Raw genomic sequence first — 55184 nt, 5'->3', positions numbered from 1 at the left:
CGACGCCGGCGCCGCCACCGAGGAGGGCGGACTTGAGCAGTTGCCTTCTGCTGGTCATCGATGCCTCCTACGGGACCGAGATCTCGGCCGGGCGCAGGCCGGTGGAGAGGCTGGCGATCCTGCTGTAGGCGGCAGGGGTGAGGTCGAGCAGCCGGTTGCTGGCGCAGGTGGCGCCGCAGCAGCTGCGCTCGCCGCAGAACAGGTCGGTCTGCGGTCCGCAGTCGGCGATGGAGGTGCTGACGCTGGCGCCGCTGCACAGGTTCGTCGTCTTGTGGACGAACCCGCAGGTCCTGCGGCTCAGCGAGACACCGCAGCTGTCGGGTCGAGTGATCGACAGGCAGGCGTCGGAGGTGTTGGGCCAGGCGTGCTGGAGGCTACCGGAGTTGCAGGTGCCGCAGGCTCCGTGTCCGGTGCTGCTGCACGGGCCCCATGCCGTGCCGCAGCAGAACCAGGAGACCTCTCCTTGGACGGCCGCGAGTAGGTCGGCGGGCGGGTCGGTGGGCTGGCTACGCGCCATGCGCGTCCTCCTAGGGTGGGCTCGGACGATCCCCCGTTCCGGTGGTGCACATATGAGGAAATTTCCTGACTTGGTTAATGGATAGCATGTAATTAATTTTCGTCAATGGGTTGACTGGAAGTCGGTTTTGGGAGTGGGCGTGGACCCCGGCTGGCGACCCGTCCGGGAACGCTGAGGCGTATGCCGGAACCCGGCTAGCCCAGGAGCTCGCGCAGGCGGGCGGCGTACGCCCGGGGGTGGGTCAGGTTGCCGTTGTGGCCGCCGGGGAGCTCCGCGACCTCGACGCCCAGCAGCGCCGCCAGCTCGTGTGCGCACCGGTGGTCGAAGACGTCTCGCGGGGTGGTGCGCCCGGTCGCCGGGATGACGCGGACCGGGGTGTTCTTCAGTGCCGCGACGTCCAGCGTGTCCTGGACGACGGCGGTGAAGTCGTTGCGGATGAAGAAGTCGAAGTCCGCCCGGCGCTGGTCCGTCATCGGGTGCGGGGTGAGGTCCGGCTCGGTCTCCTGGGCGCCGGGGTTGATGCCGAGCGTCTCCGCGATCTTCTTGAAGGCTCCGGCCAGCCCCTGCTCGTCGTAGAGCTCCTGCAGCTCGGCCAGTTCCCGCTCGTGGTGAATGCGCTCGGCCTCGGGGAGGAGGCGGGGGGCGACCGGCTCGTGGGCGACGAGCGTGCTGATCTGGCCGGGGTGGTCGACGGCCAGGTGCAGGCCGAGCACGGCGCCGAAGCTGCAGCCGAGCATGAGGGCCGGCTCGTCGGTGACCTCGGCCAGCAGGCGGTGGACGTCGTCGGCGTGCTCGCGGGTCGTGGCGCCGCGGGCGGGGGCGTCGAGGGTGCTCCGGTGCAGGCCCCGGCGGTCGTAGGTGACCACGGTGTAGTGGCCGACGAGCTGGTCGACGAGGTCGGCGCTGCGACCGGCGTCGCCCTCGCCGCTCTGGGAGATGAGGAGCACCGGGCCCGTGCCGCGGACCTCGTAGTGGAGGTGGGCGCCGGGGACGCGCAGCGTGCCGTTCATGAGGATCCCTTCGGTCGATCTCTTCTGGCGTCGAGCCTAAAGCATCGAGTTAGATGTATCAAGTTTGATGCATCAGAAAAGATGTATCCTATGGAGGTGAACGGAGTGGAGCTGTTCCTTCTCGGCCGCACCCTGATGAAGATCGGCGAGAGCACCATGCCGACGGAGGGCATCGGGCCGCAGACCACCAGCGTCCGCACGGTGCTCGTGGTGGTGGGCGACCTGCGGGCGCATCCCGAGACCTCGGTCGGCGAGATCGCGGCGCGTACCGGCCTGCCGCAGAGCGCCGTGTCGGGCGCCGTGGCGAGGCTGCGCGAGGCGGGCGCCGTCGTGACCGGACCGGACCCTGCCGACCGGCGCAGGACGCTGATCCGCGTGGCGCCCGAGGTCTCCGACCGGGTGGCCGCGGCCCGGGCGGCCCCCGTCGACGGCCCGCTCGCCGCCGCCCTGGACGATCCGGAGCGGCTCGGCGAGGTGAAGGCCGCTCTGGAGGTCCTCGCCCGCCACCTCCTGCACGGCCGCTAGGAGCCCGTACCTCCTGCACGGCCGCTGGGAGCCCACCTCCTGCACGGCCGCTGGGAGCCCGTACCTCCCGCAGGGCCGCTGGGCAGCAGCCGCTGGGCAGGAGCCGCCGGTGGGAGTGGCCCACCGGCGGCGGCGTGGGTCAGAACCGGCCGCGCAGGGTCCGGTAGGTGGCCACCAGCTTGGCCGTGGAGGCGTCCAGGCCGGGTACGTCGGCGCCTTCGGTGAGGGCGGGCTCGACCCGCTTGGCCAGCACCTTGCCGAGCTCGACACCCCACTGGTCGAACGAGTCGATGTTCCAGATCGCCCCCTGGACGAACACCTTGTGCTCGTACAGCGCGATCAACTGGCCGAGCACGGACGGCGACAGCTCCGAGGCCAGGATCGTGGTGGTCGGGTGGTTGCCGCGGAAGGTGCGGTGGGGCACCTGCTCCTCCGGCACGCCTTCGGCCCGCACCTCGTCGCTCGTCTTGCCGAACGCCAGCGCCTGGCCCTGGGCGAAGAGGTTGGCCATCAACAGGTCGTGCTGGGCGGCGAGTTCGGGTTCGAGCTCGGCCACCGGCTGGGCGAAGCCGATGAGGTCGGCGGGAATGACCTTTGTGCCCTGGTGGAGCAGCTGGTAGTAGGCGTGCTGGCCGTTGGTGCCGGGCGTGCCCCACACCACCGGGCCGGTCTGCCACTCCACCGGCTCGCCCTGGCGGTCGACCGACTTGCCGTTCGACTCCATGTCGAGCTGCTGGAGGTAGGCGGTGAACTTGCTCAGGTAGTGGCTGTAGGGGAGCACGGCGTGCGACTGGGCGTCGAAGAACGAGCCGTACCAGAGGCCCAGCAGCCCGAGCAGCATCGGGGCGTTCTCCTCCGGCGGGGCCGTGCGGAAGTGCTCGTCGACCAGGTGGAAGCCCTCCAGCATCTCGCGGAACCGCTCGGGGCCGATGGCGATCATGAGTGAGAGCCCGATGGCGGAGTCGTAGGAGTACCGGCCGCCCACCCAGTCCCAGAACTCGAACATGTTGGCCGTGTCGATGCCGAACTCGGCGACCTTCTCGGTGTTGGTCGACAGCGCCACGAAGTGCCTGGCCACCGCGTTCTCGACGTCTCCGAGCCCGCGAAGCAGCCAGCTGCGGGCGGAGGTGGCGTTGGTGATCGTCTCGATGGTGGTGAAGGTCTTGGACGCGACGATGAACAGCGTGGTGGCCGGGTCGAGGTCGCGCACCGCCTCGTGCAGGTCGGCCCCGTCGACGTTGGACACGAACCGGAAGGTCAGTTCGCGCGAGGTGTACGGGCGCAGCGCCTCGTACGCCATGGCGGGGCCGAGGTCGGAGCCGCCGATGCCGATGTTGACCACGGCCCTGATGGGCTGCCCGGTCGCGCCGGTCCAGCGGCCGGACCGTACGTCGTCGGCGAAGGTGGACATCTTGTCCAGCACGGCGTGCACCTTCGGCACGACGTTCTCGCCGTCGACCTCGATCACGGCGTCCCGCGGGGCGCGCAGGGCGGTGTGCAGGACCGCGCGGTTCTCCGTCAGGTTGATCTTCTCGCCCTGGAACATGGCATCCCGCAGTTCCGTGACGTTCCGGGCCCGCGCCAGATCCTGGAGCAGGCCCATGGTCTCGTCGGTGACCAGGTGCTTGGAGTAGTCGAGGTACAGGTCGCCGACCCGTGCCGTGAGCCGCTCCGCGCGCGAGGGGTCGTCGGCGAACAGCTCCCGCAGGTGGGTGGACCCGAACTTCTCACGGTGCGCGGCCAGCGCCGCCCATTCGGGCAGCCGGTTGAGGCCGGTGGTGTCAGGCATTGCTCTGCTCCTGCTTCTTCGCTACTTCGGCGTCCGAACTACGATCTTGGCACGTGAGCGGCTCGCACGTGCCTTCACAGCGAGCGTACGGCCGGGCCGGCCGGCGGCCTTCGGCGCGTCGGCCGGCCCCACCCGCTCCCCGGCGTCATCGCTGCCCGCGTCACCGGTCCTCTACCGCCGCGCCCGTCATCGCCGCGTGCAGGCGCAGGTACGGCTCGGCGTCCCGGTGCCTGCTCTGCCGCTGCAGGGTGCGGCCGAGCAGGAGGCAGGCGTACTCCTCGGTGGGCGCGCGCCGCAGGACCTCGCGCAGTTCGGCCTCGGCCCGCCCGAGCTGGGCGGAGTGGTAGTAGGAGCGGGCGAGCAGCAGCCGCGCCCCCACGTGGTCCGGGGCCTCGGCGACCACGTCGGCGAGGATCCGCGAGGCGCCGATGTAGTCCTGCGCGTCGAAGAACAGGCTGCCGCGCTCGTACTCCTCCATGAGGGTCGCGGTCGTCATGTCACTCCTCTCCCGGCATCTCGCCGTGGGCGTGCGGGACGTGCTGCGCGGGGACGACCCCGAGCCGGCCCGCCTGGTAGTCCTCCATCGCCTGGATGATCTCGGCCCTGCTGTTCATCACGAACGGCCCGTAGTGCACGACCGGCTCGCGGATGGGCTGCCCGCCCAGCAGGATCACCTCCAGGTCGGGTTCCGCCAGGGGCTGCCTGGCCGCGGCCTCCAGCGTGATCGCCCCGCCCTCGCCGAACACGGCCAGCTGTCCCTTGTGGACCGGCCGCCGGTCGACGCCGGCGCTGCCCTGTCCCGCGAGGACGTACGCCAGCGCGTTGTACCCGGGGTTCCAGGGCAAGGTCAGCCGGGCGCCGGGGGAGAGGGTCGCGTGCACCACGGTGATCGGGGTGAAGGTCGAACCCGGCCCGGTGTGCCCGGCGAGGTCGCCGGCGATCACCCGGAGCAGCGCGCCGCCGTCGTCCGACGACAGCAGAGCGGTCTCGCGGCCGCGGATGTCCTGGTAGCGGGGCGGGTTGAACTTGTTGGCGCGCGGCAGGTTGACCCAGAGCTGGATGCCGTGGAACAGCCCTCCGGAGACCACGAGGTGCTCCGGCGGCTTCTCGATGTGGAGGATGCCTCCACCGGCGGTCATCCACTGGGTGTCGCCGTCGGTGATCACGCCGCCGCCGCCGTTGGAGTCCTGGTGCTCGAAGATCCCGTCGATGATGTAGGTGACGGTCTCGAACCCGCGGTGCGGGTGCCAGGGCGTCCCCTTGGGCTCGCCGGGGGCGTACTCCACCTCGCCCATCTGGTCCATCATGATGAATGGGTCCAGCACGGACGCGGGCACTCCCGCGAAGGCCCGGCGCACCGGGAACCCCTCGCCTTCGAAGCCGCTCGGAGCGGTGGTGACCGAGCGCACCGGCCGCTGGGCGACGACGGCCGGGTCGGGTGTCGCCACGCGGGGAAGCGTCAGGGTGTTGGCGGTGATGGCCGGCATGGCTCCTCCATCTGGTTGAACTTTCAACTTCTGACGGAGCAAACATAAGGGGCGTCCGTGGCATTCCCGACCCCCGGGGGCTGCACGATAAGGTCGGATTTCCGCCAGACAGGGGTGGCGGCCTGGGACGATGCTGGAACAAGCAGGCAGCCCGGCCGGCGAGCCCGCGCCCGTGGGCATCAGGCGGGGACGCCGGCGACCGGCACACCGGCACGGGGCGCGAAAGGATCTTCTTTGACGGTCATGACATCGGCGGGACGCCGCACGCACACGGTGACGGACAGCCCCATGGGCCCGCTCACCCTCGTCGCGGTCGACGGCACCTTCGCGGGCCTCTACATGGAGCGGCAACGCCACCGGCCCCCGGAGGAGACCTTCGGCGACCCCGACGACACCCCGTTCCCCGAGGTCATCGCCCAGCTGGACGAGTACTTCGCCGGGCGGCGCACCGAGTTCGACCTGCCGATGACGCTGATCGGCACCGACTTCCAGCGCCGTGTGTGGGAGCAGCTGCGCCGCATCCCCTACGGCGAGACGATCACCTACGGTGAGCTGGCCCGCCGCCTCGGGAACCCCGCGGCGGTGCGGGCGGTCGGCCTGGCCAACGGCCGCAACCCGATCGGCATCATCGTCCCCTGCCACCGCGTCGTCGGCTCCACCGGCGACCTGACCGGCTACGGCGGCGGCATCGAGAAAAAGCGCTGGCTCCTCACCTTCGAAGGAGCCCTCACCGGGGGAACGCTGTTCTGAAGGGGCGGCGGCTCACCCCCGCCCCTTCTTCAGGACCGTGGTTCGCTTGGCGGCGCCGGGATACACGATGACGAGGAATTCCTCGCGGGCATCGCCGTCCCTCGCCATCGCCTCCTCCGCGCCGCGTTCGTGCACGCGGACCCGGTAACCCCCCCTGCCCCTGATCGCGAGGTCGGGCAGCCTGGCCGTGCCGTCGTCCTCCAGCACCAGATGGCCGGTGGTGCTGCGGTAGGGGATCTCGACGACCTTGTCCCATCCCTTGACCTCGACCGGAGGCCGCTTCCCGTACGCCTCGACTGTGACGCACACGTGCATCGCCTCGTCGGCGGTGAGGATGGCGAGCGCACCCGGCGCACTGCCCGCCAGGTGGTTGCCGAAGGCGTTCTCGAAAGCGGCCTGGTCCTCGGAGGGTCCCTCCGCCTCGTACGCGGTGAGCCCTCCCCACTCCGCCCACATCGCCGCCCGCCCCCGGACCAGCGGGCGGATCAGAGGCCGGTGCGGGGGCGACGACGCGCACCGCCGCTCGGCCGTGGTGGCGAACCGCTCCTCTTCCTGCCGGCTCTGTTCGGCCTCCTGCCGCCGGCGTCGATCCACCTCCGGGCAGAGGTAGGCCAGGGACTGCGTCAGCTCCGGCGAGTTCGGGGCGATCTCCCAGTCCTCCTGCAGCACCTCGGCCTGGAGGCCACCGCGGAGCATCACCCCGCAGAGATGGTGGCCGAACAGGATCAACTCTTGGTCGGGCGCGTGGGCGAGCGATCGGGGTAAGGCCGGCTGCAGCCTGAAGGTGCAGATGAACGCGATCTCACGCTGTTCCGGTTTCGGCTGTTGAGGTACGTACCGGGCGATCTCCCACGGCTCGCACGCCTTGGAGGACACCCGCGTGACCTTGGCGGGCGCGGCGTCCATCGTGGTCAGGACGGCCGGCACGAGGCACGCGACCAGCGCGGCGGTCGTACGGGAGAACGGCCCTCTGCGTGGCGGGCCGGCGTGGCGTACCCGCACGGCGAGGAAGATCAGGAAGGCGATGAGGAAGTTGTAGAGGTGCCAGCGAGCCGATCCGGCATCGAGGAATATGCTCCACTGGCGTCCGCAGCCGTCTGCGGCCACGGCGTCGAAGCCGGCGAGCGCGAATTCGACCGCGCCGTACAGTGCCACCTGGATCCCGGCCGCCCAGCCGAGCGCGCGGCCCCATCGCCGGAATCCCTTGCGGGCGAGCAGCCCCCACCCCGCGAACGCGACGGCCACCACCACCGGCGTCGGCACCACGTACAGGAACCAGGTGTACGACGAGAGCTCGAACTGCAGCTCCCAGCCTGGACACTCTCTCTCGCCGAAGCTTGTGAAGCCGTACGACTCGGTGTCGGCGAACAGGAAGACGACATAGGGGACGCTGGTCAGGACCAAGGCCACCGCCCACAGCGTCAGCGACGCCCGCCACCTGACCGGTAGGACCTCACGTCCGTCACGCCGCCGCATCTTCCCGCCAGCCCTGTCGAAGAAGGACACAAGATCGCTATCCCTATCGGAAGGCGGCCGTCGCTGTCGAATCGGGCGTGCGGCTCAGGCCGTGGTCTCGGCGCGGTGGCGGACGTGTTCGGCGAACTCCAGCCATTCCTCGGCCATCGCGCACGCCAGGTCGGCGATCATGTAGGCGCAGTGGGACGGCATGGTGCCGCTGAGCGACTCCCAGCCGCGGACCCCGGTCATGTGCTCGTTCAGCCAGCGCAGCAGCGTGCGCCCGGAGTCGGTGAAGCGGACAGAGGGGTCGCGCTGGAGCTGGTGCAGGATCGTCGCCGGGTCCTTCGGTCCGCCCACCCGCCCGGCGGCGGCCACCCGCCTGAGCCGGTGCTCCGCCGGCGCCTGCTCGCGGCGCTCGTCGCGGGCCCGCTGCTGCGCGGGGATCGGGTCCTCGCCGCGGAGCATGCGCTGGCGTACGTCCCGGGCCGTGCCGAGCGAGATCCCCGCCTGCTCGGCGACCTTGCGCAGCGACGCGTCCGGGCACAGGGTGAACAGCTCGCAGGCCCGCCGCCGGCCGTCCGCGCTGTTGAGCGGGCGCACGCGGCCGTCGCGCCCGACGCGGCTGTGCAGTTGCGGTATGCCCGCCGTCGCGGTGCGGCGGATCGTGTCGACGGTCTTGGCCGAAAGGCCGGTGACCGCGGCGATCGCGCGGTCCGACCACTGGGGGTGGGACGACAGGATCCGGGCCGCCGCCGCCTCGCGGTCGGCCAGGGAAAGGGGGAGGCCGTGCGCGATGTTCGACTCGACCGCCGTGACGAACGCCGCCTCCTCGTCGCCATCGAAGAACCGTACCTTGATCTTCTCCTCGCCCCTCAGCAGGGCGGCCCGCAGCCGGTGCATTCCGTCGATGACGCGCAGGGTCGGGCGGTGAACGAGAATCGGCGGCAGTTCGGCGTCCGATTCGGCGAGCAGGCGGGTGTGTTCGGGATCCTCGCCCGAAAGGCGAGGGGATTCGCCCGGGGACAATGAGCTGATCGCCATTATCGTGTAATCGTCCAGGTCGTCCGCGGGGGCCACCGGCAAAGATGTCCGCTCCGAGGCCGCGCATCCGATAGGGCAGTCGGCGTCTCGCGGCGTCGTGAATTTGTTTGCCGGCATCGACACACATCTCCCCGCTTTTGAGCAGTTCCCACGCGTTTCGCCGCATGCCGAATCGAAGTGCCGTACCGGGGCCGGTCCGGGGCGCTTGATCGGCGGACAGCATTTGGATCCATCGTGAGGTCCCGGACGTGGCCGCGCATCTTCCTGATTGCGCACTTCCGTTCCGGGCGGCGCGAGGCAGGCTGTTCCGACCTGCGGTTACGCCATGGATGACCGCTGCCGCGCACCCGTATCGACCCCTGGACCCGCCCGCGCCCTTGCTATGTGAATCCCTGGTCAGCACAATTCACATCGAAGCCGATCGCAGATTGTCCGCAGGGATCATCGGCCCGCGCCAGGGGTATTAAGCCGTGATCTCAGATGGCGGCGCCCGCGCCGCAGACCACCCGGCCCCCGGATCGAGTTAGGAATGCGATGTCTCAGCTGCAAACGCGTGAGAAAAACGGTCTGGCTCTCCCGTACGCCGGCTGGTTCGTCATCGACGTCGACCTGATCCTCATCACGCCTCTGCTGGTGCCGGTGGCCGCCCATTTCGGGGCCGACCTCGCCACCGTCACCCTGGCGCTCACCGCGTATCTCCTGCTGTTCGGAATAATGCAGCCCATTTACGGGCTCGTCTCCGACTCGGTCGGGCGGGTGCCGGTGATGCGGGTCGGGCTCGCCGGGCTGTGCGCGGGGAACCTGCTGGCCGCCCTCGCCCCGAACATCGGCCTGCTGATCGCCGGACGGGCGCTCGCCGGGGCCTTCGCCGCCGCGCTGGTGCCGGTGACGGTCGCCTACATCGGCGACCGGGTGCCGTTCGAACGCCGCCAGCGCGCCATGGCGGGTCTGATGTCCGTCTCGGCGCTCGGCGTGGCGGCGGGGACCGTCAGCGCCGGCGTCCTGACCGACCTGCTGAGCTGGCGGGCGGCCATCCTGCTCGTCTCGGTGCTCGCGCTGGTGCTCGGCCTGCTGTACGGCAGGCTGCCGGAGTCGCTGCCCCCCGGCACGAGCCGCCCGTTCGCGCTCGGCCGCGTCGGCCAGGTGTTCTCCAGCGGGTGGTTCCGCTTCCTCACGGTCTTCGCGTTCGTGGAGGGAGCGGCGATGGTGGGCTTCTACAACTTCTTCAGCGCCGCCCTCCAGGTGCACGGGAGCAGCGTCGCGCTCGCCGGCGTCGTCACCGGCTCCTACGGCCTCGGGGCCGTGGGCGGCGGGCTGATCGTGCGGGCGCTCGACTCCAAGGTGCCGGCCGCCGCGATGTTCGGCGGCGGGTGCCTGCTTCTGTGCGTCGGTTACCTGGTCCCCTCGCTCACGCAGTCGGTCGCCGGGATCCTGGTGGCCAGCCTGTTGTCCGGCATGGCGCTCGCGGTCGCGCAGTCGACCGTGCAGACCTGGACGATCGAGGCGTCCGCGCCCGACGTCCGGGGCACGGCCGCGTCCCTGGTGGCCTCCTCGGTGTTCACCGGGGCCGCCGTCAGCACCGCCGCCGTGGGCGGCCTCGCCGCCGCCGGTGACTTCCGCACCCTCTTCGCGATAGCCGCCGCCGTCACGCTGCCCGTGACGATCGTCGGCGCCGTCGCCCGCGCCCGGTTCGCCCGTGCGAGCCGTCCGGGCCCCACGCGGCCCACCCCCTCCGAAACCCGAATGGAGAACCTCACATGACCAGGACGGTTGTCGTCACAGGCGGCGGGACGGGCATCGGCCTGGCCGTGGCCGCCGCGTTCGCCGCCGAGGACGCCCATGTCTTCATCACCGGCCGGCGCGAGGCCGTGCTCAGCAAGGCACGCGCCGAGCTCGGCGACCGGGTCAGCACGGTGGTCTGCGACGCCACCGACCCGGTGCAGATTGAGGTGCTGCGCGACCGGCTGCCGGGCCAGGTGGACGTCCTGGTCAACAACGCGGGCGGCAACCGCGAGCTGGACGCCGCGGCCGGGCGTCTCGGCGCGGTCGGGCTGGGCGGCCAGCCGGGCCAGGGACCGGACGACCTCGCCGCCCTGGCGGCGGCCTGGCGGGCCAACATCGACGCCAACCTCCTCAGCGCCGTGCTCACCACGGCCGGCCTGAGCAGGCGCCTGGCGTCCGGCGGCGCGGTCGTTCACATCGGGTCGTTCGCCGCCGACCGGGGCGCGGGGTCGTACGGCGCCGCCAAGGCCGCGCTCAACTCCTGGAACCTCTTCCTGTCCAGGCAGCTCGGCGCCCGCGACATCACCTCGAACGTTGTCGCGCCGGGCTACATCGCCGACACCGAGTTCTTCGGCGACCGCGGCAGCGAGGAGTTCCACAACGCCCGCGTGGCCGAGACGATGGTCGGCCGCGCCGGGTACCCGGACGACATCGCCGGTGTCGTGCGCTTCCTGGCCTCGCCCGCCGCCCGGCACATCACCGCCCAGGTCATCAACGTCAACGGCGGAGCGGTGCCGACCCGCTAGCCGCAACCAGCAGGACGACTTCAAGGAGGACGAGATGGCGTTGTTCGCCGTTATCGCGAAGAAGGCCCCGATCGGCATCAGCCCGGAGGAGTTCAACGAGCGGCTGGCCGAGGGGTTCAAGTACACCAAGGACCTGGTGGACAAGGGGGTGCTGCGGAACCGGTACATCATGGTGGGCGCCTCGGCCGGGCTCAACATCTATGACGTCGACTCCCACGAGGAGCTGATGTCGGTGCTGTACTCCAGCCCGGTCGCCTCGCACTTGGAGTTCGAGGTGTACCCGCTCATCGACCCGTCGGCGTTCGACCCCGTGGCGGCGGGGAACGGCACGGCCGGGAGCTGAGCGACCGCGTACGTACGCCACCGGTGGCCGTCCACCGGTGGCGTTCTCGTGCCGGCACACGGAAAACGCGCGCCGGGAGCCGGCGCGCGTTCCGGGCGGGGGAAGCGGTCAGGAGAGAGGCACCGGATCGGGACCGGTCAAGAAGGACCGCTCGATGCTCGACAGTGAGCGGAAGTCCTCGATGTCGAGGGTGGCGATGTCGAGCTTCCTCCCGCTGACGTCCTCCACCAGGGCGAGGAACTCGACGAAGCCGAGGCTGTCGATCAGCCGGCTGTCGATGAGCTCCTCGTTGGGGCCGAGCTCACCAAGGTCGGGATGCCGGGCCAGGACCCACTGCCGGATGCGCTCAAGACCGGGATGCATCGCCGTCTCCTTCCCGAACCGCTTCTCCCGCCGCCCACACGGCCTCCACCGCCGCCTCCCAGCTTCCGTACCGCTCGTGCAGCACCGTCAGCCACCGTTCCAGCCCGAAGGCCGCGCAGCTGGTGTACACCGGCTCTCCGGTGCCCTCCAGCCTGATGTCGCAGCGCTCGCCGAAGAAGTTGCGGTGCACGTTCAGCGAGGCGATGGCGAGGTCGCCGGCGAGGAACTCGTGCTTGACCGGTGAGAGCTTCTGCAGCAGCGCCCGCTGGCCGCCCCGGTCGTAGAACGGGTCGGTGGCGGCCTCCTTGCGCAGCGGCAGCCCGAGGGCCTCCGAGAAGGCGGTGATGCGGTCGCCGAAGCGGCGCAGGTGGGCCTGGACGAACTCCCGCGACCCGAGCGCCACGATCTCCCGCATGTGGAAGCCGAGCAGCCGCGACAGCCCCTCGTAGTACTCCTCACGCCGGAAGCAGCGGCCGAGCACCGTCACCGTCGTGCCGTCGGCCACCTGCCTTCCCTCGTGGTAGAGGTAGACGGCGAAGCAGGCCGCCGACGGCAGCCCGAGCACGGCGGGTTCGAGCGCCTCCGGCGCGAAGGACGACGGCCGCGCCCCCGGAGTGCCGTCCCGCTTCGCCAGGTCGAGCGGGGCGGCCAGCAGCGCCTGGTGGGGGAAGTTGTCGTAGAAGTCCAGCCGGGCCAGAGACTCCACGGGCAGCAGCGGCTGCATGATCATCGAGGCGGCGCCCGCGTCCGTGCCCCAGCCCTCGAAGAGCGCGTCGAGCGTTTTCAGCAGCGCGGTGGCGCCGGGGGACAGCGCCTGCACGCCCCGGCGGTCCTGTGCGCCTGTCGTGCCGGCGGCCGCTGCCTCAGCGACGCCGGCGGCGGTGTCAGTGGTGGACACGACGACTCCTTCGTGGCGGGTGGGTCAGTTGCGGACGGCGCGCTGGACCAGCCGGCCGACCTCGCGGGCGCATCCCCACGACATGCCGACGCCGACGCCGCTGTGGCCGTAGTTGTGGATGACGCGGGTGGAGCCGTACGACTCCTCCTCCAGCCGGATCGACGGGCGGGCCGCGCGCAGGCCGACCTCGACCCCGAGGACGCGCGCCTCGGCGATGCGCGGCTCGACGGCGGCGCAGCGCGCGATGATCTCCTCGGTCTGGGCGGGGTCGGGTTCGAGGCTCCAGTCGTCCCGGGTGGCGGTGCCGCCGCAGATCAGCCGGTCGCCGTGCGGGACGAAGCTGGTGGGCTTCGGGCCGCGGCTGAACTCGAAGAAGTAGTCGTCCAGCCCCGGGTTCTCGACGATCACGTGCTGGCCGCGCATCGGGCGGATCTCCGGGTCGCCGGCGAGCTTCTGGGCGTACGCTCCGGTGCAGTTGACGACGACGGGGGCCTCACCGGTCACCTCGTCCAGCGACGAGATGCCCGCGATCTCGATCTCGCCGCCCGCCGCGGCCAGCCGGCCGGTCAGGTAGTCGAAGTAGCGCGGCATGTCGACGACGGGCAGCGTCATCCAGAACGCGTAGGCGAAGCCGGGGTGCTCCTCGGCGGTGCAGGGGCGGTAACCGGGCAGTTCCCGGGTCCAGGAGGTGTCCTCGATCTCGGGCCTGCTCGCCCAGCGGCCCGGCGTGACACGCACGCCCGTCTCCGGCTGCTCGGCCAGCTTGGTGAACTCCGCCAGGCCCTCCTCGTGCCACTTCTTGGTGGTCTCGTACGGGTGCCAGTTCGGCGCGTCGGAGGGGTCGGCGAGGGCCGGGCCGCCGAGGACGGCCGCCGCGACGACGGAGGTGGTGCGGTGCGGCGGTTCGGCGGCCCGCACCCGAACCCCGAGCCCCTGCTCAGCCAGGCACACGGCCGTGGTCAGCCCGACCACGCCGGCCCCGACGACCAGTACATCTGTGCGCTGTGCCACGCGAAATCTCCTCTGTCAGGGGGACGTCTAGCCCCGTTTCGGCTCGTTTCTTCGGAGGGGGCAGGGTTCGGGTCGCCGCTATTCGCGGCGCACGGCGATGCAGGACCAGGTGAAGCCGTTCCCGACGTTCAGCAGGAGCGCGACCTCGCCCGGGGCCAGCCGGTCGGCGGCGTGCAGGTCGGCGAGGTTGGCGATCGAGTCGCCGGCGCCGAGGTGCCCGGTGTCGCGGCCGAGGTCGATCACCTCGGCGTGCCGCAGCCCGACCTCCTTGATCGGCACCGCGAACAGCTCGGCCTGCGCGCCGGACCCGATGCGCGGCAGCGTCAGGTAGCGCACCCGGGGGTCGTCCGGGGTGAGGCCGGCGTCGGCGAGCGCCTGCTGGACGGCCCGGCGTACGGAGTCGCGCACGGTGGCGACGAAGCGCAGCATCTCGCCCGACCCCCGGAACGCGAGCTTCCCCCGGCGCACGTCGATGGGGCTGGAGTGGGCGAGCGGCGCGTCGCTGAAGGCGTCGTCGCCCCGGTACACCACCTCGAAGGCGGGCGCGCTGACCGAGGCGATCGACAGCAGCCGGTACGGCCCGCCGGTGCGGGTGAGCAGCAGGGCGGTGGCGGCGTCGCCGTAGACGACGTCGAAGTCGGTGCGCCACCTGTCGAATCCGGGGCCGCAGAAGCGGTCGGCGGTGGTGACCAGGCAGCGGTCGACGGCCGGGTCGGCCGCCAGCCGCGACACGGCGACCTCCAGGGCGGCCACGCAGCCGTTGGAGGTCTGCTGGACGCCGACGGGCAGCGCGTCATGGGCGCCCACCTGGTGGGCGACGTAGTGCGGGGGGGACCAGAAGTCGTGGCCCTGGTGGTAGAGCCAGGAGTGCACGACGATCCCGAGGTCGTCGGCCGCCCAGCCGGCCTCGGCCAGGGCCTTCTGGGCGGCGAGCACGGCCATCTCGGGCGCCGCACGGTCGGTGCTCTCGGCGACCTCGCGGTAGCCGAGGCGCGCGGCCATCTGCTCGTCCAGCCGCCCGTCGGCCAGGGCGTCCGCGGCGGTCTGCCGCCTGGACGGCAGCCACACGACCGCCGCGGCGATGGCCGGAGGCTCGGGTAACGGCGGGGAAAGTCTCATCGGCGGTCTCCTCAAATCCGGTGCCCGGTCGCCGCCCGCGGCCGAGCCGATTTCGGCGGGAAATCACCGGCCGCGGAGTCGGGCGGTAAGCGGTTTGTTCAGGCGTCGGGGCCGGGTAACGCTCACCAGAAACGGACCGCCCCGGGTTCCGTCGGAAACCCTTTGAGGCCAGCATTTCCCGCCGGAGCGGGGGAATCAAGCGGCACGCCGGCCTATAGGGGTACCCCGAAGCGGCTATTCGCGCCGCACGGCGATGCACGACCAGGTGAACCCGTTGCCGGTGTTCAGCAGGAGCGCGACCTCTCCGGGGGCGAGCGTGTTCGCCGCGTGCAGGTCGGTCAGGTTGGCGATGGAGTCGCCGGCGCCGAGGTGCCCGGTGTCGCGGCCGAGGTCGACGATCTCGGTGTGGCGCAGGCCGAGGGCTTCCAGCGGGGGCAGGAAGAACCTGTTCAACGGCTCGGACCCGATGCGCGGCAGCGCCAGGACGCGCACCCGCGGGTCGTCCGCGGACAGCCCGGCCTCCTCCAGCGCCTGCCGTACGGCCCGCCGCAGCGCCGCGTGCAGGGCCTCGCCGAAGCGGGGGATGCCGCCGGTCGACCGGAACGCCTGCTTGGTCCGCCGGACGTCCACCGGGATGGAGTGCGCGAGCGGCGCGTCGCTGAAGGTGTCGTCCCCCCGGTGCAGCAGCTCGAACTCCGGCGCGCTCACCGAGACGACCGACAGCAGGCTGTACGGCCCGCCGGTGCGGCCGAGCAGCAGGGCCGTCGCGCCGTCGCCGTAGGCGACGTCGAAGTCGCTGCACCACTTGTCGAAGCCGGGGAGACTGAAGCGGTCGGACGTGGCGACCAGGCAGCGGCCGAGCGAGGGGTCGAGCACCATGCGGGTCGCCGCGACCTCCAGGGCGGCCACGCAGCCGTTGGAGGTCTGCTGGACGCCGACGGGCAGCGCGTCGCGGGCGCCGAGCTGGTGGGCGACGTAGTGCGGGGCGGACCAGAAGTCGTGGCCCTGGTGGTAGAGCCAGGAGTACGCCACCAGCCCGAGGTCCTCACCGGCCCAGCCCGCCTCCGCCAGCGCCTTGCGCGCGGCGAGCACGGCCATCTCCGGCGCGGCGTGGTCGTCGCTCTCGTACAGCCCCCGGTAGCCGAGACGCCCGGCGATCTGCTCGTCGACCCGGCCCTCGGCCATGGCCTCCTCGATGGAGTGCCTGCGGGGCGGGAGCCACACCGCCGTGGCCGCGATGGATAACGGCGGGGAAAGTCTCATGGCGGCCTCCTCGGTCGGGTGCCCTTCGCCGGGCGGAATCGTCATCGTGCAAGATCCGTCAGGAGGCTTTGCCTGTAGTATGCGCGGGCGTCAGAATCGAGGCCGACGCCCGAAATAACCGGCCAAAACCATCCATAAAGCCATAAAAGGAAGTGAGTTGCGACATTCGGTCTCGAAACTGATCAAATGAAGGCCGAGCAGAGAATCGAGGTGGAAGAACGTGCCCGAGCAGACCGTCCGCCAACCGGTGCGCATCAGCCCCATCGGCCACGTGGAGACCGGCTACGGCCGGCCCGAGGACGCGCCGCCACAGGCCACCGAGAACTACCGGGAACAGGGCCGCGTCGTGGTGTACGACGAGTACCGCGACGGCCTGGCCGGACTCGAGAACTGCCCGCACATCTGGCTGCTGGTCTGGCTGCACGCCCAGGACGACGACCAGGCCGCGGAGCTGCGCTGCGTCCCCCGCGGCCTGACGGCCACCGGTGAGAAGCGCGGTGTGTTCTCCACCCGCTCCCCGAACCGCCCGAGCCGCCTCGGGATGAGCCTGGTCCGCGTGGTCGGGATCGACGGCAACGTCATTCACTTCCACGGCGTCGACCTGGTCGACGGCACCCCGGTCCTCGACATCAAACCCTGGGTCAGGAGCACCGACGTCCCACCCCACCCCGGCGGCTGACGTTCACACGGCGTCCTCGGCCACCCCGTAGGAGCGGACCTCCATGAGGTCCTGGCTGAGGTAGCCGTCGTGGGGGCTGGTCACACCCGCCCTGTGCGTCGGGAGCGGCCCGAAGAGGACCTTGCGGATCGACGGCTCGCGCCGCGCGGCCGCCGCCAGGGAGGCGTCGTCGCTCAGGATCGTCAGGGCGAGGGTGTTCCGCAGCGGTCCCATCGGGTTGCTCCGGCTCCACGGCAGGATCCACACGCAGGTGAACGGCAGCTCGATCGCGCCGCCGGGGTGGTCGGGCCGGTCGCAGACCAGGACCGCGGGCCGCAGCGCCGCCGACCCGTCCCCGAGGTCGGCAACCCCGCCGTCGGGATACCGCAGGGCCGCCACGTCGACCGCCCCCGCCAGCCGGGACGCCAGGTGCCGCCGCATGGCCTGCGCCCGTTCGAGCGGCATGACCGGCAGCTGCGCCTCCGGCGACTGCGGCGGAGCGGCCACCATGGCGCCGAGCCGCGCCGCGACGGCCTCGCCGAGCTCGCGCGGGTCGGCGTCGGTGAAGACGGCGCTGGTGTTGGTACACCGCAGCCCCGCGTCGTACGCCACCGAGTCGCAGATCACGTCGAGCGCCCGGTCGGTGATCTCACCGGTGTGCAGCACCTTGGAGCGTCCCGGGCCGCGATTGACGACCCCGCTCTCCCCGGCGTACCGCTTGATCGCCTCGTCGCCGCCGAAGACCAGGCTGAAGTCGGCGGCCTTGACCAGCGCGTCCGCGGTCGCGTGCCCGCCGGGCAGCAGCGAGACCCGCGACGGCTCGATCCCGGCCTCGAGGACGGCGGCGATCAGGCGCGCCGGCGTGAACGGGTCCTGCGATCCCGGCCGCACGACGAGCTGGTAGCCGTACCCGAGGGCGTGGATCCATTGGGTGTGCGTGCCGGGGTTGTTGCTCGGCGCGATGACCGACAGGATGTCCCCGCGCCGCGCCCACACGGCCCTGATCTCGCCGGGCGCGACGCTCGCCGCGGCCCCGGCGGGACGTTCGGCCGCCACGCGGGCGCCCACGTTTCCGCAGGTGGTGGCCATGTCCTCCAGTGAGTGGCGGGCCACGGTGATCGGCACGCCCGCGCTGCGCGCCTGCAGCTCGCAGTACGCCTCGGGGGTCAGGCCGTTCAGCGTCGCCGTCGCGAACAGCCTCCCGGCCCGTTCGAAGACCTCGGCCGGAGGGGGATCGCCGAGCGGGTGGTCGCGCCGTAGCGCGGCGACGGTGAGCGTGGCGGCGAGCGGCGGGGCGACGTCCACCTCGGCGAGCGGCGTGCCGTCCACTCCGCGCAGCACGGTGGTCTCCGCGGACGGCGCCACCGCCCCCGCCCTGATGAGCGGCACCCTGTACCGGACCGCGGTCGTCATCAGTAGACCCCTTCGATGATCTGGTCCTTGGTGGTCTCCCGGGTACGCACGTCGGAGACCTCGGGGGCGCCGTCGGCGGACGCCCGGCGGGTGACCGCGTCCCGCTCGACGGTCGGCGGCATGAAGAACTCCCGCGTCAGCGAGGTGATCTTCACGACGCCGCGCGTGTCGACCGGCACCGGGGTCGTCAGGTCGTCCGGGTCCACGACGTCGACCACCGTGTAGGGGTAGAACGGGCGGAACACGCACGGCGAGAGGTCACCCTCGCGGCGGGTGCGCTGCGGGGCCATGCCCATCATGGTGTTGCCGTAGGCCCCGGCGAGCGTCGCCTCGGGGAAGGCCTCGGTCTCCAGCAGGCGCAGCGTCTCGGGGTCCATGCTGGTGCCGCCCCAGATGATGCCGCGCACCTTCTCCCGCAGCGGTCCGTAGACGTCCGGGCGGGCCACGATCGACTCCAGCACGCGGGGCGTGGTGGAGATCGCGCGGATGTCCTGCGACAGCAGCACGTCCTTGACCTGGTCGAGGATGTGGTCGATGTACCGCTGCGACTCCTCCGGACGCCCCGAGGCGATGCAGCGCTTCACCCAGCGCGGGTCGAGGTCGACGAAATAGCAGAAGAATCCGCGCAGCTCGGTCAGGTTGCCGATGTTCTTGGCCATGATGTGCGGGCCGGTCGGGCCGATGTGCAGCCATCCCGCCCGGTGGTCCCCGGTGGGGAAGCCCTGCTCGTCGAGGAACATGCTCTGGTACTCGATGTTGCGGCGCCGCGAGGTGGCGTCCACGATGCGCTTGGGCGCGCCGGTCGTGCCGCCGGACTCGTAGATCCCGAAGCGTCCGGGCCGGCCGAGGCAGCCCCGGGGGATCAGCGTGTGCGCCGGGATCGTGCTCCAGTCGACCGCCACGTCGTCGAACAGCCGCAGGTCCTGGTAGGTCCTGACGTCGGTGAGCGGGTCGAAGCCGAAGCCGGCGGCGCGGCCGACCCAGTACGGGCTGCCGGTGGAGGGCGAGAAGTGCCACGTCATCGTCGCCGTGACGAGCTCGTCGAGCTCGGGCGTCGCGTCGACGGGCGCCTCGAACACGCCGGAGAAGTCATCGGACATGGAGCTGCCTTTCTCCTTGTGAGGCCGACTGCTCAGTGGTGGTGGACGTGGCCATGGCCGTGGGTGTGGATGTGCGGGTGGTCGTGGTGGTCGTGGTCCGGCGGCAGCACGCCGCCGTGGGCCTCGAGGTGGCAGGGCGGGCAGAGCATGCGGCCGCGGTGGTTGTGCAGCACGGCGGTGCTGGTCTGCTCGTCGCAGCCGTCGCACGGGGCGTGCGGCTGGAGCTTCTTGGCCTCCGGGGCCTCACCGCTCACCGTCTCGGTCACCAGCAGGTCCTCGACGGGGACGGCGAGGATCCGCCGGACCCGCTCGGCCTGCCCCTGCTTGAAACGGCCGCGCTCCTCGTCGGTGGCCGTGCCCGCCTCCACCTTGCGGGCGAGCGCCCAGGCCTCCTCGCCCCGGAACGCCTCGCTGCCCGGCTTGGCGGAGACCCTGATGCCGGTGCCGTCCGCGACCCGCCAGAACGTGAAGGCGATCTTGCCGTTGTCCTCCTGGACGAGGTGACGGTTGCCGAGCGTGCATCCGGTGACCACCTGGACGGCGTCGATCGCGCACGCGTCGGTCTCACCGATCGCGAGGATCTCGTTGTCCTGGGAGTGCCGGCCCAGCCGCGCCACCGCGATCTCGGCCATGCGCAGGCCGACCGCCGAACCCGGGCACTCGTGACCGTGGAACCGGGTGACCTGCGAGTATTCGTCGGTGTGAGTCATCGGGAGCCTTTCTGGAGGACGGCGGGAGCGTGCGCGCGGACCGGCCGCAGCAGCACGGTCGCCTCGCATTCGTTGCGGCCTTCGTAGAACGCCCGTATCGAGGGGCGGTGCAGGTCGACGGCGGACACGATGAAGACCCACTGGCCCGACTCCGCGGCCAGCATCCGGTCCAGCCGGGTGCAGGAGTCGCGCAGGGGGTCGTCCGGCCAGGGGACGCGGTGGGTGTGGTAGTTCCCGACGACGAGGACGTCGTGCTCGTCGCAGAAGTCCTCGGCGTCCATGAGCTCGCGCGGGTGGGCCACCCATCCGCGCTGGTCGTTCGGCGTCTCGGACGGGATGGCGTGGTGGTCGACCAGCTCGTCCATGTCCTCGCTGACGTTCGGGTCCTGCCGCATGTTGGCCAGCAGCGGCAGCACCCCCGACACGTGCAGCGTGTAGCCCCGCTGGCGGCCGAGCAGCAGCCCGAACGCCTTGCGCTCGGACACCTCGCCGTCGATGTAGTGGCCGGTCAGCTTCCGGACGGCGTGCGCCACGATGCTCGCGTAGTGCGGGCGGGGCAGCACGATCTCCCGGACGTCGGCCGGCGTCGCGCGGACGCCGGCCGGCGGGGGCAGCGGCAGCGGGGGCGGCTCAGTGCGCAAGGGTGCTCTCCTTCGGCCTGCCCAGGGCGCGCCTGGCCTCCGCGGCCCAGGCCCGCGCCTGCGCGACCGTGTACATCGTCAGCTCCGCCGAGGCGCCGAGGTACGACGACGGGTCGAAGATGCCGTCCAGCTCCTCCGCCGACAGGTGCTGGGCCACACCGTTCTGGCGCACCAGCTCCTCCAGCGGGGTCCCGGTGCTGCGCGACTCCTGGCTGAGCTCGTAGACGTGCTCGTGGGCCGTCTGCTTGCCGACGTGCTTGCCCAGCGCGAGCATGAGCCGCTCGCTCACGACCTGCCCGGCGACGTGCTCGGTGTTCTGCCGCATCCTGTCCGTGTGGATGATCAGACCGTCCACCACCAGACGGGTGATGTCGGCGGCCGACAGCGTGTAGTGGGACACGTCGGGCACGCACGCCCACTCCAGCCGCAGCGACCGGGAGTCGCGCTCGTGGTCGCCGCTCATCGCGGTGAGCGCCGTGCTGACCGTGCCGGCCGCCAGGCGCGCCATCACCACGATCTGCTCGCAGGCCTCGGGGTTGCGCTTGTGCGGCATCGTGCTGCTGCCGACGCGGCCGAGCCGCCACTCCTCCTCGACCTCGCCGAACTCCGGCCGCGACAGGGTGCGGATCTCGTCGGCGATGCGGCCCATCGTGCCCGCGGTCACCGCGAGCGTCGTCACGAACTCCGCGATCCGGTCACGGGCCACGTGCCAGGCCAGCGGGGCGGCGCTTAGGCCGAGCCGCGCGGAGAAGCCGCGCAGCAGGTCGATCGCCTGGTCGCCGAATCCGGCCATCGTGCCGACCCCGCCGAACAGCTGCGCGGTCAGCACGCGGGGCCGCAGGGCGCGCAGCCGCTCGCCGCTGCGCAGGATCTCGTCGATCCAGCCGGCCATCTTCAGCCCGAAGCCGATCGGCAGCGCCGGCTGGGCGTGCGTACGGCCAAGGGCCACGGTCTCGGCGTGTTGCTCGGCGAGGTCGGCCAGGCGGGTGACGATCGCGCAGAGCTCACGTTCGAGCGCGTCGACCACGTCGCGCATCTCCAGCGACTGCGCGGTGTCCTGGATGTCCTGCGTCGTGGCGCCGTAGTGGACGTACTCGCCGGCCCCGTCCTCGCAGGCGGCCTGGAAGACCCGCAGCAGGCCGACCAGCGAGTGGCTGGTGCGCCGGATCTCGGCGCGCACCGCGTTCAGGTCGAGGTTCTCCACCCGGGCCGCCGCCGCGATGCGCTGGGCGGCGTCGGCCGGGATGATGCCGAGGGCCGCCTGCTCCAGCGCCAGCGCCGCCTCGACGTCCAGCCAGCGCTGGAAGCGGCAGCGGTCACAGAAGATACGGCGGCTGGCGGCCGTGCTGTAGCGGTGGCCGTAGAAGGAGGAGTCGACGATGTGGCTGCGCTCGTGGCGGCAGGCGTTGCTCATGAGTTCTCTCCTGTCGCGATGAGGCCGCTCCTGCGGGTGGCCGAGCGGGCGACCCGGTCACCCGCGGGACGCCGGCCGGTCATGGCGTACGGGCTCGATCCGTAGGGGGGCTTGTCGGGGGCGACGACGGCCGCCTCCGCGATGTCCATGGCGACGGCCCGGGGCGGCACGCCGCGGGTGCGGGCGCCGGAGAGCACGTCGCTGACCAGTTCGTGGATCAGGAAGGCGACGCCGTCGAGGACCTGCTGCGGCTCCGGCAGCGTCCGCGGGCCGAACAGCGTCTCCATGGACGCCGAGCCGCCGATCCCGCCGATGAAGTCGGGCACCACCAGCACGCCGCGGTCGTGGAGGATGCGTTCGGCGGTCTCGCTGAGCCCGCAGTTGGCGCCCACGACCACGACCGGCGCCTGGAGGGTGGCCGCCTGCTCGGTGGTGACGGCGTCCTCGACGGCGGCCAGGATCAGCACGTCGACCGGCAGGTCGAACAGCGTCGCGCCGGGCAGCGAGGCGCGGTTGAAGGTCTGCACCGAGACCGGCCGCGACATCTCCTGCTCCAGCATCGCGGGGATGTCCAGGCCGCGGGGGTGCACCGCGCAGCCGTACTCGTCCGCGACCGCGACCACCGCCGCGCCGGCCCCCACCAGCGACTCGGCGGCCGAGCGGCCGAGGTTGCCGAAGCCCTGGATGGCGACGTGCAGGCCCCGCGCCGGGTGACCCGCGATCCCGGCGGCGGCGAGGGCGGCGTGCGCCAGGGTGTGGCCGGCCCGGCGCTGCCCGACGGTGCGGCGGCCGACGTACTCGTCCAGCAGCCCCATCCGCTGGAAGAATTCCTCGTCGGAGAAACCCTGGGCGGTCTTGACGGCGTACTTCACGGACGGGACCCCGATACCCGACGCGATCCGCTCCAGTTCCTCGAAACGGGTGCCCATGTCGCAGCCCATGCTGTAGCGGTTGTGCAGTTCCTGGGAGATGAACGACAGGAACCGCGAAATCACGGCCTGCCGTTCCGGGCCCGTACCGGCGTAGTCGAGGCCGCTTTTCGCCCCGTCGACGTTGATGCCGAGAACCCGCTGCTTGAGGGTCATCCGCGAGGCGAGGTCGCTCAGGGTCTGCACCGTCAGCCCAGGCTGGACGCGGAATCCACCCGCGGCGAGACGGCAGTCCTCCCGGTCGTACACCAAATAGCCGGTGCACCCCTCGACAGGGTCGGTGTATTCGATGACGCGTGGCATGTGTGACCCCCCAGGGCATCTCCAGATCGGGACGAATCTGCGAGTGCTGGTGATGGTGCACATCGGCCGCATAACCCGTCAACGAGTCGTCGAATCGCTTGCACGGCTTGCGGCCGTTTCCCGCGGGCGGGGAACGGAAAGGCGATGATCGGTACCGCATCGGAAACGCGTCAAGGCCGGGTACTGCGATCAGGGACGTTCAACTGCGCGTTTTCCGCAGTTGAACACCCTCCCCGTGGACGGCGCCGGGTTAGCCGGGCCTCGCCCCGGGTAGGCGAACGATAGTTCGAGAGCCGCTGGGAGGGGACAGCGATGAACCGAGGGCCGATGGAGAAGGACCCCGAGGAGTGGACGACCGGCGACGAGCCGATGACGGCGCCCCAGGAGTCCTACCTGCGCACGCTGGCGAGGGAGGCCGGCGAGGAGGTTCCCGAGAACCTCAGCAAGGCGGACGCCTCCAAGCTGATCGACGAGTTGCGCGGCCGCAGCGAGCGGCTGCAGGGCGAGTGAGGCGTGGCATTTCAGGGGTGAGGGGCGTCCCGGCCGGGGTCGCGGGCGGCCCGGCTACGGGGCGGCCAGGGGTGATGCCGCCGCCCCGGGCGTGTACCCCGTGGGGCGGCGGGTACGGCTGCCCCCGGGGGGATGAATATGGCAGTAGACGTCATCACAATGATCACCAGGGACCACCGTGACGTGGAGTCGATCTTCGAGCGCCTGAAGCAGCTGCCGGAGGACCGCCCGGTCCTGCTGGTGGAGCTGGCCGCCAAGTTCTTCGCGCACTCCAAGGCCGAAGAGGAACTGGTGTACCCGGAGATCACCAAGACGGTCCCGAAGGAGCGGCAGCAGGTCCAGGAGGGAAGCGAGGAGCACCACCAGGCCGAGGACCTTCTCCTCCGGCTGATGAAGCTGGACCCGGACGACAAGGAGTTCGAGTCGCTCCTGACGGAGGTGGAGCAGGCGATCAACCACCATGTCCAGGAGGAGGAACAGGAGATCCTCCCCGGCTTCCAGAAGGCCGCCGATCCCAAGCGCCTGCAGGAGCTCGCCCGTCCCTTCAGCGAGATCAAGGCGAAAGAGATCATGAAGGGCCTGCCGGGCGGGGACGGCAGGAGGCCCCGCGCCGCCCAGAAGAAGCAGGGCGGGGACCTCGAGCAGCTCAGCAAGGACGAGCTCATGGAGCGCGCCAAGGAGGCCGAGATCTCCGGCCGGTCCGACATGAACAAGGAACAGCTGGTCAAGGCCTTGCAGAAGGCGGGCGCCAGGTGAGGCACGGCCGGGCACGGGAGGTCGTCGGCGCCGGCGGGTCCCTCGGCCGCCAGGCCCGGCCCGACGGCGACCTCTGACCGGACGCGGCGAGTTCGCTCATGCACGAAAAAGGAGTCTTCCCCATGCCCGTTCCGGGATAGGGGAAGACTCCTGCCGGTGCTGCGGAATATGGGTCAGTCGCCCCCGGGGAGCCCTTTGCAACCGCAGGCGTAATATTCCCACGGGGTGCAGCCGGCAAGCGAGCCGTTGTCGTTGTAGATGCATGCCCTGATCTGCTTGTACTTGTGGTTGTAAGCCGCACAACCGGACGTTCCGACAACGCACCTGTACTGCGCCTGTGTATAGGAGGCCGCAGCGTGTGTGCTGGTGAGAAGTCGCGCGAGCAGATTGTCTGCCAATTCATGGATCCGGAGAATCATGATGGTCTCCATTGTCGACGACATCTTTCTCGAAGTCTCTGCCCTCGAAAAAATAATATAAGGACCAGTCGCGATTCAATGCGCTGACCGGCTTGGTCTGTCCGGAGTTGTCCTGAATTTCGAGAACCGCTCGGCCTGAGGAACCGAGCCCGTCAGATGCTCATCTTCCGCAATACGGTGGCGACGACCTTGCTGGTCGGGATGAAACCGAGCTGGCGCGAGTCGACGCTTCGTCGTCTGTTGTCGCCGAGGACGACGATGTGACCCGGTGGGACCACCGTGCCTTCGGTGTCTCCGCGGACGGCTGCCGGGACCGGTTGTCCTGGCACGGCCACGACCCGCTTGATGATGTTCATCGGTGATCCCGGGTTCTCACTCGGAGGAGCGGTGTCGATGACCACCACCTGGCCGCACCGAAGGGCGCGGGAAGAGTGCCGCAGGGCGAGCAGCCGATCACCGTCCAGGTAATTAGGCTCCATGCTCGGTCCCGACACCGCGACGATGACCAGTCTGCGACGTAGCAGGACGACGGCGACGGCAGCGCAGATGACGGCCAGAGGAATCGCGATCACAAGTCGTCCTGGTAGCCCGCGGCCTGCATGGTGAACAGCTGGGCGTAGCGGCCTCCCAGCCGCATCAGGTGGTCGTGGTCGCCGATCTCGGCCACCACGCCTCCCTCCAGCACGACGAGGATGTCCGCCTCTCTGACCGTGTTGAGCCGATGGGAGATCAACACGCTCGTCCTGCCGGAACGGTGCTTCTTGAGCTGGGAGTGCAGCTCGAATTCGGCCTCGGCGTCCAGCCCCGAGCTCGGCTCGTCGAGGATCAGGACGTCGCGTTCCCCGCGCATGAGGGCGCGCGCTATCGCGATCCGCTGCCCTTGTCCGCCGGACAGGTACACCCCCTCTGACTGCTCGTCCTCCTGGAAGAACGTCCTCGTCATCAGGGTGTCGTAGCCGCTCGGCAACGCTTCCACCGTGTCATGCACGCCGGCCCGCTCCGCGGCGCTCACTATGGCCTCCCGGTCGGAGAGGCGGGGAAGGTCCCCCAGGCCGATGTTCTCGGCCACAGAGAGGTCGTACTGCATGAAGTCCTGGAACACCACGGAGATGCGGTTTCGCAGATCCGTCACGTCGATGTCCCGCAGGTCCGTGCCGTCCCACCGAATGGTGCCGTGAACCGGGTCGTAGAAGCGGCACAGCAGCTTGACCAAGGTGCTCTTCCCCGACCCGTTCAGGCCCACGAGTCCGACGCTGACGCCGCGCGGAATGGTGAAACTGACTCCTCGCAGTACCCAGGGGTGATCAGGGCCATAACGGAACCAGACGTTCTCGAATTCGATGTGCCCGGACAGCGGGGCGAGTCGCCGTTCCGCGCGGACGGGGAGGTCCGGTTCTGCGCCGGCCACGTACCGATAGTGCGAGAACAAGAGGAGATGCTGGTGCGCCAGGCCGAACTGCGCGACGAACGCGCCGGTCCCTCCCTGCACACCGGCCATGGCCGCCACGAACATCAACACGTCGCCGATGGTCAGCGCCCCCGCACGCGCCTGCGCCATCGCCCAGACGAGTCCGGCGCCGGACACCAGCGCCGCGCCGAGACGCAGGACACCCTGCGTGAGCGTCTGCCGTTGCTCCAGACGGCGCTTCTCCTTGTTCGCCGTCCGGCGTTCGTTGAGCATGCGCTCGTGCAGGAAATCACCCAAGCCATAGATTCGGACCTCTTTTGCCGCATCGGTGCTGGACAGCAGATCGCTGTAGAAGAACTCCCGGCGCTCGACAGGCCCGAGGCTCCACATCATCGAAGCCCGGCGCTTCGCCATGAGGATCTCGGCGAGCAGCGCGGGTAGCGATCCCAGCAATGTCAGTGCGGTCATCAGCGGACTGACGGACGACAGCGCCCCCAGGAAACCCGCGACCGTGGTGAGCCCGCCGACCATACCGAGCACCGCTTCACCGACCTGCCCAGGGCTCATCCCTCCGGACTGGGCCGCGAGCCTGAGGCGATCGAGGAAAGCCGGGTCTTCGAATCGCGCCAGCCCCGGCAACCGACCGACCACCCGGTAGAGCCGGTCCTGCGCCATCAGGCTGATCCGGCGGTCCAGTTCGGCCCCGGCGAACCCGCTCATGAGAGGGCTCACACTCGTCGCCAGTCCGATGAGCGCGAGGCCGAAGGCAGGGACGACGACTCCCTCCATCGTCCCCTGTGCGGCCAGCGCGTCCATCGCGAGTTTGGTGATCCATGCCGTCACCACCGGAATCGCGGCCCCGCACACGCTCAGCGCCACGATGGTGGCCGCCCAGAGAGGGCTCGCGCTCCACGCCATTCGCAGTGCCGGGAGCAAACCCGTCCACGAAGACGATCGGCTCACCTCACGCCGCCCTGCACCGGGTGTCCGGCATGGGTGATCCTGCGTCCGTCGAGGGTCACCACCACGGGCGTACCGGTGATCCCGAACGCTCGGCACATCGGCCCGTCGATCGGCTCGACCACGACATCGGCCACTTTCTCCGTGAGCAAGACCATGGACAGGTCCCGCACATCCGCATCGGCCAGGATCACGGCGACGACCTTGCTGTCGCTCTCCTCGGCGGACGCCACGAAAGCGGGCAGGTGCTCCTCACAGGGCTCGCACCCAGGTGTGAAGAAGCCGACGGTCGTCGGCCCGCTCAGCTGCGCCGAGGTGAGCGGCTCGCCTTTCGTCGTCGTGACCGCGAAATCGCCGATGTCCGCGCCGGTCCGGAGTGACAGGTCGTCGGTCACCGGGTGATTCGCCGACCGGAGCCGGCGGATGACGCCGTAGGTGAGCAGGAGGTTGAGAAGGCCGAGTGTGAGGGCGAAGACGGTCGACGCGACGAGGAACACCATGAGAGTCGGCACCTCAGGTACGGGGGATGGGGATTCGGACATCGCTGAGCCCGCTGGGTGGCTCTCCGGGAAACGCGTTGGTCAACATGGCCGCGACCGTGTAGAGGTTCCAGGCCAGCGCCGGCTGCGTGGCCGACGGCCCGTCGAAGAGAAGCTTCACCTGGTCCGGATGGACCAGATGGGCGAGCGCGTCCGCTCGTTCCATCACGTATTCGCCGAGCAGAGCCGACAGCACGGGCCCTGGAGTTGTCCGCCAGTTCCACCCGCCGCCCTTGTTCCCTTTGGCGGGCGCGGAGGCCGGCTTGGCGGGGGTGGGCCGCAGCCGTGACCAGACCGACGGCGGCCGGTCGGCCGTGAATCGCCACGGGGCGCCTTCAAGAGGAACGGCTCGCAGTTCTGGCGCGAACTCCTGGATGAGGTTGTGGACGACCTCCTCCGAATAGCGCCACCTCTGGTCGAGAGTGAGGGCTTCAGCCACCACTAGGTTGTCCAGGAACGGCTGGATGGGATTGCCGCGAAGCAGGGATCCCACGCGCGCCCCGGCGTGCCAGCGGCCCACCCGATAGGTGACGTACATGTGATCGAGCACTTCCCACGGGTCCTCCTGAGCTCTCGCCAGCCAGGGAGCGGCCAGGGTGTGCGCGTGTTCGTTGGCCTCGTCGGTGAACAGCTGGCCGTTCTTCAGGAAGAAGTCCTTGACACGGCGAAGCATCGCCTTTTCGCTCGTGTTGTTCTGGCTGTAGAGGAATCCGCCTCGGAGTATCTCTCCGCTCTGCCCGGACATCGTGGGCTTCGCGCTGTACGGGAGGTACTCGACGATGCTCTCGTACGCGGACGTCATGCCCTCGCAGGTCCGGAGCACATCGTAGGTGCGTCGCCGGGGATGCGGGATGACGACGGCGTCCTTCGCCGCGGTCCGCGCCGGTGGTATGACGGTGTGCTCGATCCGCAGCTTCGCGGCGATCCGGCGGGCGATGACGACATCGGGGTGATCATCCAGGCCGTTCGTCGTCGCGCGAAAGGGGACCTTCGCCGCGTGGAGGAGCGCCGCCATGAGCCGGCTGTCACGTCCTCCGGTCAGCGCAAGGTTCACCGGCTCCGCCACCGAGCGCAGGGGGGCGACGGCGGCGACGAGGGCGGCGCCGAGCGGGGCGACCGCCGCGCGCTTCGCCCGCGACGAGCCCGGCACGGGGTACGCCTGGGGGAGCGGCGCGGCGCTGATCGACCGTATCCCGCCGCGGATGACGATCGACGAGGACGGGCCGAGGGCCTGCACACCGAGATACGGGGTTTCGTCGGAGAGGAAGTACCCCTGACGGATCATGGACTGCAGGGCGAGCTCGTTCCACACGATCTCCCCGCCTGTCGCGACGAGGTGGACGTGCAGCGCGCGGTTGCCCACGATGTGCAGGTCCGGGGTCTCGGCGTAGAAGACCGGGCAGGCGCGGGTGCTCGCCGTCACCGCCTGGATCTCTCTGGGGGCCGCGCGGAAGGCGGAGAAGCATCCGCCCAGTGAGGCCGCCGCATCCCCCAGAGGCGTGGTGGGGGCAGCGAGTTCGGCGAGGTCCTCGTCCGCCGCCAGATGGCCGCTCATCCCTACCGCGAGAGCGGGACCCCGGGAGATCAGCGGCGGACGCCCCGCGACCGATTCCTCATTCGACCACGCGAGAAGAGCCGTCCGGTCACCTGCCCATTCGTCGGCCGTCACCGTGTCGAGGGGGGCGGGGAAGACGTCGCCGAGCACCGATCGCGCGACGGCGGTCGCGCCGGCCAGGGGAAGTCCGGGGTTCTTCGCAGCCACCGCCAGAAAGACTCGCAAATCTGTTTCCAATCATGAGCGGATCAGGAGTAGCCCGGCGGCGTGGATCTCCTCACCCCCGCGACGGGGAAACGGGGATGAGGAGATCCGGGCTAGCGGTCCGCCGGGAGGGTCACCAGCCGCAGGCGTAGTAGACCCAGCTGGTGCAACTGACCAGCTTGTTGCTGTCGGTGTACGTGCACCAGCGGGACTTCCGCCACCTGTGCTGGTACGTGTCACACCCGGAGTTCTTGTCCCCTTGGATGTACATGAACTGCTGCTGCTGCCAGGTGGCCGCCGCGGATGTGCGCGGTACGAGCAGTGCCAATGCCTTGTCGGCGAGCTTCTGAAGCACGGCCTCTCCTCTGTTGGTGATAAGCGCTCGTTCGTGATGAGCGCCCATGAGAAGAGGGTCGCCGAGAAAACCGAATCTAGAAAGGCGGCTTGTTTCGTTCTTCCGTCCGGGATTGTCCCGGACGGTCTATCGATCAGTTATGGTACTGATCTTCATGGCGACTCTTCTTCTGGCATCGACCCAATTCTCGATATCTGCCGAGCTGCAGTCGCATGCTTTGACGAATGCGACCAGAAGCGGTTCTCTGGGGAGCCGGAGGTGGGTCAGCGTGGCGGCCAGCGTGCTACGTGGCAGATGCTCGCCGATGCTCCGTGCCCGGCGTTCGAGTTGTCGCAGTGTGAGGCCCGACCACGCCTTGAGCTGCCGCATTCTCAGCGCGAACTCTCTGGCTGTCTCCGGATTCCCGGCCCCTGGGCACCTGCTCGTCCGATTCAAGCGAACTCCTCGCAATGATCAGCCGGCGGCGCGATCGATCGATGAGGGCGGGCCGTGCGCCGGATCGCGCCTGTTCGTCCTTATGTGCTCATTCTGTTTCGGAGTCCTCCCGGAGGTTTCGGGGCATCTGCTCGTCGGCCATGAGCAGTTCGATGCCCAGAAGCTCTCCCGACTCCGATATGCGCACCAGAAGGTGAGTTTCCCCGTTCTCGTCCTCGACCGGCAACTTCTTGCTCGCCTCATTCGCGTCGAGTTCTCTGAACGCTATGTATGCCGCGTTCACCTCTCGGTCCCATCGCACCTTGGGTCGGCTCACCTTGACTCCCTTTCTCCGATGCTTTGTCGCTGGAGCCGGAACGCCGGCTCCAGCGACAGAGGCGCTGCTCTACCTACGCCAAACGGTGACGACGCGGCCTTGCGCGTTGCAGATGACGACGATCTTCCCGCCGGCGTTGTACTTGTAAGTGCCGTCGCTCTGCTTGCGTGCCCTGCTGCAGGTATTGTAAACGATATTCTCGACCGTCTCGGTGCCGATGTGATCAGCGGCCATTTCGTCGAGGGCGTGCGAGCTGTAGCCGGTGACGATACAGGGCGCTCCGGCCAGGAGTGAGGTTTCCTGCGTGGAGGCCGAGAAGGGTGCCGAGGCGGCGGTCGCGGTGCCGACCGGCATGAAACCGAAGGCCGCCGCCGCTGACAGCGTGATGCCGGCAAGCCGGACGGCGGATTTGGTGGAAGTTCTCACGATGTTCTCCGGGGGTGATGTGGATTCGGGCATCGAAGGCGGACAGGCCGGGTCTGGAGAGACTGCGATACCGAGTGTGACCCGGTCACCTTTGTATCTGCCTTCCGTGAGGTCGGAGGACGGCAGGAATTGTGGGCGTATTCGCTGTCGTCGTATGTGCCGGCGATCCCTTATTCTGGCGTTTTCTCAGGGAGGCATGGTGTTCTCTCTTCGTTTTGTCTCTTCGCTTACACCGTTCGGTTCCACCGGCGGGGCGAAATCAGATCACTTGGCTGGCACTATATGAGCGGCTTGCCGTGTGTACAAGGCGAGGGCCGAGCGGTGCCTTCGGATCGTTTCTGTGCAACTGCCGATTCTCCGCGGTTGCACACGGGTTATGATTCAGGTGAATACGAGTTCGTCACTCTTCCGTGCGCGGCCCCGGTCGCGCCGTTCGTCGTTCCAGGTCGTCGGCGAATTCCGCCCAGAGTGCGGCGCTCTCCTTTGCCGCCTGATACACGCGGCCGACACAGTGCTCGGGAATCCCGTGCATCAACTGCTCCCGGGACGTCGTCAGCGTGGCGGTGGCGCTGAGCATCCGGAGAAGGAGGCGGCCCGGCTCCGCCGATCTGAGGGACGGGTCCTTGATCAGGGAATCCAGTGCCGATGCCCGGCGCCGGTCGAGCTCCGGCGGCGGGGCCGTGGTGGGGGCCAGGTGGGCGGTGACCTTGTGCGGCGAACCGCCGGCGGCGTTCGGCCGGCTCCGCGACGTCGGGGCGGGCGACCTGTCACCGGACCGCAGCGAACTCGGCAAGGGGTGTTCTCCGCGTTCCAGCCGCTTTCGCACATCCCGCACCGTGCCCGGTGAGATGCCCGCCTGCCTGGCGATCTCCCGGAGCGGAACATGCGGTGTACTGCTGATCAGTTCGGCCGCGCGGATGCGGCCGGCGGAACTGTCGAGCGGACGGACCCGGCCGTCACTTCCCAGCCGGACTTCCGGCCGGCCGTCCGTCGGGAGCGTGGCGTGTCGGATCTGCCCCACCGTGCGTGCGGACAGACCGGTGATCCTTGCGATCACCCTGTCGGACCAGCGGGGGTGTGACCGGACGATGCGCTCCACCGCCCCGGCACGATCACTGGCGGAAAGGGGGAGGCCGTGAGCGGTGTTCTCCGTGACGGCGATCACGAAGGCGTCCCGTTCGTCGCCTTCGAAGAACCGCACCCGTATGGTGTCCTCGCCGCGCAGGACCGCTGCCCGCAGCCGGTGCATCCCGTCCACCACCCGCATGCTGGGCCGGTGCACGATCACCGGGGGCAGCACCACGTCCAGGTCCGAGAGCATGCGAACGTGTTCCAGATCCTCCCCGAGGCTTCGCGGCGAGTCGGCGGGCAGCAGCGAGTGGACGGAGACCGTCTCCACCGCCGAAAGCGCCGGCCGGCCGCCTTCTCCTGACGCGTTCCCGACGGATGGATCACCGTCGACGGTGGAACACTCCGTGTCCGGAAGGCCGGCGTTCGTGCCCTCCCGGCGCCGGCTTCCACCCGTACCGGTCCTCTGTGCTGAACTCGTCAATGGGTCCTCCGTAATCGCCGTCCGGCCGTCTCCAGTGGCTGGGCGAGCGTGAGCGCCCGGCCGTCGGCGCTCATGACCGTCCGGCCGCTGCCCCGTCGTTCGGCGTCCTGGACGCCTGCCCGCGCGGCGAGCGCGGATCGCCCGTGTCGGACGACCACCCGGGCCGGCGAAGGAAGGTGCTGCGAGGTGGCGGCCGACGTCACCGGGGCCGCCGCGAGTAGTCGGGCCCGCCGCCTACGCATCGATCTCCCCGTGTGGGTCCACCATGTGGTCCTGCATCCATGCCTCCTGTGCTCGTGTACCGACTGTTGAGGTGGGGAAGTGGTTCCGGGCGCAGGTGAATCAGCGTCGAATCACCGCTCGATGCCTGGCCGGCGGCGCGGGGGAAGCAGGACGGTACATGTTCGCCGCCTGCGCGCCGCATGGCCGATGACCTAAATCTCGGATATGCCAGTGGAAACAGGATGGAAGCCGGGTGATCGTCGTCCAGGGCCGGTGCTGGACGGCCGACGACCCGCCGCGATGAGCGCCGCCGAGGCGGCTTACGGGCCCGGCCAGGGCCCCATCGGCAATGGTCAGCGGGGTCGTGTCGCGGGGGAGTCCTCGTCCGGGTCCGTCAGCCGGCGCAGCTTCGCGCGGACCTCTTCGGCGTCGGGGCGTCCCAGATCGTCCAGGATGTCCAGCGCGTCCTTCCACACGGTCGCGGCCGCGTCGTTCTGGCCCGCGGCGTGGTGGGCGTCGCCCAGGCGGACGAGCGTCTCCACCTCGCCGTAACGGTCGCCGCCCTTGCGGAAGTGCTCCAGGCTGCGGTGGTAGCAGGTGACGGCCTGGTCGTGGTCGCCGAGGTGGTGGTGGGCCTTGCCGAGGCTGTCCCAGGCGTGAGCCTCGCCGGGACTGTCGCCGAGCGCCTGGTGCAGCGCCACCGCCTCCTGGCAGTAACCGAGGGCCTTCTCGTGGTTCCCCAGCCGGATGTGGTCCCAGCCGACGGCGTTGAGAAGGCGGGCCTGCCCGGTCTTGTGCCCGGCGGCGCGGAAGAGCTCCAGCGCCTGCTCGTCATGCGCCAGCGCCTGCTCACCCCGGTCCATGTGGTCGCACAGCCACGCCAGGTTGAAGTGGGTGTGCGCCTGCCCCACCCGATCGTTCAGCTCTCGGTAGAGAGCGAGAGCGTGCTGCAGGTGGTCGTACGCTCGGTCGTGCTCACCAATGGCAGTGAGCGCGAGGGCCAGGTCACGCGCCGACAGGGCCGTCGCCTGCGGGTCGCCGAGTCGTCGTGCGGCCTGGTGGGCCACCTGCTGGACGGCCAGGAGGTCGCGCCAGCGTCCTTGACGGCCGAGGAAGGTGTGGATGGTCCAGGCGAGCTGCCAGGCGTGGGTGTGCAGTCCGATGGAAGCGGCCCACGGCGCGGCCACGAGAACGGTGGGATGCTCGGTGGTGAGCCACGCCAGCGCCTGGTCTTCCACCGCGATCTGTTCGGGTTGGACGCCTTCGGCGGGTGGCGTGAGGTCGATCGGCTCACGGTGTGGCCACAGCAGCCGTTCGGCGGCGTAGGCAGTGTGCAGGTAGTGGTCCAGGAGCCGTCGTCGGGCGGCCCGGCGCTCGGCCTCGGTGGATTCGGCCGCGGCCTGTTCGGCCGCGTAGGCGCGCAGCAGGTCGTGCAGGACGTACCGGCCGGGACGGTGCTCACGGATCAGGTGGGAGCGGGCCAGTTCTGCCAGCAGCGGCCTGACGCGGCTGATGGGCGTTCCGATGAGGCTGGCGGCGACCTGAGCGGAGGTGTCGGCGCCGACGTGCAGGCCCAGCAACCGGAACAGCCGGGCGGCGTCAGGGCTTATGGTGCGGTAGGACCAGGAGAACACCGCGCGGATGTCGGCGGGAGGGTGACCGGCGTCCAGGATGCCGAGGTCGGCGTCGATGCCGGCCAGTTCCTCGGCCAGCGTGCGCAGGGGGAACGTGGGGTGGACGGCGGCGCGGGCGGCGACGATGGACAGAGCCAGCGGAAGCCGGGCGCACCGGTCGATGATCTCCAGGGTGGCGTTCGGTTCGGCCCGCACCCGCTCGGTTCCAAGTCGCCGGATCAGCAGCTCCTCCGCCTCACCGGCGGAGAGCACCTCCAGGGTGATGGGGTGGGCGCCTTGGGTGACGAGCAGGCCGGGGAGCCGGCTGCGGCTGGTGACGATCACCGCGCACCCGGGCATGTCGGGCAGCAGTCCGCGCACGTGATCGTCATCGCGGGCGTTGTCCAGCACGACCAGGACGCGGCGGCCGGACAGATGGTCGCGGTAGGCCGCGCGCTGGGCGGGCATGCCGTCGGGGATCCGCTCCGGCGGCACTCCCAGCGCTTCCAGCAGGGTGCGCAGCGCCTCCTCGGGAGGCCTCACCGTACCGGAGGGATCGAAACCGTGCAGGTCGATGTGCAACTGCCCATCAGGGAAGTGCCCGGCGACCTGGTGGGCCAGGCGGACGGCGAAGCTCGTCTTGCCCACCCCCGGCAACCCGGTCACCACCAGTACCGCACGCCGCCACGGCTCGGGACCGCATAATCGGCGTACCGCCTCCTCAAGGGCGTCCGTACGGCCCACGAACCAGTGCGGCATCGGTGGTGGCGGCGCCGGCCCCGGTCCAGGGTGGGGGACCGCCGCCGATGCCGGCAGGGGTGGTACGGCGGGTTGGGCTGCCGCGCGTATCACCGCGGCCGGTAGTTCTCGACGCAGGACCAGGCGTTGCAGTCGCTGCAGCTCGGGGGAGTCGATGCCCCGCCCGTTCAGCAGCGACAGTCCTTCCCGGCACACCTCGGCCGCCTCGGCGACCCGCCCCTGGGCGTACAGGGCCAGCACCAGTTCGGCGCGCAGCCTCTCGTCGTAGGGTTCGGCGGCCAGCGCGGCGGCCAGCTGGGCCGCCGCCTCATCGTGCCGTCCCAGCTTCGTCAGCGCCTCGGCCTGGCTCAGCCAGGCCATCCTGCGCAGCATCTCCAGCCGTGCCCGCTCCGGCAGCGCGTACGCCCGCTCGGCCACCTCGGCGAACGCCGTCCCGCGCCACAGCGACAACGCATCGCCCAGAAGCGTCACGGCGGCCCGCACATCCGGCTCACCGCCCGCCTCCAGCAGCCGCCGCCCCTCGGCGCAGGCCCGCTCGAACCGCCGGGCGTCGATCGACTCGGGCTCCACCTCCAGCCGGTAGCCGACCCCCGCCCCGCGCCCCACCGTCACCACCACGCCGTGCCGGCCGCCGTGCCCCCGGGCGGGCTCCAGCAGTCGCCGCAGGTGGGCCACATGGCTGCGCAACGTCGCCGGCGACCCCTCCGGCCTGGACGCGTTACCCAGCAACTGCGCCAGCCGCGCCGCCGGCACCGTCCTACCGGCCTCCAGCAGCAGCAGCGACACCAGCTCCACCAGCCGAGGCCCCAGCGGCACCGGCCGCCCATCCCGCTCCACCTGCAACGGCCCCAGAACGGCGAAGCGCAGCCCCACCGCGGAGCCCTCGCTCGAAGCCACCGCGGCGGCGACGCCGTGTCCCGGATCGGTCTCCCCGGCAGGCATGCGCTCTCCGGCATGCGTAGGTTCCCCGGCATGCGTGGGTTCCCCGGCATGCGTGCGCTCCCCGACGGCCGGGTCACCGGTCGACGTCCGCGCTCCGGCCCCCTCGTCGCCGACCAGCTGCCAGGTCGCGACCCACCGTCCCGCGACGGCCGGTTCGGCACCGAGCGCCACCACCACCCGGTGCAGAACGTCCGCGGGCATCGGGCTCCGTCCGGACAGGTAGTTCGCCAGGCTGCTCCGGGGGACTCCGGCGGCCACCGCCAGGTCACGCAGTGACAGGCGCGCCTTTCCGCGTGCACGCGCGGCGGCCGCCCGCAGCCGATCCAGCTCCGCCAACAAGTCCCGTCGCGTCCGCACGGCATCCAGCGCCGATGTGCGGGGCTCCTCGCCGACCACAATGATCAGCCTGCCACAACCCGTCCGCAACCGGCGGCACCTGTCCACGTTGTGGAAAGGTGACTCGACCCGCAGCGGACAGACACACCGGACCAGCTTCTTTCGCCGCAACTCGTGGCGCTCGCCGTCTGTTTCTGCTGTCGACGGCCCGGTTCCATGTGTCAGTGTGTCCGGCGTGTCGGCCGCCCTCGTTCCGGCGATCAGGGGATGACGTCCGCCACGATGGTGGCGGACGCCTTGCGGCAGGACGAGAGCCGCCCGCTGATGTTCGCCTGAGCGGCCGAGTTACTGGCACAAGTCCACTCACCGACGGCCGCCACCCCGGCACTTCCCTGTTTGGGGGTGTCCGGCCGGTAGTAAGAACGGAAGACCCGAAGGGCCGCACGGCAGTCGACGCGACCTCTGGAAACCGCGACCGCGGCCATCGGACCCCCGCCGAGCGGCTGGACCTCCCCGCACACGGTGCCCGGTCCGGCCAGTGCGGCCCTGCGCGAGGGCGTCGACGTCGGCGCTTTCGAGACGGCAGGTCTCGCGGTGGGAGAGGCCGACGCTTCCGGGACGGGAGACCTCGCCGCGGACGAGGCCGGCACAGGACCGTGCCGAGGTTCTTTCCCGCAAGCGCCCAACGCGAGCACGAGCAAGAGAACGCAGACGGTGACACGCGAGTACAAAAGCAGGGACTCCACGGCTCGACGTCAGGACGGGCGCAGTCTCCGTGGCCTTCCGCGCTCCTGCGCCCGGCGACGATATCACCCGCGAGATCACCGCTGATCGGCGGTTCGTCTCACCAGAAGCCCGCACCGCATGTGACGGTCAACGCTCCGCCACTTCCCTCACGCCTCACGCCGGTGCAGGGACTCCAGGGTGGCCAGGTCGTCCTCCGACAGGCGCAGGGCGCCGGCGGCCACGTTATCGGCCAGGTGGCCGGGGTCGCCGGTGCCGGGGATGGCCAGGACGTGCGGCCCGCGGTGCAGCGTCCACGCGATCCGGACCTGTGCCGGGCTCACGCCGTGCGCCCGCGCGACCGTCAGCACCTCCTCACTCTCCTCGCCGCTCGTGCCCCCCTCGCGCCCGGTGGCCGCGATCGCGTAGAAGGGGACGAACGCGACGCCCTGCTCACCGCAGGCGCGCACGAACTCGTCGTACTCGGGCCGCACGCCGATCCCGTACATGTTCTGCACGCAGACGACTGGGGCGATGGCCTGGGCCTCGGCGAGCTGTTCGGGGCGGACGTTGGAAATGCCGAGGTGGCGGATGAGCCCCGCCTCGCGCAGTTCGGCGAGAGCGCCGAAGCGCTCGGCGAACGAATCCGGCCTGACGATGCGCAGGTTCACCACGTCGAGGTGGTCACGGCCGAGCTGGCGCAGGTTCTCCTCGACCTGGCCGCGCAGCTCCTTGGCTGTGGTGGCGTGGGACTGCCACTCGCCGGAGAGGTCGCGGGCGGGCCCGACCTTGGTGGCGATGACGAGGTCGTCCGGGTAGGGGGCCAGGGCCCGGTTGATCAGCTCGTTGGCGGAGCGCAGCGGCGAGAAGTAGAACGCGGCGGTGTCGATGTGGTTCACGCCGAGCTCGACCGCGCGGCGCAGCACCCTGATCGCCTCGTCGCGGTCCCGGGGGACGGCGTCGGGTGTCAGCGCCGCGCCGTACTGCGGCAGGCGCATCGCTCCGAAACCGATCCGGTTGATCTCCATGTCCCCGAGCTTCCAGGTGCCGGACGCCGCCGCGGTGATCGTGTGTGAGGTCATGCCGGAATGGTTCCGGCCGCTGTAGGGTGACGGCCACTGATTCGGACATGTGTGAATCCATGGGAGTGAACGGTCCTGGAGGAGCTGGCGTTCTCGGCGAGGGATCTCGCGCAGATGCGGTTCGCCGTCTCGCCGATGTGGGAGGTCGGCATGAGCTTCAAACTGCTGCACCCCGGGTCGGCCCATGCCGTGCACGGCCCGTGGATCGAGCAGGTACGGCCACGGGCGGCCGCCGCCGGCCTCGGCCGCGGGTGGCTCGCCGAACTGGTCCCGCCGTCCGGATACGTCCCCGACTTCCTCAACCCGGCGCCCGCCGGACCGTCCCCCACCCTGGCGGAGGAACTGGCCGCGATCATGGCCACCCCCGCCCACCGGGTCCGGCAGGACCTCGACATGTTCGAGCGCAAGCACGGCCCTCTCAGCCCTCGCCTGCGCGCCCTGTACACCGATCCGCGGGACCGCCTGGTCCGGGTCGCCGAGGAGATCGAGGCCTACTGGAAGCTGGCGCTCGCCCCCTACTGGGCCCGGGTCCGCGCCGTGCTCGACGCCGATGTCTTCTACCGGGCGCGGCAGGTGGCCGAGCACGGAGCCGCCCGCCTCCTCAACGACCTGCACACCGCGGTGAGCTGGGACGACGACACTCTGCGGTTCCTGCGGCGGTCGAGGCCCCTGTCCCGCGGGACGGCGGGCGCGGGGCTGCTGCTGGTTCCCTCGGCCTTCATCGGGCCGGGCCTGCTCACCGTGGTGAGACCGCCGGACCCGCCGCAGCTCGCCTACCCGGCGCGCGGTGTCGGTTCGCTCTGGGAACCCCGGCCGAGCGCCGGCGCCGGGGCCCTCGCCGCGGTCCTGGGCCGCTCACGCACCCTGCTGCTGACCGAGCTGGACGCCCCGGCCTCCACGACGGAGCTGGCTCAGCGCACCGGGCTCTCCCCGGCCGGGGTGTCGCAGTACCTGACGGCGCTGCGCGACGCGGGCCTGGTCAGCGCTCACCGCGCGGGCCGCTCGGTCCTGTACGCCCGTACCTCCGCCGCCGAATCGCTCCTGGCCGCCGCCTCTCCCTAGAAGGGACCTACCGGCCTTCGTCGAGGTCGGCGGCGGTGCGGTCGGCCAGGCGTTCGTACCGCTGCCTGGCGGCCTGCGGGGTGCCGAGCCCGAGACCGAAGGCGATCTCCTGCCAGGTCATGCCGCGTCCCCGGGCCATCTGGATGAGCCCGGCCTCCAACTCGTCCATCTCCGCGCGGGCCTGGGGGACGAGGGTCAAGGCGGCCGTGATGTCGGCCGCGTCCACCTCCGGCTCGCCGTCGTCGAGCTGCGCGGCCCCGCTCATCAGGAACGACACGAGCCTGACGGCTTCGTGCGGTCCCATCACGAAGGGGTGGACCTGCCGTCCGCGTTGCTCGTCGGTGGCCGCGTGCCGCTCGGCGACGCGGAACAACGACGCGTGGACACGCTGCGCACGCGCCTCCTCCGGCCGCGGCGGCGCGAACGGATCGAGGGGCTGCTCGGGAGTCGATCTCATGCGGCCAAGCATGAAGCAACGCGCATCTTGTTGTCAACGAGTTGTTGTGAACATTCTGTTCAACTCGCGCCGAGTGGCCGGGCAGCCCCCAGGAGCTGTTTGAACAGGTGAGGGCGAGGCAGGCATCGCCTGTCGCGGTCTCACTCCGTGTGGATCGTCAGGTCGGCGCGGGCGCGGACGTCGTCGGCGGCGTAGTAGTGGTCCTCCTGCTGGGCCCAGCGGGCCCAGTGGGGGGCGTACAGGTCGCCGTCGCGGGTCAGGGCGCGGGTCCTGCGGGTGGCGGCGGTGGCCTCCAGCCAGAGCAGGCCGCTCAGGAAGGGGGACGCGGCACGGGCGCCTGAGCCGACGCCCTCCACGATGAGGACCGCGCCGGCGGGGACGGTGTGCCATTCGGCGTAGGCGCCGGCCGCCCAGTCGTAGCGGCGCCACCGCGCGGCCCCGCCCGAGGCCAGTGGGCGGAGCACCCACTCGACCAGCGCGCCGACGCCTTCCAGCAGGCCGTCCCAGCCGGCGTACAGGTCGTCCATGCGCACGACCGGGGCGGCGAGTTCGGACGCGAGTGCCGTGGCCAGCGTCGACTTTCCCGAGCCCGACCGTCCCTCGACGGCGAGCACGCGGGTAGCGCCCACGCGGGGCGGGCGCCTGCTCAGCCACGTCGCGATTCCGGAGACCGTTGCGTCCACGACCGGTAGTACACCCGATCCGGAAGGTCAGGTGGTGACAGGGGCGGGTTGGCAGCGGGAACCGCGCCGATGGTAGACATACCCCGTGATCGCGCTACGCGAGTTCGAGACGCCGGACGCCGCCGTCGTCGCCTCCTGGGTCCAGGGCCCCGAGGAACTGACCACGTGGTCGGGGAACAGCGGCTTCACCTGGCCGTTCACCGCCGAGCAGCTCACCGCCGCGCACGCCGCCGTGCCCCGGCGGCGGGTTCTGGTCGCGGACGGACCGGACGGCACGCCGATCTCCCATCTCGCGCTGACGCCCGACGCGCGGGGCTGGTCGGCCCGCATCGGCATGATCCTCGTCTCGCCGGCCGCCCGTGGCCGGGGGATCGGCGCGGCCGTGATCGAGGCCGCGATGAGGATCGCGTTCGAGGAGCTGCAGGTTCACCGCCTCGACCTCGGCGTCTACCCGCACAACACCCGAGCGATCGGTCTCTACGAGCGCCTCGGCTTCCGGCGCGAAGGCGTCCACCGGGAGGTCACGCTGGTGGACGGCGAGTGGTGGTCCTCGGTCAACATGAGCATTCTGTCCCACGAGTGGCCGGGCAGCGGCGCACGGTCGTGAGGACCGGCCTCACGGTGCGGTGAGGGGTTCGGCCTGGTAGGCGCGGTGGAGCAGCTCCACGAAAGCCGGGGCCTCGGGCAGGGGCACCGAGCCGATCCGGTGGACCGCCACACCGGGCGTCCACGAGTTCATGACCGCGGCCCCGGCCAGCCCCGCCAGGTCGGCGAGGGTGACCTCCTGGACGCGCTGGGGGACGCCCATGCGATCCAGCTGTCGCCGGATGACGCTCATCGTGATCCCGCCCAGCATCTCGGCCTCGGGCCAGACCACCGCGCTGCCGTCCCAGAAGGCGAGGTTCCAGATCGAGGCCTCGCTGAGCCGGCCGCGGCGGTCGACGAAGGCGGCGTCGTCGAAGCCCCGCGCGACGGCCTGGCGCAGGTAATAGGTCTTGGCCACCTCGCCGACGTGCTTCACCGCCGGGAGGACGCGTTCGTACTCGATCGCCGCCAGCGTCAGCGGGCCCTCCGGGCCGGAGGCGGCCGGCCCGGTGCGGACCAGCACCTCGGGGTCCACGGCGTCCCCGGCCACGGTGAACTCGCCCGCCGGCGAGTAGACGGTGGCGACCAGTGAGAGGTCGGCCGGACCGGCCTCCAGGGCCGCCCGCAGATGACTTTGCACCAGGTCGTCGGGCAGGGCGCGGCCGAACAACTCCATCGAGGCGAACCGCAGCCGCTCCAGGTGGAGGTCGAGGCCCCGGACCCGGCCGCCGCGCACCTGCATGGCGGTGAAGTGGGCGTAGCCCGCGAAGGCGAGCGGCGCCAGATCCTCGGCGGCCGCCCTACGGCCGTCACGCTGCGTGACGAAAGAGGTGCTCATCGGAAGTCTTCCCCCCATGCTGGTCGTGCGCCCCGCCCCGATGGGGGGGACGGTCCGAGCCTGCCGCAGCGAGGCCGGGGGTTCCCAGTGACCTGTTCTGCTCACGACCGCTGGTCCTACTACCGGCAGGGTCACCCTCATATTCAGTCGTACGCGGACGAACGGGGATAATTGCGCCATGAACGATCGACCCGGTGCGGAGCCCGGCGGTGAGCGGACCATGGACCCGCGGGCCGAGCTCGGGCGGTTCCTGCGCAGCCGCCGGGCCCGGCTGCGACCGGAGGACGTCGGGTTGCCGGCCTTCGGACGGCACCGGCGGGTGCCCGGACTGCGCCGGGAGGAACTGGCCCAGCTCGCCGGCGTGTCGGTCGCCTACCTCACCAGGCTGGAGCAGGGCAGGGGCCAGAACGTGTCGGCCGAGGTGCTCGACGCGATCGGGCGTGCCCTGCGGCTGACGGATCACGAACACAGCCACCTCACCCACCTGGCCACGTGCCACCCCCGGAAGGGGCCCACGCCGCCACCGCGGCAGCAGGTACGCGGTGCGCTCGCCGCGTTGCTGACCTCCATGGACGGAGTGGCCGCGTACGTGACGGGACCACGCTCGGACATCCTGGCCTGGAACCCGATGGCGGCCGCCCTTTTCGGCTACTGGGACCGGCTGCCCTCCCAGGAGCGCAACTGGGCCCGGCTGGTGTTCCTCCGGCCCGACCACCGGCGGCTGTTCGCGGACTGGGAGTCGAAGGCGGCCGACGTCGTCGGCGCCCTGCGCCTGTACGCCGGCCGCCACCCGGGCGATCCACAGCTGTCGGCGCTGGTGGGGGAGCTATCGACGCGGAGCCCGGAGTTCCGCCGCCTGTGGGCCCGGCACGACGTCAAGGAGAAGAGCCACGGCACCCGGCGCCTGAACCATCCGCTGGTGGGCGACCTCACTCTCTCCTTCGAGTTGCTCCAGCTGCCCGACGACCCTGAGCAGTGCCTGGCCGTCTACCACCCCGGGCCGAGCTCCGCCGCGGCGGAGAACCTGCGCCTGCTGGCCGGCTGGGGCGCGCACTCGCCCGCCGCGGACGTTCTCGACGGGGTCTGATGCCACAGGCTGTCACCGCGCTGCTCTGGGTGCGGGTGCTCAACGCGGTGGGGTCCTTCGCGATCGGGTTCCTGGCGGTGCTCGCCGGGCCCGGTCTCACGACGGCGGCCCTCGCCGTGTTCGGGGGCGCGGCGCTGGTCTCCCGGTGGGGCGGGGCGATCCTGCTCGACCGGATGGCGCCCCGAGGCGTGCTCGTCCTCGGCCTGGCCGCCACGGGGGTCGCCCTCGCGGCGCTCACCGCGGCGCGTACCCCGGGCCAGATCCTCCTGGCCACCGCCGCGACCGGGCTCGCGTTCGAGATCTACGAGCCCGCCACCACAGAGCTGCTGGCGCGGCTCACGCCCGAGCATCTCCGAGAGACCGTTTTCCGGCGGTTCGGCACCTGGCTGGTGGCGGCGGGCGCGGTCGCCGGGATGCTCGCCGCCGTCCTGCTGCCGCTCGGCGTCCGCTGGCTGATCGCGGTGGACGCCGCCACGTGCCTCGCGTCGGCGGCGGTCGCGCGGGTCTTCCTCCCGGCCCAGCCGCGGCCGCGGACGGAGAAGGCGCGGCGGAGGTGGCGGCCGCCGGCGTCCCTGGTGCTGCTGACCGGCGCCTGCACCGCCTACGCGCTCGGCTACCTGGCCCTGGTGATGTTCACGCCGTCGCTCCTGCTGCAGCGCGGCGCCCCGGCATGGCTGCCCGGCGCGACCCTCACCGGCGCGGCGCTGCTGGCACCGTCCGCCGGGTGGCTCGCCCAGCGCGTCCTGCGCGGCCGCCCGCACCTCCAGGTGCTGAAGAGCAGCGGCCCGGTGCTCGCCGTGCCGGCCCTGGCCATGGCCGTCACCCGCGAGCCGGTCGCGCTCGTGGCGGGTTACGTGTGCTGGTCGGCGGTCAACGCGGCGCTGATGGGACGCTGGCCGGCGCTGGTCGCGGAGATCGCCCCGGAGCGGGACCGTCCCCGGTGGTTCGCCTTCAGCGGCTCCTCCTGGGGAGTGGCCCAGCCGCTGGTCCCGGGCGTGGTCGCGCTCGTCTCCACGGCCACCGGGAACGCCTCCGCGCCGGCTCCGCTCACCGCCGCGCCGGCGTTCCTGGCCATCTCGCTGATCTTGCTGTTCCATCCTCGCCCGTCGGCACGGCCGGCCGGGGCGCAGGAGCCCACACCTGTGTGAAGGCGGGTCATCGCCGGGCGAGCGGGCCGGTCAGGAGGGTCTCGCGGTTGCCGGCGAGGAACTCCTCGAAGGTGCGCGCCGGCCGTCCGGTCAGGTCGTCCACGGCGGCCGTCGTCGCCGACAGCGACCCCGCCGCCACCTCCTGCCACAGCTGTACGACGTCGTCGACGAACCGCGGCGGCAGCCCCTGCGTCTTGAGGGTCGCCGCCATCCGGGCGGGCGGCACGTCGACGTACCTCACCGTCCTGCCCAGCGCGGCGGAGAGCTTCTCCGCGATCTCGGCGTGGGTCAGCGCCTCGGGCCCGGTCAGCACGAAGCTTTCGCCGCCGCCCCGGGGCCCGGTCAGCAGCACCGCCGCGCAGGCGGCGATGTCGTGGCAGTCGATGTAGGAGACGCGCGCGTCCCCCGAGGTGCCCACCAGGTCGCCGTCCTCGGTGAAGGCGCCCGTGCCCGTGACGAAGTTCTGCATGAACCCGCTGGGCTGCAGCACCGACCAGTCCACCCCGGAGGCCTTCAGGTGCTGCTCGATGTGCCAGTGCGCCCCCTCCGCGAGCAGCGCGCCCTCGCGGGCGTGCCAGACCGAGACCTTCACGATCTTCGACACGCCGGCGCGTGCCGCGGCGTCGATGGCGGTCTTCTGACGGCGGATCATCGGCTGCTCCCCGGCCACCGGCTCGGCGCCCGCGGTGTTCAGGAAGAGGCGGTCGACGCCCTCCAGCGCCGTGGCGAGGGAATCGGGGTCGTCGAAGTCGCCCACGACGTAGTCGCAGCCGAGCGCCCGGCCCTTGTGCTCGTCGCGCACGAACGCCTTGAAGGGCACCCGCTCCTGCCGCAGGCGCCTGACGAGGTGCCTGCCGATGGAGCCGGTGGCTCCGGTAACCAAGATCATGAAAGTCTCCTCAGTCGTGGGGTGGAGAGATGGACCGCCTCGTGGCAATAAACTGAGGCGGCCTCGAGAAGATTAAATCGAGGCAGCCTCGAATCAGCAAGGGGACATCGGATGGAGACCAGCAGCCCGCGAGGGCGCCGCCCCCGCGCCGACGCGCGACGCAACTACGAACGCCTCCTGGCCGAGGCCGACGCCGCCTTCCGGGAGCACGGCACTGAGACCTCGCTGGAGAGCGTCGCCCGGCGCGCCGGGGTCGCCATCGGCACGCTCTACGGGCACTTCCCGACGCGCCTGGCCCTGGTCGGCGCCCTGCTGCGCGAACGCAACGAGCAGCTGTTCGAGCTCGGCGACCGGCTGCTGGCCGAGGCGTCCGCGGGGGAGGCGCTGGAGGGATGGGTGCGCGCGCTCGTCGAGCACGTGGCGCAGTACCGAGGGCTGGCCGGCATGCTGGCCGACGGCCTCGGCGACGAGGCGTCCGAGCTGCACGCCGGCTGCGTGCGGATGACGGACATCGCCGGCGCGCTGGTCGCCAGGGCGCGCGAGGCGGGCGCCGTCCGCGGCGAGGTGACGGGGGCGGACGTGTTCGCGCTGGTCAACGCCGCGACGTGGCTTCGCGAGCAGATGTCCCCGGAGCAGGCCGACCGCCTGCTGGGCTTCGCGATGGACGGCCTGCGCCCGACGGCCGCGTCACCCGCCTGAACCGGCGGTCCCGGACGCTCAGGAGCCGGCGTCCCCGCGTCCGGGCGGCCGGGCCAGCTCTTTTCTGTGGCGTCGGCCATCGTCATGGTGGCGTCCCCGCGTCCGGGCGGCCGGGCCGTCACACGGCGGCTACACCAGCTGGTGGGCCCACGGAGGGTTGGCGCCGGGGACCCTGCAGGTCTCGGCGGCGGCGCGCACGGCGAAGCCGATCGCGGCCTCGACGTCGGTCACGGTCAGCTCCTCCAGGCGGCCGCCGAGCCGGCCCCGGCGCCCCAGCACGTGCAGCAGGCCCGCGGTGAAGGTGTCGCCCGCCCCGACGGTGTCCACGGCCTCCACCCGCACGGCCGGTACGGCGAGGCGCGTGCCGTCGAGCGAGGCGTAGACGTCCTCGGTCCCCCGGGTGACCACGACGAGGCGTACGCCCTGCTCGTGCCAGGAGTCGGCCGCCTCGTCGGGGGACAGGCCGAGATGGGTCAGGTCCTCGTCGCTGAGCCGCAGGATGTCGGCCAGCCGTGCCCAGCGGGGGAGCGCCTCGCGGTAGGCGTCCAGGGGGACGAGCGCCGCCCGCACGTTGGGGTCGATCGAGATCGTCGCGCGGGCGCCGGCGTCGCGCAGCATCCGCTCGATGCGCGGCCCGCCGGGCTCCAGCACCAGCGCCAGCGAGCCGGCGTGCAGGCAGCAGGAGTCGTACGGGGCCCGCTCGGCCAGCTCCTCCTCCGTCCAGAACCAGTCGGCGGTGCCCTCGGTGTAGAAGTCGTAGGAGGCCTGCCCCGCCTCGTCGACGGCCGTGATGGCCAGGGTCGCGCGGCGGGTGGCGGTGACGCAGGCGCTCAGGTCGACGTCCGAGCCGGCGAGGTGGTCGCGGAGCAGGCGCCCGAGGGTGTCGTCCGACAGGCGGCCGAGGAACCGGGTCGGCGTGCCGAGCCGCCCGAGTGCCACCGCCGTGTTGACCGGCCCGCCGCCGGGGCGCACCTGCAGGTCCAGCATGCCGTCGCCGGGGATGACAAAGGCGTCGGCGACGGCTTCGCCGATCACCGTGATGCGCTGGTTCATGGGGTCGATCTTCTCCTAGGGCCTCGGGCGAGGCGGACGTGGGGAGCTGGGTCTGACGGCGGGCGGCGGGTCACCCGGACCAGCCCTCCGGCTCGGGCGGGCGGCCCGACGTCCCGGGCTCGGGCGGCGGCCCTACGTCCCGGGGCGGCGCCGATGGGTTCAGGGGCAGCCGCAGGACTCACGGCGCATGAACCGCGGCGGCAGCCGTACCGTGCGGGGTTTCCGGCCGGGCTGCTCGATGCGCTCAAGCAGCATCCGGACGGCTCCGCCGCCGATCTCGGCGATCCGCTGCGCGACGGTGGTCAGCCTCGGACGGAAGTGCGCGGCCCACTCGAAGTCGTCGAACGCCGTGAGCGCGACGTCGCCCGGGACCTCGACGCCGAGTCCGCCGAGCGCGCGCATGACCCCGATCGTCATGTGGTTGTTGGCCACGACGAGCGCGGTGGGCGGGTCGTCCCGGTCGAAGAGGGTGCGCACGGCCTTCTCGGCGTCGTCGGCGTTGGAGTTCCCGCTGATCGACAGGCGTTCGTCGAACGCGAGGTCGTGACGCCGCAGGCCCTGGCGGTAGCCCTCCAGGCGCTCGACCGTGGTGCGCAGGCCGGAGTGGCCGGAGATCATGGCGATCCTCTGGTGGCCGTGCCCGGCGAGATGGCCCACCAGCTCGGCGGTGGCCTCGACGTTCTCGGTGCCGATCTGGTCGAAGCGTGGTGAGGCGCAGCGGTCGACGAGCACCGTGGGCACGCCCACCTCGTGCAGATAGCGCAGCGCCCGGCCGCGCGGCCCGGTCGAGGGTGCGAGCAGGACCCCGTCGACCCGCCGCTGGTGCAGCGCGGCCACGACACGCAGTTCGTTGTCGGGATCGTCGTGGGTGTCGGTGAGCAGGAGCGTGTATCCGGCCCGGCTCACCTCCACCTCGATGGCGGAGACGATGTCGGCGAAGTAGAAGTTCGTGATGGCCGAGATGGCCAGGCCGATCGACTTCGTGCTGCCGCTGACCAGAGACTTGGCGATCGTGTTGTGGATGTAGCCCGTTTCGTTGATCGCGTCGAGGACACGCTGCCGTGTCTCCTCCTTGACCACCCGTGTCTCGTTGATCACGTGTGACACGGTCGAGACCGATACCCCGGCGTGCCGAGCGACGTCGGCCATTGTGATCATCTGTCCTCGCTATCGGATTGTAATAGCAAGCGTTGCACGCAAACGCTTGCGCGAACGCTTGCGTCATCGCAAGATAACGCCAGCGAAACTTGGACGTAACCCCTTCCGGCGACTTGTCACGGAAATGTCCCTCAGGAGGGCCTGATGGCTCTTACCAACCTCCGTACGAAGACCCCCGCTGTGCTCGCCGTCGTGGCGGCCGGCGCGCTGACGCTCGCCGCCTGCGGGAATTCTGGCTCCTCGACCGCCTCCTCCGCATCAGCGGGGGACGGCGGCGAGGTGAAAGTCGGGCTGATCACCAAGACCGAGACCAACCCGTTCTTCGTCAAGATGAAGGAAGGCGCGGAGAGCGAGGCCAAGGCCAAGGGGGTGACCCTGATGACCGCGTCCGGCAAGTTCGACGGTGACAACGAAGGCCAGGTCACCGCCATCGAGAACATGATGGCCGCCGGGGTCAAGGGCATCATGATCACCCCGAACGACTCCAAGGCGATCGTCCCCGCGCTCGCCAAGGCCCGCGCGAAGGGCATCCTCGTCATCGCCCTCGACACCCCGACCGAACCGCAGACGGCCACCGACGCGCTGTTCGCCACTGACAACCTCAAGGCGGGCGAGCTGATCGGCCAGTACGCCAAGGCCAAGATGGCCGGCAAGCCGGCCAAGATCGCCACCCTCGACCTGGCGCCCGGCATTTCCGTCGGCAAGCTCCGTCACGACGGCTTCCTCAAGGGGTACGGCATCGCCGAGGGCGACCCGTCCGTCGTCTGCTCCCAGGACACCAGCGGTGACCAGGCCAAGGGTCAGACCGCGATGGAGAACTGCCTGCAGAAGGCCCCCGACATCAACGTCGTCTACACCATCAACGAGCCCGCCGCCCTTGGCGCGTACAACGCGCTCAAGGCCAAGGGCCGCGAAAAGGACGTCCTGATCGTCTCGGTCGACGGCGGCTGCACCGGCACCAAGGCCGTCAAGAGCGGCCAGATCGCCGCGACGTCCCAGCAGTACCCGCTGAAGATGGCCTCGCAGGGCGTCGACGCGGTCGTCGACTACGCCAAGAACGGCAAGAAGGCCTCTGGATACACCGACACCGGAGTCACCCTCATCAGCGACCAGCCCGCGAGCGGCGTCGACGCCAAGGACACCGCCTTCGGCCTCGCCAACTGCTGGGGCTGAACCACCCCGCCGGCCGGTGCCCGCTCCCCGAAGGGTACCGGCCCGTCCCTCATCCCCGACATGTGAGCGGAGTCACGTCAGCCATGACATCCTCAACTGCGCCCCCGGAAAGCGCGGCGCCGGCCCCGCCCGCCGCGAGGCCCTGGCATCGGATGCTCAGCGCCTCGACGCTGGGACCGCTGGCCGCGCTCCTGATCGCCTGCGTCTTCTTCTCCCTGCGCACCGACACCTTCCTCAGCGGCGGCAACCTGTCGCTGGTCATCCAGCAGGTCATGGTGGTCGGCACGCTCGCCATCGGCCAGACCCTCGTCATCCTCACCGCGGGCATCGACCTGTCCAACGGCGCCATCATGGGCCTCGGCTCGATCGTCATGACGAAGCTCGCGGTCGAGGGGCACCTGCCGCCGCTGCTCGCCATAGCGATCGGCATCGGGTTCTGCGCCGCCTGCGGGCTCGGCAACGGCCTGCTCATCACCAAGATCTCGCTGCCGCCGTTCATCGTGACCCTCGGCATGCTGAACGTCGCCTTCGCGCTCACGCACATCTACTCCGAGGAGGAGACGGTCACCGGGCTGCCGAGCGCGATGACGGCGCTGGGCGACACGTTCACCATCGGCGGCACGGACGTCACCTACGGCTCGCTGCTGACCATCGTGCTGTTCCTGATCTTCGCTTACGTGCTGGGGCAGACGGCCTGGGGCCGCCGGGTGTACGCCGTGGGTAACAACCCCGAGGCCGCCCGCCTCACCGGCATCCCCACCAGGCGGGTCCTGCTCACCGTCTACACACTGGCCGGCGTGGTGTACGGCATCGCGGCGCTGCTCCTGGTCGCCCGTACGGGTGTCGGCGACCCGAAGGCGGGGCAGACCGACAACCTCGACAGCATCACCGCCGTCGTCCTCGGCGGGACGAGCCTGTTCGGCGGGCGGGGCCTGGTCATCGGCACCCTGCTCGGCGCGCTCATCGTCGGCGTCATCCGCAACGGCCTCCAGTTGATGGGCGTACCGTCGATCTACCAGATCCTGATCACCGGCATCCTCGTCATCCTGGCCGTGACCGTGGACCAGATCTCCCGCAGGAGGAACCGATGACCGCCGTCCTGTCCGCCCGTGGGCTGGTGAAGAGGTACGGCCACGTCACCGCGCTCGACGGCGCCGACTTCGACCTGCTGCCCGGTGAGGTGCTCGCCGTCATCGGCGACAACGGCGCCGGCAAGTCGAGCCTGATCAAAGCCCTCACCGGGGCGTTGCGGCCGGACGAGGGCGAGATCTTCCTCGACGGCCGTCCGGTCCGGTTCGGCAACCCACTCGACGCACGCAAGCAGGGCATCGAGACGGTCTACCAGGACCTCGCCCTGGCCCCCGCGCTCGACATCGCCACCAACATGTTCATGGGCAGGGAGGTACGGAGGCGAGGCCTGCTCGGCACGGTCTTCCGCATGCTGGACAAACCGCACATGCGCTCGGAGGCGTCCCGCTACATGAGCGAACTGCAGATCGGGCTGCGCTCGCTCACCCAGCCCGTCGAGAACCTCTCGGGCGGGCAGCGCCAGGGCGTGGCGGTGGCACGGGCGGCCGCCTGGGCCAAGCACGTGGTCATCATGGACGAGCCGACGGCGGCGCTCGGCGTCAAGGAGTCGAACCAGGTGCTCGAACTGATCCGCCGTGTCAGGGACCGCGGCCTGCCCGTCGTGCTGATCAGCCACAACATGCCGCACGTCTTCGAGATCGCCGACCGCATCCACATCCAGCGGCTCGGCAGGCGGATCGCGGTGGTGAAGCCGGGCGACCACTCGATGTCGGACGTCGTCGCCATCATGACCGGCGCCCTGAAGGTGGACGGCTGAGCGCGGGGCGAGGGCCCGCCCCCTCGCCCTCGAGCCCGCCCCGCAGGGCGGCCCCTCATCCCCGGCGGCCGCTGGTGGCGATGCCCTGCACGAAGTAGCGCTGCCCGACGAAGAAGACCAGCACCAGCGGCAGCGTCGTGATGACGCTCGCCGCCAGGACGATCTCCCACTTCGGGTCGCCGCCCTGGTAGAACTGGTCGACGATCGCCTTCAGCCCGCGCGGCAGCGTGTACAGCGCCGGATCCTGCAGGTAGATCAGCGGCTTCATCAGGTCGAACCAGCTCGCCTTCAGCTCGAAGACGAAGGCGATGATCAGTGCGGGACGCGAGAGCGGCAGCGCGATGCGCCAGAACAGGTCGAAGTACGAGGCGCCGTCGACGCGGGCGGCCTCGAAGACGTACCTGGGCACGCCGAGCAGGAACTGCCGGAGCAGGAAGATGTAGAACGCCGACCCGAAGACGTTCTGCGCCCACAGCGGCACCTGCGTGCCGGTCAGCCCGACCGCGTTCCAGATGAGATAGGTCGGCACCAGCGTGACGGCGGCGGGGAGCATCATGGTGGCCAGCACGCTGCCGAACAGCAGGCCGCGGCCGGGGAAGCGGAAGTAGGCGAACCCGAACGCCACGAACGCGCTCGACAGGGTGACCGTCAGCGCCGCCGCCACTCCGACGACCAGCGAGTTCACCAGCCAGGTCAGCACCGGGGCGGCGTCCCACACCGCCACGTAGTTGCCCGGCGCGAACGGCTTCGGCCAGGGCAGGAACGGGTCGGCGAAGGTGTGGTCCCTCGGCTTGAGCGAGGCCACGACGAGCCAGACGAACGGGTACAGGAAGATCGCCGAGGCCGCCGCGAGCACGGTCAGCAGGAAGACCTTGCGCGTCCCCCTGCCGGCCGTGTCGAGCAGGGTGCCGCCGCGCCCTCCCGGAACGGTACCGGGCACGGTGGTGGCGGTGGCGGTGGGCGCGGTCATGTCAGGTGCTCCTCGGCCTCGTAGTACACCAGCCGGTTGCCCACCTTCACCTGCACGAGCGTGATGGCGCCGATGACCAGGAACAGCACCCAGGCCAGCGCGGAGGCGTAGCCCATGTGGAGGAACTGGAAGGCCTGCTGGAAGAGATAGACGACGTAGAACAGGGCCGCGTCGCCGTAGGACTGCTGGGCGCTCTGGTTGCCGAAGAACATGGTGTACACCTGGTCGAACATCTGCAGCGAGGCGATCGTGTCGATGACCACCACGAAGAACACCGCCGAGCTGATCATCGGCAGCGTCACCGACCGGAACCGCTGCCAGGCGCCCGCGCCGTCGATCATGGCGGCCTCGGTCAGCTCGCGCGGCACGTTGCGCAGCGCCGCGAACAGGATGATCGTGGTCGAGCCGAGGTTCCACAGGGACATGAGCACGATGCCGGGCAGCACCCAGGCGGGGTCGGTCGTCCACTGCGGCCCGGAGATCCCGAACAGCGCGAGGAACTGGTTGACCATGCCGGCCTGCCCGTTGAGCAGGAACAGGAACAGCACGCCGACCGCGACGTACGGGGTCATGGACGGCAGGTAGAAGAGCGTGCGGAAGACACCGGCCGCGCGCCCGGTGACGCGGTTGAGCAGAAGGGCGAGGCCGAGGGCCAGCACGACGGACAGCGGCACGTGCAGCACGGTGTAGAGCAGGGTGGTGCCGACCGCCCGCAGCGCCTTGGGGTCCTGCGCCATCTTCGCGTAGTTGCCGAGGCCGGCGAAGCGCGGGCCGCCGATCAGGTCGTAGTCGGTGAACGACAGCACCAGGCTCGCCACCATGGGCCCGAACTGGAACACCAGCAGGCCGATGAGCCACGGCAGCATGAAGACGTACGCCCACCGCGTCTCGGGCCGCCGGAACAGCCCGGCCCGCCTGCCGGGACCCGCCCCGCCCTCGCGCCGTGCCCGTGTCGCGGAGCCGGGCCCGGGAGCCGTCCCCGGATCGCCCTTCCCCCGGCCGGCGGGCCTGGTCACCGGTGGCCCGCCTCGTCCAGGGCGCGCCGCGCCTCGCCCTGGGCCTGACGCAGGGCGTCGCCGGCGTTCTGGGTGCCCTGCAGCACGCGGGTCCCGGCGTCCTGCCAGGCCTTGGTGAACTCGGCGGCCGCCCCCGACTGCGGCACGACGAACCCGGCCTTCTGCACCGCGCGGATGACGGCGACCGCCTCGTCGTAGGCCGGATGCCCGCCGGGCTTCACGATCTGGGAGAAGATCACGTCATCGGCCCTGGCGTTCCCCGTGTAGGTGCCGATGTTGACCTTGCCCTCCTTGGCCCGCTTGTCGGCCCGCGCCTGAGCCGCCGCGATCCAGGTGTCCGCGGCGGTCATGGTCTTCATCCACGCGCAGGCCGCGCCGGCGTTCCTGGCGCCCTTCGGGACGACCCAGGCGTTGCCGTTCACGTTGTTCACCACCTCGCCGTGGCGTCCCTTGAACGGCAGGACGGTGATGTCGGCGTCGGGGGAGGTCCCGGCCATGGCGCTGACCAGGAACTGCTCGGTGAGCATCATGCCGATCTGGTTCTTGGTGAACGGGTTGTCCGCGCCGAAGTAGTCGAAGGTGTCGGTGAAGGCCTTCAGCTTGGTCCAGCCGCCCTGCGACCGGACGAGCCGGGCGGCGTAGTCCATCGCCTCCACGACCTTGGGGTCGTCGAGGCGTGCCGTGCGGCCGTCCGCCGAGAGGATGTCGGCGCCGTTGGCCTTGGCCCACAGCGGCAGGAACTCGGGAAGCTTGGGATAGAAGCCGAACCGCTCGATCCTGCCGCCGGAGATCTTGTTCATCTTGGTCGCCAGGCGCGCGAGCCCGTTCCAGTCGGAGGTGTCGATCGTCTTCGGGTCGACCCCCGCGTCCCTGGCCGCCTTGTTGTTCACCAGCAGCACGATCGAGGTGGAGAACTCGGGGATCCCGTACCACTTGCCGCCGTACTTCACCTGCTGCTGCGCGGCCGGGTAGAAGTCGCCGGTCGCGATGTGCTCCTTGGCGACGCAGTCGTCCAGCGGCTGGATGGCGCCGCGGGCGGCGTAACTGCCGAGGCGGTCGCGGGCCATGTAGACGACGTCCGGCGGGTTCCCGGCGGCGACGGCGGACAGGAACGCCTGCTCGTCGAACTGCCCCTGGTTGATCGTCGGCTTGACGTCGGGGTGGGCCTTCCTGAACGCGTCCACGCGCACGGTGGCGATCTCGTCGGGCAACCCGAACCCCATCGTCGTGAGGCTCGACGCCCCGCCGCCGGCCGTACCGCCTCCGCCGCCCCGGCCGACGCCGCCGCACGCCGCGAGGGCGCCTGCCATCACCATCGCCGTGGCCGTGAGGCCCACGCGTGTTCCGGCCAAGGCCGCACCCCCTCGAACGTCGGAAAGTGAGGTGCGCCTGCCCTGCTCACCTGCTCTAAACGCGAGGCGTCGCGCGCTGATGGAATCGTTATCGCGAGCCACCGGACGGAACCGGTGGCTCGCGGAGCCGCTCACCTGAGCCGGGGGAGGACCTGCTCGGCGTAGAAGTCGAAGAACGCGTCCTGCTCGGGCCCGATCTGGTTGACGTAGACCTCGTCGAAGCCCGCGTCGATGTACTGCTTGATGGCCCTGACGTGCTCTTCGGGGTCCGGGCCGCACGGGGACGCGGCCGTCGCCTCCTCCTCGGTCACCAGGGAGGCGAGCTGCTCGAAGTGGCGGGGGAGAGGCAGGATCTGGGATGCCTCGCCCGGGATGCCCTGGTTCGGCCAGAGCCGGTGCACCGTCTTGCGGGCCTGGGCGGCGTCCTCGGCGTAGCAGACCTTCAGGCCGCCCTGGACGGGCTTGCCCTGCCCGCCGGCCTCGCGGAACTTCCGCACCATCTCGGCGGCGGGCCCGGTATTGATGTAGCCGTCGCCGATGCGCCCGGCCAGCTGGATCGACTTGTCGCCGAAGGCGGAGACGTACACCGGTGGCGGCTGGTCGGGCAGGGTGTAGATGCGGGCGTTGTCGACGTCGTAATGGGTCCCCCGGTGGGTGACCAGTTCGCCGCTCCACAGCCTGCGCATCAGTTCGACGGCCTCTTCGAGCATCTCCAGCCGTTCGGAGGCCGGCGGCCAGCGGCTCTCGACGATGTGCTCGTTGAGAGCCTCCCCGGTGCCGACGCCG

General features: G+C 70.7%; 57 protein-coding genes (2 of these 57 running past the window's edge). 16 read left to right on the top strand and 41 right to left on the bottom strand.

From position 1 onward, the window contains the following. From KIK05_RS00750 to KIK05_RS00740, 3 genes are all read right to left on the bottom strand, one after another. Window positions 1-58: the 5' portion of a cell wall protein gene (locus KIK05_RS00750; protein ID WP_214408511.1), read on the bottom strand. Its footprint begins 539 nt before the window's first position; the window shows 58 of its 597 coding nt (coding positions 1-58); its start codon is at window positions 56-58; its stop codon lies beyond the left edge, outside the window. Between the two features lie 9 nt (window positions 59-67). Continuing rightward, complete coding sequence (locus tag KIK05_RS00745) at window positions 68-517, bottom strand: RlpA-like double-psi beta-barrel domain-containing protein (protein ID WP_214408510.1); 450 nt, start codon at window positions 515-517, stop codon at window positions 68-70. A 194-nt stretch (window positions 518-711) separates the two neighbouring features. Next, a complete protein-coding gene (locus tag KIK05_RS00740) occupies window positions 712-1527 on the bottom strand; it encodes an alpha/beta fold hydrolase (protein ID WP_214408509.1) in 816 nt (271 codons plus the stop codon). Between the two features lie 90 nt (window positions 1528-1617). Between KIK05_RS00740 and KIK05_RS00735 the strand changes: the two genes are divergently transcribed. Continuing rightward, window positions 1618-2052, top strand: a complete 435-nt coding sequence (locus KIK05_RS00735; RefSeq protein ID WP_372455557.1) for a MarR family winged helix-turn-helix transcriptional regulator — start codon at window positions 1618-1620, stop codon at window positions 2050-2052. A 139-nt stretch (window positions 2053-2191) separates the two neighbouring features. On the opposite strand, the gene pgi is transcribed toward KIK05_RS00735, so the two are convergent. From pgi to KIK05_RS00720, 3 genes are all read right to left on the bottom strand, one after another. Then, on the bottom strand, window positions 2192-3841 hold the full coding sequence (gene pgi / locus KIK05_RS00730; RefSeq protein ID WP_214408507.1) for a glucose-6-phosphate isomerase: 1650 nt from the start codon (window positions 3839-3841) through the stop codon (window positions 2192-2194). A gap of 160 nt (window positions 3842-4001) precedes the next feature. Continuing rightward, entirely contained in the window at window positions 4002-4337 is a 336-nt protein-coding gene (locus tag KIK05_RS00725; RefSeq protein ID WP_214408506.1) for a tetratricopeptide repeat protein, read from the bottom strand. A gap of 1 nt (window position 4338) precedes the next feature. Further along, window positions 4339-5328 carry a pirin family protein gene (locus KIK05_RS00720; RefSeq protein ID WP_214408505.1) on the bottom strand — a complete coding sequence of 330 codons (990 nt, stop codon included), beginning with the start codon at window positions 5326-5328 and terminating at the stop codon, window positions 4339-4341. A gap of 243 nt (window positions 5329-5571) precedes the next feature. Between KIK05_RS00720 and KIK05_RS00715 the strand changes: the two genes are divergently transcribed. After that, a complete protein-coding gene (locus KIK05_RS00715) occupies window positions 5572-6078 on the top strand; it encodes a methylated-DNA--[protein]-cysteine S-methyltransferase (RefSeq protein WP_214408594.1) in 507 nt (168 codons plus the stop codon). 12 nt (window positions 6079-6090) lie between these two features. On the opposite strand, the gene KIK05_RS00710 is transcribed toward KIK05_RS00715, so the two are convergent. Together KIK05_RS00710 and KIK05_RS00705 are read right to left on the bottom strand one after the other, a co-directional pair. Next, window positions 6091-7488, bottom strand: a complete 1398-nt coding sequence (locus KIK05_RS00710) for a hypothetical protein (RefSeq protein ID WP_214408504.1) — start codon at window positions 7486-7488, stop codon at window positions 6091-6093. Between the two features lie 150 nt (window positions 7489-7638). After that, window positions 7639-8613, bottom strand: coding sequence for a ParB/RepB/Spo0J family partition protein (locus tag KIK05_RS00705; RefSeq protein WP_308249674.1), 975 nt, complete (start codon window positions 8611-8613; stop codon window positions 7639-7641). A gap of 498 nt (window positions 8614-9111) precedes the next feature. Here KIK05_RS00705 and KIK05_RS00700 point away from each other — a divergent pair, with 498 nt between their 5' ends. From KIK05_RS00700 to KIK05_RS00690, 3 genes are read left to right on the top strand one after another with little or no spacing between them, the layout of a single operon-like run. Beyond that, the gene (locus KIK05_RS00700; protein ID WP_214408503.1) at window positions 9112-10338 is read left to right on the top strand and encodes an MFS transporter; all 1227 of its coding nucleotides are present in this window, start codon (window positions 9112-9114) and stop codon (window positions 10336-10338) included. After that, complete coding sequence (locus KIK05_RS00695) at window positions 10335-11105, top strand: SDR family NAD(P)-dependent oxidoreductase (RefSeq protein WP_214408502.1); 771 nt, start codon at window positions 10335-10337, stop codon at window positions 11103-11105. The genes KIK05_RS00700 and KIK05_RS00695 overlap by 4 nt, the downstream gene beginning before the upstream one ends. Before the next feature lie 34 nt (window positions 11106-11139). Beyond that, window positions 11140-11448, top strand: a complete 309-nt coding sequence (locus tag KIK05_RS00690; RefSeq protein WP_214408501.1) for a muconolactone Delta-isomerase family protein — start codon at window positions 11140-11142, stop codon at window positions 11446-11448. A gap of 108 nt (window positions 11449-11556) precedes the next feature. Here KIK05_RS00690 and KIK05_RS00685 read toward each other — a convergent pair whose 3' ends face one another. From KIK05_RS00685 to KIK05_RS00665, 5 genes are all read right to left on the bottom strand, one after another. After that, window positions 11557-11811 carry a hypothetical protein gene (locus tag KIK05_RS00685; protein WP_214408500.1) on the bottom strand — a complete coding sequence of 85 codons (255 nt, stop codon included), beginning with the start codon at window positions 11809-11811 and terminating at the stop codon, window positions 11557-11559. Then, window positions 11795-12709 (bottom strand): class-II aminoacyl-tRNA synthetase family protein, encoded by a 915-nt coding sequence (locus tag KIK05_RS00680; RefSeq protein WP_308249673.1) that lies wholly within the window; start codon window positions 12707-12709, stop codon window positions 11795-11797. Before KIK05_RS00680 ends, KIK05_RS00685 begins: the two co-directional genes overlap by 17 nt. Window positions 12710-12733: 24 nt before the next feature. Then, window positions 12734-13720, bottom strand: coding sequence for an FAD-dependent oxidoreductase (locus KIK05_RS00675; protein WP_214408499.1), 987 nt, complete (start codon window positions 13718-13720; stop codon window positions 12734-12736). A gap of 78 nt (window positions 13721-13798) precedes the next feature. Beyond that, entirely contained in the window at window positions 13799-14839 is a 1041-nt protein-coding gene (locus tag KIK05_RS00670) for a 3-oxoacyl-[acyl-carrier-protein] synthase III C-terminal domain-containing protein (RefSeq protein WP_214408498.1), read from the bottom strand. A gap of 234 nt (window positions 14840-15073) precedes the next feature. Continuing rightward, the gene (locus KIK05_RS00665) at window positions 15074-16102 is read right to left on the bottom strand and encodes a ketoacyl-ACP synthase III family protein (protein WP_214408497.1); all 1029 of its coding nucleotides are present in this window, start codon (window positions 16100-16102) and stop codon (window positions 15074-15076) included. Between the two features lie 220 nt (window positions 16103-16322). Here KIK05_RS00665 and tsaA point away from each other — a divergent pair, with 220 nt between their 5' ends. Continuing rightward, window positions 16323-16781, top strand: coding sequence for a tRNA (N6-threonylcarbamoyladenosine(37)-N6)-methyltransferase TrmO (tsaA, locus tag KIK05_RS00660; protein WP_214408496.1), 459 nt, complete (start codon window positions 16323-16325; stop codon window positions 16779-16781). Between the two features lie 3 nt (window positions 16782-16784). Here tsaA and KIK05_RS00655 read toward each other — a convergent pair whose 3' ends face one another. Genes KIK05_RS00655 through KIK05_RS00630 form a run of 6 tightly spaced genes read right to left on the bottom strand, consistent with a single transcriptional unit; the run spans window position 16785 to window position 23270 of the window. Continuing rightward, entirely contained in the window at window positions 16785-18173 is a 1389-nt protein-coding gene (locus tag KIK05_RS00655) for an aldehyde dehydrogenase family protein (RefSeq protein ID WP_214408495.1), read from the bottom strand. After that, a complete protein-coding gene (locus KIK05_RS00650; RefSeq protein ID WP_214408494.1) occupies window positions 18173-19273 on the bottom strand; it encodes a phenazine biosynthesis protein in 1101 nt (366 codons plus the stop codon). Before KIK05_RS00650 ends, KIK05_RS00655 begins: the two co-directional genes overlap by 1 nt. 32 nt (window positions 19274-19305) lie before the next feature. After that, window positions 19306-19983 carry an FmdE family protein gene (locus tag KIK05_RS00645; protein WP_214408493.1) on the bottom strand — a complete coding sequence of 226 codons (678 nt, stop codon included), beginning with the start codon at window positions 19981-19983 and terminating at the stop codon, window positions 19306-19308. Then, a complete protein-coding gene (locus KIK05_RS00640; protein WP_214408492.1) occupies window positions 19980-20624 on the bottom strand; it encodes an MPN domain-containing protein in 645 nt (214 codons plus the stop codon). Before KIK05_RS00640 ends, KIK05_RS00645 begins: the two co-directional genes overlap by 4 nt. Further along, window positions 20614-22038 (bottom strand): class-II fumarase/aspartase family protein, encoded by a 1425-nt coding sequence (locus tag KIK05_RS00635; protein ID WP_214408491.1) that lies wholly within the window; start codon window positions 22036-22038, stop codon window positions 20614-20616. The genes KIK05_RS00640 and KIK05_RS00635 overlap by 11 nt, the downstream gene beginning before the upstream one ends. Next, complete coding sequence (locus KIK05_RS00630) at window positions 22035-23270, bottom strand: Glu/Leu/Phe/Val dehydrogenase dimerization domain-containing protein (protein WP_214408490.1); 1236 nt, start codon at window positions 23268-23270, stop codon at window positions 22035-22037. Before KIK05_RS00630 ends, KIK05_RS00635 begins: the two co-directional genes overlap by 4 nt. Window positions 23271-23582: 312 nt before the next feature. On the opposite strand from KIK05_RS00630, the gene KIK05_RS00625 reads away from it, so the two are divergent. Next, complete coding sequence (locus tag KIK05_RS00625; RefSeq protein ID WP_214408489.1) at window positions 23583-23780, top strand: DUF3072 domain-containing protein; 198 nt, start codon at window positions 23583-23585, stop codon at window positions 23778-23780. Window positions 23781-23918: 138 nt separating this feature from the next. Beyond that, the gene (locus KIK05_RS00620) at window positions 23919-24536 is read left to right on the top strand and encodes a hemerythrin domain-containing protein (protein ID WP_214408488.1); all 618 of its coding nucleotides are present in this window, start codon (window positions 23919-23921) and stop codon (window positions 24534-24536) included. Between the two features lie 571 nt (window positions 24537-25107). On the opposite strand, the gene KIK05_RS00615 is transcribed toward KIK05_RS00620, so the two are convergent. The 12 genes from KIK05_RS00615 to KIK05_RS00565 form a co-directional block, all read right to left on the bottom strand. Next, window positions 25108-25527, bottom strand: a complete 420-nt coding sequence (locus KIK05_RS00615) for a S26 family signal peptidase (RefSeq protein WP_214408487.1) — start codon at window positions 25525-25527, stop codon at window positions 25108-25110. Continuing rightward, window positions 25524-27242 carry an ABC transporter ATP-binding protein gene (locus tag KIK05_RS00610; protein ID WP_308249672.1) on the bottom strand — a complete coding sequence of 573 codons (1719 nt, stop codon included), beginning with the start codon at window positions 27240-27242 and terminating at the stop codon, window positions 25524-25526. Before KIK05_RS00610 ends, KIK05_RS00615 begins: the two co-directional genes overlap by 4 nt. An 80-nt stretch (window positions 27243-27322) precedes the next feature. Beyond that, window positions 27323-27718 carry a TlpA family protein disulfide reductase gene (locus KIK05_RS00605; RefSeq protein ID WP_214408485.1) on the bottom strand — a complete coding sequence of 132 codons (396 nt, stop codon included), beginning with the start codon at window positions 27716-27718 and terminating at the stop codon, window positions 27323-27325. A 118-nt stretch (window positions 27719-27836) separates the two neighbouring features. Further along, complete coding sequence (locus tag KIK05_RS00600; RefSeq protein WP_308249671.1) at window positions 27837-29624, bottom strand: asparagine synthase-related protein; 1788 nt, start codon at window positions 29622-29624, stop codon at window positions 27837-27839. A gap of 130 nt (window positions 29625-29754) precedes the next feature. Then, complete coding sequence (locus KIK05_RS00595) at window positions 29755-29976, bottom strand: hypothetical protein (protein WP_214408483.1); 222 nt, start codon at window positions 29974-29976, stop codon at window positions 29755-29757. Between the two features lie 126 nt (window positions 29977-30102). After that, on the bottom strand, window positions 30103-30411 hold the full coding sequence (locus KIK05_RS49355; RefSeq protein WP_372455556.1) for a helix-turn-helix domain-containing protein: 309 nt from the start codon (window positions 30409-30411) through the stop codon (window positions 30103-30105). A gap of 88 nt (window positions 30412-30499) precedes the next feature. Then, window positions 30500-30727 (bottom strand): DUF2283 domain-containing protein, encoded by a 228-nt coding sequence (locus KIK05_RS00590; RefSeq protein WP_214408482.1) that lies wholly within the window; start codon window positions 30725-30727, stop codon window positions 30500-30502. A 69-nt stretch (window positions 30728-30796) separates the two neighbouring features. Further along, window positions 30797-31153, bottom strand: coding sequence for a DUF4258 domain-containing protein (locus KIK05_RS00585; protein WP_214408481.1), 357 nt, complete (start codon window positions 31151-31153; stop codon window positions 30797-30799). Between the two features lie 400 nt (window positions 31154-31553). Continuing rightward, window positions 31554-32456 (bottom strand): ParB/RepB/Spo0J family partition protein, encoded by a 903-nt coding sequence (locus KIK05_RS00580; RefSeq protein WP_308249670.1) that lies wholly within the window; start codon window positions 32454-32456, stop codon window positions 31554-31556. A gap of 245 nt (window positions 32457-32701) precedes the next feature. Further along, entirely contained in the window at window positions 32702-32947 is a 246-nt protein-coding gene (locus KIK05_RS00575; protein WP_214408480.1) for a hypothetical protein, read from the bottom strand. 333 nt (window positions 32948-33280) lie between these two features. Then, window positions 33281-36577 (bottom strand): tetratricopeptide repeat protein, encoded by a 3297-nt coding sequence (locus KIK05_RS00570; protein ID WP_214408479.1) that lies wholly within the window; start codon window positions 36575-36577, stop codon window positions 33281-33283. An 893-nt stretch (window positions 36578-37470) separates the two neighbouring features. Beyond that, window positions 37471-38382 carry an oxidoreductase gene (locus KIK05_RS00565; protein WP_214408478.1) on the bottom strand — a complete coding sequence of 304 codons (912 nt, stop codon included), beginning with the start codon at window positions 38380-38382 and terminating at the stop codon, window positions 37471-37473. Between the two features lie 114 nt (window positions 38383-38496). Between KIK05_RS00565 and KIK05_RS00560 the strand changes: the two genes are divergently transcribed. Continuing rightward, on the top strand, window positions 38497-39444 hold the full coding sequence (locus KIK05_RS00560) for an ArsR/SmtB family transcription factor (RefSeq protein ID WP_214408477.1): 948 nt from the start codon (window positions 38497-38499) through the stop codon (window positions 39442-39444). 7 nt (window positions 39445-39451) lie between these two features. On the opposite strand, the gene KIK05_RS00555 is transcribed toward KIK05_RS00560, so the two are convergent. Further along, window positions 39452-39901 carry a DNA-binding protein gene (locus tag KIK05_RS00555; protein ID WP_214408476.1) on the bottom strand — a complete coding sequence of 150 codons (450 nt, stop codon included), beginning with the start codon at window positions 39899-39901 and terminating at the stop codon, window positions 39452-39454. 140 nt (window positions 39902-40041) lie between these two features. Beyond that, window positions 40042-40584 carry a nucleoside/nucleotide kinase family protein gene (locus KIK05_RS00550; protein ID WP_308249669.1) on the bottom strand — a complete coding sequence of 181 codons (543 nt, stop codon included), beginning with the start codon at window positions 40582-40584 and terminating at the stop codon, window positions 40042-40044. Between the two features lie 85 nt (window positions 40585-40669). Between KIK05_RS00550 and KIK05_RS00545 the strand changes: the two genes are divergently transcribed. Then, entirely contained in the window at window positions 40670-41191 is a 522-nt protein-coding gene (locus KIK05_RS00545; RefSeq protein ID WP_214408475.1) for a GNAT family N-acetyltransferase, read from the top strand. 9 nt (window positions 41192-41200) lie between these two features. Here KIK05_RS00545 and KIK05_RS00540 read toward each other — a convergent pair whose 3' ends face one another. Next, a complete protein-coding gene (locus KIK05_RS00540; protein ID WP_214408474.1) occupies window positions 41201-42007 on the bottom strand; it encodes an aminotransferase class IV family protein in 807 nt (268 codons plus the stop codon). A 178-nt stretch (window positions 42008-42185) separates the two neighbouring features. Here KIK05_RS00540 and KIK05_RS00535 point away from each other — a divergent pair, with 178 nt between their 5' ends. Next, on the top strand, window positions 42186-43094 hold the full coding sequence (locus tag KIK05_RS00535; RefSeq protein WP_214408473.1) for a helix-turn-helix transcriptional regulator: 909 nt from the start codon (window positions 42186-42188) through the stop codon (window positions 43092-43094). Further along, the gene (locus tag KIK05_RS00530; RefSeq protein ID WP_214408472.1) at window positions 43094-44242 is read left to right on the top strand and encodes an MFS transporter; all 1149 of its coding nucleotides are present in this window, start codon (window positions 43094-43096) and stop codon (window positions 44240-44242) included. Before KIK05_RS00535 ends, KIK05_RS00530 begins: the two co-directional genes overlap by 1 nt. A 7-nt stretch (window positions 44243-44249) precedes the next feature. On the opposite strand, the gene KIK05_RS00525 is transcribed toward KIK05_RS00530, so the two are convergent. After that, window positions 44250-45131, bottom strand: coding sequence for an SDR family oxidoreductase (locus KIK05_RS00525; RefSeq protein ID WP_214408471.1), 882 nt, complete (start codon window positions 45129-45131; stop codon window positions 44250-44252). Window positions 45132-45242: 111 nt separating this feature from the next. Between KIK05_RS00525 and KIK05_RS00520 the strand changes: the two genes are divergently transcribed. Beyond that, a complete protein-coding gene (locus KIK05_RS00520; protein WP_214408470.1) occupies window positions 45243-45830 on the top strand; it encodes a TetR/AcrR family transcriptional regulator in 588 nt (195 codons plus the stop codon). Window positions 45831-45959: 129 nt separating this feature from the next. Here the strand turns inward: KIK05_RS00520 and KIK05_RS00515 are convergent, their stop codons facing one another. Then, window positions 45960-46883, bottom strand: coding sequence for a carbohydrate kinase family protein (locus tag KIK05_RS00515; RefSeq protein ID WP_214408469.1), 924 nt, complete (start codon window positions 46881-46883; stop codon window positions 45960-45962). Between the two features lie 159 nt (window positions 46884-47042). Further along, the gene (locus KIK05_RS00510) at window positions 47043-48032 is read right to left on the bottom strand and encodes a LacI family DNA-binding transcriptional regulator (RefSeq protein ID WP_250562057.1); all 990 of its coding nucleotides are present in this window, start codon (window positions 48030-48032) and stop codon (window positions 47043-47045) included. 153 nt (window positions 48033-48185) lie between these two features. Here KIK05_RS00510 and KIK05_RS00505 point away from each other — a divergent pair, with 153 nt between their 5' ends. The 3 genes from KIK05_RS00505 (at window position 48186) to KIK05_RS00495 (ending at window position 51060) form a co-directional block, all read left to right on the top strand. Further along, complete coding sequence (locus KIK05_RS00505) at window positions 48186-49214, top strand: sugar ABC transporter substrate-binding protein (RefSeq protein ID WP_214408467.1); 1029 nt, start codon at window positions 48186-48188, stop codon at window positions 49212-49214. Between the two features lie 83 nt (window positions 49215-49297). Further along, on the top strand, window positions 49298-50305 hold the full coding sequence (locus KIK05_RS00500; RefSeq protein ID WP_214408466.1) for an ABC transporter permease: 1008 nt from the start codon (window positions 49298-49300) through the stop codon (window positions 50303-50305). Continuing rightward, a complete protein-coding gene (locus KIK05_RS00495) occupies window positions 50302-51060 on the top strand; it encodes an ATP-binding cassette domain-containing protein (protein WP_214408465.1) in 759 nt (252 codons plus the stop codon). The genes KIK05_RS00500 and KIK05_RS00495 overlap by 4 nt, the downstream gene beginning before the upstream one ends. A 55-nt stretch (window positions 51061-51115) precedes the next feature. On the opposite strand, the gene KIK05_RS00490 is transcribed toward KIK05_RS00495, so the two are convergent. The 4 genes from KIK05_RS00490 to KIK05_RS00475 all read right to left on the bottom strand — a co-directional run. Further along, window positions 51116-52030 (bottom strand): carbohydrate ABC transporter permease, encoded by a 915-nt coding sequence (locus KIK05_RS00490; RefSeq protein WP_214408464.1) that lies wholly within the window; start codon window positions 52028-52030, stop codon window positions 51116-51118. Then, window positions 52027-53046, bottom strand: coding sequence for a carbohydrate ABC transporter permease (locus KIK05_RS00485; RefSeq protein WP_214408463.1), 1020 nt, complete (start codon window positions 53044-53046; stop codon window positions 52027-52029). The genes KIK05_RS00490 and KIK05_RS00485 overlap by 4 nt, the downstream gene beginning before the upstream one ends. Then, entirely contained in the window at window positions 53043-54398 is a 1356-nt protein-coding gene (locus KIK05_RS00480; RefSeq protein ID WP_214408462.1) for an extracellular solute-binding protein, read from the bottom strand. Before KIK05_RS00480 ends, KIK05_RS00485 begins: the two co-directional genes overlap by 4 nt. A gap of 131 nt (window positions 54399-54529) precedes the next feature. Continuing rightward, window positions 54530-55184, bottom strand: partial view of an LLM class F420-dependent oxidoreductase gene (locus KIK05_RS00475; RefSeq protein WP_214408461.1) — the 3' portion only. 299 nt of this gene lie beyond the right edge of the window; the window shows 655 of its 954 coding nt (coding positions 300-954); its start codon lies beyond the right edge, outside the window — the gene reads right to left on this strand; the stop codon is at window positions 54530-54532.

The sequence above is a fragment of the Sphaerisporangium fuscum genome (assembly GCF_018531465.1).
GTDB classification, from domain to species: Bacteria; Actinomycetota; Actinomycetes; order Streptosporangiales; family Streptosporangiaceae; genus Sphaerisporangium; species Sphaerisporangium fuscum.
The sequence above is the reverse complement of the archived record's forward strand: the minus strand, read 5'-3'. Positions and strand labels throughout refer to the sequence as shown.

Bases quoted from the DNA above. Each gene is read 5' to 3' on its own strand.
- KIK05_RS00745 (WP_214408510.1), bottom strand. From the start codon at position 517: ATGGCGCGTAGCCAGCCCACCGACCCGCCCGCCGACCTACTCGCGGCC.
- KIK05_RS00740 (WP_214408509.1), bottom strand. From the start codon at position 1,527: ATGAACGGCACGCTGCGCGTCCCCGGCGCCCACCTCCACTACGAGGTC.
- KIK05_RS00735 (WP_372455557.1), top strand. From the start codon at position 1,618: ATGGAGGTGAACGGAGTGGAGCTGTTCCTTCTCGGCCGCACCCTGATG.
- pgi (WP_214408507.1), bottom strand. From the start codon at position 3,841: ATGCCTGACACCACCGGCCTCAACCGGCTGCCCGAATGGGCGGCGCTG.
- KIK05_RS00725 (WP_214408506.1), bottom strand. From the start codon at position 4,337: ATGACGACCGCGACCCTCATGGAGGAGTACGAGCGCGGCAGCCTGTTC.
- KIK05_RS00720 (WP_214408505.1), bottom strand. From the start codon at position 5,328: ATGCCGGCCATCACCGCCAACACCCTGACGCTTCCCCGCGTGGCGACA.
- KIK05_RS00715 (WP_214408594.1), top strand. From the start codon at position 5,572: ATGACATCGGCGGGACGCCGCACGCACACGGTGACGGACAGCCCCATG.
- KIK05_RS00700 (WP_214408503.1), top strand. From the start codon at position 9,112: ATGTCTCAGCTGCAAACGCGTGAGAAAAACGGTCTGGCTCTCCCGTAC.
- KIK05_RS00695 (WP_214408502.1), top strand. From the start codon at position 10,335: ATGACCAGGACGGTTGTCGTCACAGGCGGCGGGACGGGCATCGGCCTG.
- KIK05_RS00690 (WP_214408501.1), top strand. From the start codon at position 11,140: ATGGCGTTGTTCGCCGTTATCGCGAAGAAGGCCCCGATCGGCATCAGC.
- KIK05_RS00685 (WP_214408500.1), bottom strand. From the start codon at position 11,811: ATGCATCCCGGTCTTGAGCGCATCCGGCAGTGGGTCCTGGCCCGGCAT.
- KIK05_RS00670 (WP_214408498.1), bottom strand. From the start codon at position 14,839: ATGAGACTTTCCCCGCCGTTACCCGAGCCTCCGGCCATCGCCGCGGCG.
- KIK05_RS00665 (WP_214408497.1), bottom strand. From the start codon at position 16,102: ATGAGACTTTCCCCGCCGTTATCCATCGCGGCCACGGCGGTGTGGCTC.
- KIK05_RS00655 (WP_214408495.1), bottom strand. From the start codon at position 18,173: ATGACGACCGCGGTCCGGTACAGGGTGCCGCTCATCAGGGCGGGGGCG.
- KIK05_RS00650 (WP_214408494.1), bottom strand. From the start codon at position 19,273: ATGTCCGATGACTTCTCCGGCGTGTTCGAGGCGCCCGTCGACGCGACG.
- KIK05_RS00645 (WP_214408493.1), bottom strand. From the start codon at position 19,983: ATGACTCACACCGACGAATACTCGCAGGTCACCCGGTTCCACGGTCAC.
- KIK05_RS00635 (WP_214408491.1), bottom strand. From the start codon at position 22,038: ATGAGCAACGCCTGCCGCCACGAGCGCAGCCACATCGTCGACTCCTCC.
- KIK05_RS00630 (WP_214408490.1), bottom strand. From the start codon at position 23,270: ATGCCACGCGTCATCGAATACACCGACCCTGTCGAGGGGTGCACCGGC.
- KIK05_RS00625 (WP_214408489.1), top strand. From the start codon at position 23,583: ATGAACCGAGGGCCGATGGAGAAGGACCCCGAGGAGTGGACGACCGGC.
- KIK05_RS00620 (WP_214408488.1), top strand. From the start codon at position 23,919: ATGGCAGTAGACGTCATCACAATGATCACCAGGGACCACCGTGACGTG.
- KIK05_RS00575 (WP_214408480.1), bottom strand. From the start codon at position 32,947: ATGCGTAGGCGGCGGGCCCGACTACTCGCGGCGGCCCCGGTGACGTCG.
- KIK05_RS00565 (WP_214408478.1), bottom strand. From the start codon at position 38,382: ATGACCTCACACACGATCACCGCGGCGGCGTCCGGCACCTGGAAGCTC.
- KIK05_RS00560 (WP_214408477.1), top strand. From the start codon at position 38,497: ATGCGGTTCGCCGTCTCGCCGATGTGGGAGGTCGGCATGAGCTTCAAA.
- KIK05_RS00555 (WP_214408476.1), bottom strand. From the start codon at position 39,901: ATGAGATCGACTCCCGAGCAGCCCCTCGATCCGTTCGCGCCGCCGCGG.
- KIK05_RS00540 (WP_214408474.1), bottom strand. From the start codon at position 42,007: ATGAGCACCTCTTTCGTCACGCAGCGTGACGGCCGTAGGGCGGCCGCC.
- KIK05_RS00535 (WP_214408473.1), top strand. From the start codon at position 42,186: ATGAACGATCGACCCGGTGCGGAGCCCGGCGGTGAGCGGACCATGGAC.
- KIK05_RS00530 (WP_214408472.1), top strand. From the start codon at position 43,094: ATGCCACAGGCTGTCACCGCGCTGCTCTGGGTGCGGGTGCTCAACGCG.
- KIK05_RS00525 (WP_214408471.1), bottom strand. From the start codon at position 45,131: ATGATCTTGGTTACCGGAGCCACCGGCTCCATCGGCAGGCACCTCGTC.
- KIK05_RS00520 (WP_214408470.1), top strand. From the start codon at position 45,243: ATGGAGACCAGCAGCCCGCGAGGGCGCCGCCCCCGCGCCGACGCGCGA.
- KIK05_RS00515 (WP_214408469.1), bottom strand. From the start codon at position 46,883: ATGAACCAGCGCATCACGGTGATCGGCGAAGCCGTCGCCGACGCCTTT.
- KIK05_RS00510 (WP_250562057.1), bottom strand. From the start codon at position 48,032: ATGGCCGACGTCGCTCGGCACGCCGGGGTATCGGTCTCGACCGTGTCA.
- KIK05_RS00505 (WP_214408467.1), top strand. From the start codon at position 48,186: ATGGCTCTTACCAACCTCCGTACGAAGACCCCCGCTGTGCTCGCCGTC.
- KIK05_RS00500 (WP_214408466.1), top strand. From the start codon at position 49,298: ATGACATCCTCAACTGCGCCCCCGGAAAGCGCGGCGCCGGCCCCGCCC.
- KIK05_RS00495 (WP_214408465.1), top strand. From the start codon at position 50,302: ATGACCGCCGTCCTGTCCGCCCGTGGGCTGGTGAAGAGGTACGGCCAC.
- KIK05_RS00490 (WP_214408464.1), bottom strand. From the start codon at position 52,030: ATGACCGCGCCCACCGCCACCGCCACCACCGTGCCCGGTACCGTTCCG.